The sequence below is a fragment of the Sphingomonas sp. URHD0057 genome (assembly GCF_000620665.1).
Taxonomy (GTDB): Bacteria; Pseudomonadota; Alphaproteobacteria; order Sphingomonadales; family Sphingomonadaceae; genus Sphingomicrobium.
This window is the reverse complement of the sequence record NZ_JIAU01000007.1, coordinates 111,691-167,251: the sequence shown is the minus strand read 5'-3', so window position 1 is coordinate 167,251 and position 55,561 is coordinate 111,691. Positions and strand designations below refer to the sequence as shown.

58 protein-coding genes and 1 tRNA gene (2 of these 59 running past the window's edge) are annotated in these 55,561 nt (G+C 65.3%); 32 read left to right on the top strand and 27 right to left on the bottom strand.

All coding sequences use genetic code 11. The features are described 5' to 3' along the window. The 3 genes from N539_RS0106605 to N539_RS0106595 all read left to right on the top strand — a co-directional run. Positions 1-1,068 carry the 3' portion of an efflux RND transporter periplasmic adaptor subunit gene (locus tag N539_RS0106605; RefSeq protein WP_028969631.1) on the top strand. 27 nt of this gene lie to the left of the window's left edge, so the window shows 1,068 of its 1,095 coding nt (coding positions 28-1,095); its start codon lies beyond the left edge, outside the window; it ends in the stop codon at positions 1,066-1,068. After that, positions 1,065-4,181: an efflux RND transporter permease subunit gene (locus N539_RS0106600; RefSeq protein WP_028969630.1), complete on the top strand. Its 3,117-nt coding sequence runs from the start codon at positions 1,065-1,067 to the stop codon at positions 4,179-4,181. Before N539_RS0106605 ends, N539_RS0106600 begins: the two co-directional genes overlap by 4 nt. A gap of 148 nt (positions 4,182-4,329) precedes the next feature. After that, a complete protein-coding gene (locus N539_RS0106595; protein ID WP_051531567.1) occupies positions 4,330-6,543 on the top strand; it encodes a TonB-dependent receptor in 2,214 nt (737 codons plus the stop codon). Here the strand turns inward: N539_RS0106595 and N539_RS0106590 are convergent. The 6 genes from N539_RS0106590 to N539_RS19115 all read right to left on the bottom strand — a co-directional run bounded on the left by N539_RS0106590 (position 6,540) and on the right by N539_RS19115 (position 9,367). Next, positions 6,540-7,208, bottom strand: a complete 669-nt coding sequence (locus N539_RS0106590; protein ID WP_028969628.1) for an aquaporin — start codon at positions 7,206-7,208, stop codon at positions 6,540-6,542. The two genes, N539_RS0106595 and N539_RS0106590, sit on opposite strands and share 4 nt — an antisense overlap. Further along, positions 7,201-7,716 carry a GNAT family N-acetyltransferase gene (locus tag N539_RS0106585; RefSeq protein WP_028969627.1) on the bottom strand — a complete coding sequence of 172 codons (516 nt, stop codon included), beginning with the start codon at positions 7,714-7,716 and terminating at the stop codon, positions 7,201-7,203. Before N539_RS0106585 ends, N539_RS0106590 begins: the two co-directional genes overlap by 8 nt. 105 nt (positions 7,717-7,821) lie before the next feature. Then, the gene (locus tag N539_RS0106580) at positions 7,822-8,052 is read right to left on the bottom strand and encodes a hypothetical protein (protein WP_037552427.1); all 231 of its coding nucleotides are present in this window, start codon (positions 8,050-8,052) and stop codon (positions 7,822-7,824) included. Continuing rightward, on the bottom strand, positions 8,052-8,456 hold the full coding sequence (locus tag N539_RS15835; protein ID WP_037552425.1) for a PspC domain-containing protein: 405 nt from the start codon (positions 8,454-8,456) through the stop codon (positions 8,052-8,054). The genes N539_RS0106580 and N539_RS15835 overlap by 1 nt, the downstream gene beginning before the upstream one ends. Positions 8,457-8,472: 16 nt before the next feature. Next, positions 8,473-9,243 (bottom strand): PspA/IM30 family protein, encoded by a 771-nt coding sequence (locus N539_RS0106570; RefSeq protein ID WP_081774241.1) that lies wholly within the window; start codon positions 9,241-9,243, stop codon positions 8,473-8,475. Next, positions 9,236-9,367: a hypothetical protein gene (locus tag N539_RS19115; RefSeq protein WP_269319421.1), complete on the bottom strand. Its 132-nt coding sequence runs from the start codon at positions 9,365-9,367 to the stop codon at positions 9,236-9,238. The genes N539_RS0106570 and N539_RS19115 overlap by 8 nt, the downstream gene beginning before the upstream one ends. A 223-nt stretch (positions 9,368-9,590) precedes the next feature. On the opposite strand from N539_RS19115, the gene N539_RS0106560 reads away from it, so the two are divergent. Genes N539_RS0106560 through N539_RS0106550 form a run of 3 tightly spaced genes read left to right on the top strand, consistent with a single transcriptional unit; the run spans position 9,591 to position 11,693 of the window. Further along, positions 9,591-9,809, top strand: a complete 219-nt coding sequence (locus N539_RS0106560; RefSeq protein ID WP_028969624.1) for a hypothetical protein — start codon at positions 9,591-9,593, stop codon at positions 9,807-9,809. 55 nt (positions 9,810-9,864) lie between these two features. Continuing rightward, positions 9,865-10,185, top strand: coding sequence for a hypothetical protein (locus N539_RS0106555; protein WP_156029799.1), 321 nt, complete (start codon positions 9,865-9,867; stop codon positions 10,183-10,185). A gap of 2 nt (positions 10,186-10,187) precedes the next feature. Continuing rightward, on the top strand, positions 10,188-11,693 hold the full coding sequence (locus N539_RS0106550) for a methyl-accepting chemotaxis protein (protein ID WP_156029798.1): 1,506 nt from the start codon (positions 10,188-10,190) through the stop codon (positions 11,691-11,693). On the opposite strand, the gene N539_RS0106545 is transcribed toward N539_RS0106550, so the two are convergent. Next, complete coding sequence (locus N539_RS0106545; protein WP_028969621.1) at positions 11,694-11,984, bottom strand: DUF3297 family protein; 291 nt, start codon at positions 11,982-11,984, stop codon at positions 11,694-11,696. Between the two features lie 128 nt (positions 11,985-12,112). Between N539_RS0106545 and N539_RS15830 the strand changes: the two genes are divergently transcribed. Beyond that, positions 12,113-15,442: an amidohydrolase family protein gene (locus N539_RS15830; protein WP_037552423.1), complete on the top strand. Its 3,330-nt coding sequence runs from the start codon at positions 12,113-12,115 to the stop codon at positions 15,440-15,442. A gap of 51 nt (positions 15,443-15,493) precedes the next feature. On the opposite strand, the gene N539_RS0106535 is transcribed toward N539_RS15830, so the two are convergent. Continuing rightward, entirely contained in the window at positions 15,494-15,778 is a 285-nt protein-coding gene (locus N539_RS0106535) for a hypothetical protein (protein WP_028969620.1), read from the bottom strand. A 151-nt stretch (positions 15,779-15,929) separates the two neighbouring features. Here N539_RS0106535 and N539_RS18420 point away from each other — a divergent pair, with 151 nt between their 5' ends. The 5 genes from N539_RS18420 (at position 15,930) to N539_RS0106505 (ending at position 21,047) form a co-directional block, all read left to right on the top strand. Then, a complete protein-coding gene (locus N539_RS18420) occupies positions 15,930-16,649 on the top strand; it encodes an imm11 family protein (protein WP_197018357.1) in 720 nt (239 codons plus the stop codon). Between the two features lie 278 nt (positions 16,650-16,927). Further along, on the top strand, positions 16,928-17,083 hold the full coding sequence (locus N539_RS15825; RefSeq protein ID WP_156029796.1) for a hypothetical protein: 156 nt from the start codon (positions 16,928-16,930) through the stop codon (positions 17,081-17,083). Positions 17,084-17,460: 377 nt separating this feature from the next. After that, a complete protein-coding gene (locus N539_RS0106515) occupies positions 17,461-18,729 on the top strand; it encodes a 3-methyl-2-oxobutanoate dehydrogenase (2-methylpropanoyl-transferring) subunit alpha (RefSeq protein ID WP_028969617.1) in 1,269 nt (422 codons plus the stop codon). Between the two features lie 8 nt (positions 18,730-18,737). Next, positions 18,738-19,742: an alpha-ketoacid dehydrogenase subunit beta gene (locus tag N539_RS0106510; RefSeq protein ID WP_037552488.1), complete on the top strand. Its 1,005-nt coding sequence runs from the start codon at positions 18,738-18,740 to the stop codon at positions 19,740-19,742. Further along, complete coding sequence (locus tag N539_RS0106505) at positions 19,743-21,047, top strand: dihydrolipoamide acetyltransferase family protein (RefSeq protein ID WP_028969615.1); 1,305 nt, start codon at positions 19,743-19,745, stop codon at positions 21,045-21,047. It begins immediately after the preceding gene. Here N539_RS0106505 and N539_RS0106500 read toward each other — a convergent pair. From N539_RS0106500 to N539_RS0106480, 5 genes are all read right to left on the bottom strand, one after another. After that, the gene (locus tag N539_RS0106500) at positions 21,044-21,238 is read right to left on the bottom strand and encodes a DUF1059 domain-containing protein (protein WP_028969614.1); all 195 of its coding nucleotides are present in this window, start codon (positions 21,236-21,238) and stop codon (positions 21,044-21,046) included. The genes N539_RS0106505 and N539_RS0106500 overlap by 4 nt on opposite strands. A 74-nt stretch (positions 21,239-21,312) precedes the next feature. Beyond that, positions 21,313-22,029 carry a hypothetical protein gene (locus tag N539_RS0106495; RefSeq protein ID WP_028969613.1) on the bottom strand — a complete coding sequence of 239 codons (717 nt, stop codon included), beginning with the start codon at positions 22,027-22,029 and terminating at the stop codon, positions 21,313-21,315. Between the two features lie 65 nt (positions 22,030-22,094). Next, on the bottom strand, positions 22,095-22,337 hold the full coding sequence (locus N539_RS0106490; protein ID WP_028969612.1) for a DUF6582 domain-containing protein: 243 nt from the start codon (positions 22,335-22,337) through the stop codon (positions 22,095-22,097). Positions 22,338-22,499: 162 nt separating this feature from the next. After that, positions 22,500-23,375 carry a pirin family protein gene (locus N539_RS0106485; protein WP_037552417.1) on the bottom strand — a complete coding sequence of 292 codons (876 nt, stop codon included), beginning with the start codon at positions 23,373-23,375 and terminating at the stop codon, positions 22,500-22,502. A 64-nt stretch (positions 23,376-23,439) separates the two neighbouring features. Continuing rightward, a complete protein-coding gene (locus N539_RS0106480) occupies positions 23,440-23,991 on the bottom strand; it encodes an FMN-dependent NADH-azoreductase (protein ID WP_028969610.1) in 552 nt (183 codons plus the stop codon). 135 nt (positions 23,992-24,126) lie between these two features. Between N539_RS0106480 and N539_RS0106475 the strand changes: the two genes are divergently transcribed. The 11 genes from N539_RS0106475 to N539_RS0106420 all read left to right on the top strand — a co-directional run bounded on the left by N539_RS0106475 (position 24,127) and on the right by N539_RS0106420 (position 34,589). Then, positions 24,127-24,501 (top strand): winged helix-turn-helix transcriptional regulator, encoded by a 375-nt coding sequence (locus N539_RS0106475; protein WP_028969609.1) that lies wholly within the window; start codon positions 24,127-24,129, stop codon positions 24,499-24,501. 69 nt (positions 24,502-24,570) lie between these two features. Further along, positions 24,571-24,978: an endonuclease domain-containing protein gene (locus N539_RS15820; protein ID WP_037552414.1), complete on the top strand. Its 408-nt coding sequence runs from the start codon at positions 24,571-24,573 to the stop codon at positions 24,976-24,978. A 66-nt stretch (positions 24,979-25,044) separates the two neighbouring features. Then, a complete protein-coding gene (locus N539_RS0106465; RefSeq protein WP_028969608.1) occupies positions 25,045-26,034 on the top strand; it encodes an isopenicillin N synthase family dioxygenase in 990 nt (329 codons plus the stop codon). Positions 26,035-26,096: 62 nt separating this feature from the next. Continuing rightward, positions 26,097-26,435 carry a hypothetical protein gene (locus tag N539_RS0106460; protein WP_028969607.1) on the top strand — a complete coding sequence of 113 codons (339 nt, stop codon included), beginning with the start codon at positions 26,097-26,099 and terminating at the stop codon, positions 26,433-26,435. Positions 26,436-26,986: 551 nt separating this feature from the next. Further along, a complete protein-coding gene (locus N539_RS0106450) occupies positions 26,987-29,305 on the top strand; it encodes a transketolase (RefSeq protein ID WP_028969605.1) in 2,319 nt (772 codons plus the stop codon). A gap of 52 nt (positions 29,306-29,357) precedes the next feature. Next, positions 29,358-29,768, top strand: coding sequence for a hypothetical protein (locus N539_RS0106445; protein WP_156029795.1), 411 nt, complete (start codon positions 29,358-29,360; stop codon positions 29,766-29,768). A gap of 36 nt (positions 29,769-29,804) precedes the next feature. After that, on the top strand, positions 29,805-30,254 hold the full coding sequence (locus N539_RS0106440) for a MaoC family dehydratase (protein WP_028969603.1): 450 nt from the start codon (positions 29,805-29,807) through the stop codon (positions 30,252-30,254). Next, positions 30,251-31,084, top strand: a complete 834-nt coding sequence (locus N539_RS0106435) for an HpcH/HpaI aldolase/citrate lyase family protein (RefSeq protein WP_028969602.1) — start codon at positions 30,251-30,253, stop codon at positions 31,082-31,084. Before N539_RS0106440 ends, N539_RS0106435 begins: the two co-directional genes overlap by 4 nt. Before the next feature lie 9 nt (positions 31,085-31,093). Next, on the top strand, positions 31,094-32,188 hold the full coding sequence (locus N539_RS0106430; RefSeq protein WP_051531562.1) for an NAD(P)-dependent alcohol dehydrogenase: 1,095 nt from the start codon (positions 31,094-31,096) through the stop codon (positions 32,186-32,188). Next, positions 32,185-34,107 carry an acetate--CoA ligase gene (gene acs / locus N539_RS0106425; protein ID WP_028969600.1) on the top strand — a complete coding sequence of 641 codons (1,923 nt, stop codon included), beginning with the start codon at positions 32,185-32,187 and terminating at the stop codon, positions 34,105-34,107. Before N539_RS0106430 ends, acs begins: the two co-directional genes overlap by 4 nt. Then, positions 34,104-34,589, top strand: a complete 486-nt coding sequence (locus tag N539_RS0106420; RefSeq protein WP_028969599.1) for a DUF3833 family protein — start codon at positions 34,104-34,106, stop codon at positions 34,587-34,589. Before acs ends, N539_RS0106420 begins: the two co-directional genes overlap by 4 nt. On the opposite strand, the gene N539_RS0106415 is transcribed toward N539_RS0106420, so the two are convergent. From N539_RS0106415 to N539_RS0106400, 4 genes are read right to left on the bottom strand one after another with little or no spacing between them, the layout of a single operon-like run. Beyond that, entirely contained in the window at positions 34,586-35,329 is a 744-nt protein-coding gene (locus N539_RS0106415; protein WP_028969598.1) for an anti-sigma factor family protein, read from the bottom strand. The two genes, N539_RS0106420 and N539_RS0106415, sit on opposite strands and share 4 nt — an antisense overlap. Continuing rightward, positions 35,326-35,970: a sigma-70 family RNA polymerase sigma factor gene (locus N539_RS15815; protein WP_051531561.1), complete on the bottom strand. Its 645-nt coding sequence runs from the start codon at positions 35,968-35,970 to the stop codon at positions 35,326-35,328. The genes N539_RS0106415 and N539_RS15815 overlap by 4 nt, the downstream gene beginning before the upstream one ends. A gap of 22 nt (positions 35,971-35,992) precedes the next feature. After that, positions 35,993-36,346: a cupredoxin domain-containing protein gene (locus tag N539_RS0106405; protein ID WP_051531559.1), complete on the bottom strand. Its 354-nt coding sequence runs from the start codon at positions 36,344-36,346 to the stop codon at positions 35,993-35,995. 12 nt (positions 36,347-36,358) lie between these two features. Beyond that, entirely contained in the window at positions 36,359-37,300 is a 942-nt protein-coding gene (locus N539_RS0106400; RefSeq protein WP_231462925.1) for a metallophosphoesterase family protein, read from the bottom strand. 133 nt (positions 37,301-37,433) lie between these two features. On the opposite strand from N539_RS0106400, the gene N539_RS0106395 reads away from it, so the two are divergent. Together N539_RS0106395 and N539_RS0106390 are read left to right on the top strand one after the other, a co-directional pair. Continuing rightward, positions 37,434-39,089: an MFS transporter gene (locus N539_RS0106395; RefSeq protein ID WP_028969595.1), complete on the top strand. Its 1,656-nt coding sequence runs from the start codon at positions 37,434-37,436 to the stop codon at positions 39,087-39,089. Positions 39,090-39,159: 70 nt separating this feature from the next. Further along, positions 39,160-39,672, top strand: coding sequence for a hypothetical protein (locus tag N539_RS0106390; protein ID WP_028969594.1), 513 nt, complete (start codon positions 39,160-39,162; stop codon positions 39,670-39,672). A 3-nt stretch (positions 39,673-39,675) separates the two neighbouring features. Here N539_RS0106390 and N539_RS0106385 read toward each other — a convergent pair whose 3' ends face one another. From N539_RS0106385 to N539_RS0106345, 9 genes are all read right to left on the bottom strand, one after another. Continuing rightward, positions 39,676-40,377 carry a 6-phosphogluconolactonase gene (locus N539_RS0106385; protein ID WP_028969593.1) on the bottom strand — a complete coding sequence of 234 codons (702 nt, stop codon included), beginning with the start codon at positions 40,375-40,377 and terminating at the stop codon, positions 39,676-39,678. A 16-nt stretch (positions 40,378-40,393) separates the two neighbouring features. Further along, positions 40,394-41,137, bottom strand: a complete 744-nt coding sequence (locus N539_RS15810) for an energy transducer TonB (RefSeq protein ID WP_051531557.1) — start codon at positions 41,135-41,137, stop codon at positions 40,394-40,396. A gap of 86 nt (positions 41,138-41,223) precedes the next feature. Beyond that, complete coding sequence (locus tag N539_RS18140) at positions 41,224-41,355, bottom strand: KGG domain-containing protein (RefSeq protein WP_081774240.1); 132 nt, start codon at positions 41,353-41,355, stop codon at positions 41,224-41,226. 154 nt (positions 41,356-41,509) lie between these two features. Continuing rightward, positions 41,510-42,250, bottom strand: a complete 741-nt coding sequence (locus tag N539_RS15805; RefSeq protein ID WP_051531555.1) for a transporter — start codon at positions 42,248-42,250, stop codon at positions 41,510-41,512. After that, complete coding sequence (locus tag N539_RS0106365; RefSeq protein ID WP_028969592.1) at positions 42,247-43,053, bottom strand: COG4705 family protein; 807 nt, start codon at positions 43,051-43,053, stop codon at positions 42,247-42,249. Before N539_RS0106365 ends, N539_RS15805 begins: the two co-directional genes overlap by 4 nt. After that, a complete protein-coding gene (locus N539_RS15800; RefSeq protein ID WP_051531553.1) occupies positions 43,050-44,447 on the bottom strand; it encodes a sensor histidine kinase in 1,398 nt (465 codons plus the stop codon). The genes N539_RS0106365 and N539_RS15800 overlap by 4 nt, the downstream gene beginning before the upstream one ends. Further along, a complete protein-coding gene (locus N539_RS0106355; RefSeq protein ID WP_028969591.1) occupies positions 44,440-45,117 on the bottom strand; it encodes a response regulator transcription factor in 678 nt (225 codons plus the stop codon). The genes N539_RS15800 and N539_RS0106355 overlap by 8 nt, the downstream gene beginning before the upstream one ends. 24 nt (positions 45,118-45,141) lie before the next feature. Continuing rightward, the gene (locus tag N539_RS0106350) at positions 45,142-45,426 is read right to left on the bottom strand and encodes a PepSY domain-containing protein (protein ID WP_028969590.1); all 285 of its coding nucleotides are present in this window, start codon (positions 45,424-45,426) and stop codon (positions 45,142-45,144) included. 100 nt (positions 45,427-45,526) lie between these two features. Continuing rightward, positions 45,527-47,527, bottom strand: coding sequence for a TonB-dependent receptor plug domain-containing protein (locus tag N539_RS0106345; RefSeq protein ID WP_231462923.1), 2,001 nt, complete (start codon positions 47,525-47,527; stop codon positions 45,527-45,529). Between the two features lie 441 nt (positions 47,528-47,968). Here N539_RS0106345 and N539_RS0106340 point away from each other — a divergent pair, with 441 nt between their 5' ends. From N539_RS0106340 to N539_RS0106330, 3 genes are read left to right on the top strand one after another with little or no spacing between them, the layout of a single operon-like run. Continuing rightward, positions 47,969-49,531, top strand: a complete 1,563-nt coding sequence (locus N539_RS0106340) for a hypothetical protein (protein WP_156029793.1) — start codon at positions 47,969-47,971, stop codon at positions 49,529-49,531. Positions 49,532-49,540: 9 nt separating this feature from the next. Continuing rightward, a complete protein-coding gene (locus tag N539_RS0106335) occupies positions 49,541-52,693 on the top strand; it encodes a hypothetical protein (protein ID WP_156029792.1) in 3,153 nt (1,050 codons plus the stop codon). Positions 52,694-52,703: 10 nt separating this feature from the next. Beyond that, on the top strand, positions 52,704-53,756 hold the full coding sequence (locus N539_RS0106330; protein ID WP_028969586.1) for a PrsW family glutamic-type intramembrane protease: 1,053 nt from the start codon (positions 52,704-52,706) through the stop codon (positions 53,754-53,756). A 25-nt stretch (positions 53,757-53,781) separates the two neighbouring features. On the opposite strand, the gene N539_RS0106325 is transcribed toward N539_RS0106330, so the two are convergent. Beyond that, positions 53,782-53,871 (bottom strand) — tRNA-Ser (locus N539_RS0106325). A 128-nt stretch (positions 53,872-53,999) separates the two neighbouring features. Here N539_RS0106325 and hspQ point away from each other — a divergent pair. The 4 genes from hspQ to N539_RS0106305 all read left to right on the top strand — a co-directional run. Then, the gene (gene hspQ, locus N539_RS0106320; RefSeq protein WP_037552476.1) at positions 54,000-54,341 is read left to right on the top strand and encodes a heat shock protein HspQ; all 342 of its coding nucleotides are present in this window, start codon (positions 54,000-54,002) and stop codon (positions 54,339-54,341) included. A 120-nt stretch (positions 54,342-54,461) separates the two neighbouring features. Continuing rightward, entirely contained in the window at positions 54,462-55,073 is a 612-nt protein-coding gene (rplU, locus tag N539_RS18130) for a 50S ribosomal protein L21 (RefSeq protein WP_028969584.1), read from the top strand. Positions 55,074-55,079: 6 nt separating this feature from the next. Next, entirely contained in the window at positions 55,080-55,352 is a 273-nt protein-coding gene (gene rpmA, locus N539_RS0106310) for a 50S ribosomal protein L27 (RefSeq protein ID WP_028969583.1), read from the top strand. Positions 55,353-55,556: 204 nt separating this feature from the next. Then, positions 55,557-55,561: the beginning of a GNAT family N-acetyltransferase gene (locus N539_RS0106305; protein ID WP_443027621.1), read on the top strand. It continues 550 nt past the right edge of the window; 5 of the gene's 555 nt are visible here — the first part of the coding sequence; it begins with the start codon at positions 55,557-55,559; its stop codon lies beyond the right edge, outside the window.

The window sequence follows — 55,561 nt, the reverse complement described above, 5'->3', positions numbered from 1 at the left end:
CTTGCGTTCCTCGCGGCGGGCTGTTCCTCCTCGCCCGAAGACGGCGGCGCGCCCGCCAACGCAGTCTCCAACGTCAGGCTGACCAAAGCCCAGCAACGTCACATCCGGCTCTTCACGGTCGAACCCGCCGGCTACCGTCAGCGCATCGAAGCGCCGGGCACGGTCGATTTCGACAACAATCAGGCGACAGCGGTCATCTCTCCGTTCACCGGGCCGGTCACGCGCATCTTCGTTGCAGTCGGCCAGCCGGTCGCGAAAGGGCAGCCGCTCGCTGCGGTCGCGTCCGCCGACGTCGCCAATGCCGTCGCAGCGTATCGCAAAGCCGCGGTTGCCGCGGCGAACGCGCGGCGAGTGGCAACTGCGGATCGCGACCTCGCCGCGCACAACGGCATCTCGGAGCGAGAGGCAGCCCAGGCCGAAACCGACGCAGCAAGCGCCGAAGCCGACCGGGTCGCGGCGGCCCAGGCGCTGGCGTCGCTGGGCGCAGGTCCCGGATCCGGCCTCAGCGGAGTGATCCGCGCGCCGGTATCGGGGATCGTCGTCGAAAAGCAGATCACGCCGGGCCAGTTGCTGCAGGCCGGTTCATCGCCCGCATTCACCGTCGCCAATCTTTCCCAAGTGTGGGTCTTGGCGCAGATCGCGCCCGGCGACCTCGCCAATGTCGGGGTGCATGACGCAGCGCAGATCGATCCCGGCAACGGCACTGGCCCGTTCCGCGGCACGGTCGAGAACATCTCCGCTTCGGTCGATCCCGACACCCGGGCGGTCGTTGCCCGGGTGGTGGCACCCAATCCGGGTGACCTCCTGAAGAAGCAAATGTACGTCGACGTCTCGATCGAATCGGGGCGCGTCAGCACGGGCCTTCTGGTGCCGGCATCGGCGGTGCTTCGCGACGATCAGAATCTGCCGTTCGTGTATCTGGCCATGCCCGACGGGAGCTTCACCCGCCGCCATGTCAGCTTGGGGTATCGCGACAGCCAGAATTACGATGTGACGAGCGGCCTCCAGGCTGGCGACCGCGTTGTCGCCGACGGCGCGATCTTCCTTCAGTTCATGCAGAGCCAATGACCGAGGGCGATCCGGCTGAGCCACCCGCCGGCTCCTTCATCAACCGCATCGTCGCCGTCAGCCTCGAACAACGCATCCTCGTGCTGCTGCTCACCGTGCTCCTGATCGGCGCGGGCATTCGCGCGTGGACCCGCTTGCCGGTCGACGCCTACCCGGACCTGTCGCCGCCGATGGTCTCGATTAACACGCAATGGCCCGGCCATTCCGCCGAAGAGATCGAACGGCTGATCACGGTCCCGATCGAGCGCGAAATGAACGGGATCCCGAAGGAGAACAACCTTCGCTCGGTGTCGCTCTACGCGCTATCCTCGATCGACATCACGTTCGACCAGAACACCGATCGCAATTTCGCCCGGCAACAAGTCCTCAACCGCGTCGCCGATCTCGATCTGCCGAGCGGGGTGACGCCGGATGTCGAGGCGCTGACCTCGCCGTCCGGGCTCATCTATCGCTACACGCTGCAGAGCCCCGACCGCTCGCCGACCGAACTCAAGACGTTTGAAGACTGGACGGTGGAGCCGCAGTATCGATCGGTCGCCGGGGTTGCCGACGATTCCGGGTTCGGCGGCGGAACGATGCAGTACCAGGTGCTGCTCGATCAATATCGTCTCGCCGGAGCGGGTGTGTCGCCGCAACAGGTCGAAAGTGCGCTCGGCGCCAACAACGGCAATGGCGGCGGCGGATTCTATTCCCAGGGCGGCCAATTCTATTATGTCCGCGGTCTCGGCCGACTCCAAAGCCTCGAAGACATCGGCAACGTCGTCGTCGCCGTGCACAACGGCATACCGACTTTGGTCAAGGACGTCGGCCAGGTCACGCTCGGCATCGCACCGCGGCTCGGCCAGTTCGGGATCGATCGTCAGAATGACGCGGTCGAAGGCGTCATCATGCTTCGCACCGGCGAGCAGACGCAGAGTGTGCTGAAGGGAGTCGAGGCGAAGACTCGCGAGCTCAACACCAGCGTCCTCCCGAAGGACGTGAAGGTGGTGCCTTTCTACGATCGCTCAGATCTCGTCCACGAAACGGTGCTCACCGTCGAGCGCAACCTGCTGCGCGGCATGTTGCTCGTCGTCGTGATCCTGATTTTCTTCCTCTACGATGTGCGGGCGGGGCTGATCGTCGCCGTCACCATTCCGCTATCCTTGCTGTTCGCCTTCGCCTGCCTCGACCTGCAGGGGGCGTCCGCGAACCTGCTGTCGATCGGCGCGATCGACTTCGGCATTCTGGTCGACGCCGCCGTGATCATGGTCGAGAATATCTATCGTCGCCTCGCGGAGCGCGAGGACTCTGCCGCGGGCCTCATGCAAATCATCCGCGAGGCCTCGGACGAGGTCGACCGGCCGCTGTTCTATTCCGTTATCGTGATCGTCGTCAGCTTCCTCCCCATCTATGTGCTCGCCGGACCGTCGGGCGTGCTCTTCAAGCCGATGGCCGATACCATGATCTTCGCGCTGATCGGCTCGCTGATCGTCACTCTGACTGTTCTTCCAGTGCTCTGCTACTTGCTGATGCGCAGCGGAGTGCGCGAACGCCGCAACGCCGGCTTCGAGCGAATCCGTTCAGCCTACACGCGCGGCCTCGACTATTGCCTGGCTCGGCCACGCGGAACGATCGCCGCCTGCACTGCGCTGTTGCTGGCGTCGCTGCTGATCTTCGCCGACGTCGGCGCCGAATTCATGCCGCATTTGGACGAAGGCGCGCTGTGGGTGCGGGCGACCATGCCATCGACGATCTCCTTCGATGAATCGGCGAAGGTCGTGCCGCAGATCCGGGCGATTATCGCGTCGTTCCCGGAGGTGACGGTCGTCGGCTCCGAGCACGGCCGGCCCGATGATGGCACCGATGCCACGGGCTTCTTCAACGCCGAGTTCTTCGTCGGCCTGAAGCCTTATTCCCAATGGAGCGGCTCGATCCATACCAAGCCGCAGCTGATCGCCGCGATCAACGACAAGCTCAAGTCTTTCCCCGGCATCACCTTCAACTATACCCAGCCGGCGGAGGACGCGGTCGACGAGGCCGAGACGGGTCTTAAAAGCGCGCTCGCCGTCAAAATCTTCGGCCCCGACCTCGTCACGCTCGAGCAAAAGGGCAACGCGATCAAGGCGGTGCTCGAGCATGTCCGCGGCATCCGCGACGTGACGCTGGTTCGGGAACTCGGTCAGCCCAGCCTTTCGATCTCAATCGGTCGGGCCAGGATCGCCCGCTACGGAATCAACGTCGACGACGTGAATGGCCTGATCCAGACCGCGATCGGCGGCGACGTCGCCACCCAGGTCGTGCAGCAGGAAAAGGAGTTCGACCTGGTCGTTCGGCTCTCCGGCAAATATCGCGACGATCCCGTCGCGATCGGCAACATTCTCGTGACGACCCCGGCCGGCCAGCACGTTCCGCTGAAGGAGCTTGCCGATATCTCGGTCAGCAACGGTGCGTCGTTCATCTATCGCGAAGACAACAGCCGCTTCATCGGTGTCCAATTCTCGGTCGAGGGCCGCGACCTTGCGGGCGCCGTCGAGGACGCGATGGCGCAAGTCTCGCGCACGGTTCAACTCCCCCAAGGCTACCGCGTCGACTGGGGCGGCGAATATACCGAATATACGGCATCCCGCGCGCAGCTCATGGCCATCGTGCCGTTGACGCTGCTGCTGATCTTCCTGCTGTTGTTCTTGCTCTATCGAAACTTCAAATTCCCGGCGATCGCGCTGATCGGCGTCCTGATGTCCGCGCCAGTCGGCGGAATCCTCGCGCTGTGGATCACCGGCACTGCCTTTTCGGTTTCGTCCGGCATCGGTTTCCTCGCGCTGTTCGGCGTCTCGGTACAAACGGCACTCGTCTATATCTCTTACGTCAACGAACTTCGCCTTGCCGGAACGCCGCTCGGCGAAGCCATCCGCGAAGGCGCGATCCTGCGCCTGCGGCCGATCATGATGACTGCACTGGTCGCCGCTCTCGGGCTTTTGCCGGCCGCGCTCGCCACAGGCGTCGGCACCGACACGCAGCGCCCCTTCGCGGTGGTGATCGTCGGCGGACTGATTGCCTGCCTGCTGATCGTCGTCTTCTTGATGCCGGCACTGTACGCCATGGTCGCTCGGGAGGGCGATCGTCTCGAGGTTTGACCTGCGAGGCGACGGCAACGGCGCCTCCAACCGCTCGTCGAATGCCTCAGCCGGTCTGCCGTGAAATCGCAGAAATAGTATAACATCCTCTTGCGACAATATATCGTTCAATCTAGGTCGCCTTCGATCCGATCGAATAGGGGCATCCATGGACCGCACCGCTTTCCTGGCCACGGCCGCCGTCATCGTTCCGTTCTCACCGGTGATCGCTCAGTCGAACCCTGCAAATGTGCCGGTGGTGTCGGATACTGCCACCACGGCGCAGGCGGAGCCCAGGGCGGACGTTCCGCCGGCATCGCCCAATGCAGCGCCGCCCGCGGCCTCAAATAATATTGTCGTCACTGGTCGCCGGCTCGACATCGCGCGCGATTCGATCACGCCTTCGCTCGGTGCGAGCCAATATACGTTCGACCGCGAAGCGCTGGAGAAGCAGCCGGGCGGCACGAACCTGACCCTGAACAAGTCGCTGCTCCAGGCGCCCGGAGTGGTCCAGGACAGCTACGGCGTCATCCACGTCCGCAACGAGCACGCGAACCTTCAGTACCGGCTGAACGGCGTGATCGTGCCCGAAAGCATCAGCGGGTTTGGCACGACCTTCGATCCAAGGATCGCGAGCTCGATCCAGCTCATCACCGGGACGCTCCCCGCACAATACGGCTATCGCACGGCCGGAGTCGTCAATTTCAAGACGCAGTCGGGCTTGCTCGAAAACGGCGGCGAAGTCGGCATCTACGGCGGCAGCTTCGGCTGGCTCGAGCCCAGCGCGATGATCGAGGGCTCGAGCGGCAATCTCAGCTACTTCGCATCCGCAAGCTATCTTCGCAACGATCTCGGCATCGAGAATCCGCTGCCGACGCGCCGCGCGATCCACGACCGGACGACGCAATTCCGGCCGTTCGCCTACGTTTCCGACATCCTTTCGGACAGCAGCCGCATCGCCGTGTTCGGCGGCAGCTTCATCGGCCATTTCCAGATCCCGAACGTCACCGGCGTGGGCGGTGACTTCACCGTCAACGGCGTCAGTAGCGCCGATGCCGCGAAGCTCGACCAGAACCAGCGCGAGATCACCCATTACGGCGTCGCCGCCTATCAATATGCCGGCAACACGCTCAATTTCCAGATCGCGCCGTTCGTCCGCTATTCGCAGACGCGGTTCACGCCCGATCCGAACTTCGGCGACATCATCTTCACCGGCTTCGCCGACGCGGCGCGGCTGTCCAGCCTCGCAACGGGAATCCAGGCCGACGCCAGCCAGCAGCTCGGCAGCAACCACACGCTGCGCTTCGGTGTCTTTTTCCAGAACGAGCACACCACTTCAAACGTCGTCTCAAGCGTCCTTCCGATCGACGAGTTCGGCGATCAAACCAGCGACGTTCTGATCAACATCGTCGATCGCGGAAAGAAGACCGGCCAGCTCTATGGCGCCTATCTGCAGGACGAGTGGAAGCTCACCCCGACGCTGACGCTCAACTACGGCGCCCGCTACGACATCGTTCACGCGTTCACTCACGAGCGGCAGCTCAGCCCGCGCGCGAACCTGGTATGGCGCGCAACGCCGCTGACGACCCTGCACGTCGGCTATGCACGCACCTTCACCCCGCCGCCGCAGGAGCTGATCGCACCGGCCACCGTCGCGCTCTACAACGGCACCACCAAGGAGTCCGAAATCAAGACCGGCGATCCGGTCAAGTCGGAACGCGAGCATTATTTCGACGCCGGCGTCGAGCAGCGCTTTAACGGCGGGTTCAAGCTTGGGCTCGACGCTTATTACAAGATCAAGCGCAACCTGCTCGACGAAGGGCAGTTCGGCGCCGCGGTCGTCCTGTCCCCGTTCAATTATGCCAAGGGCTACGCCTGGGGTGTCGAGCTAAGCAGCAATTATACGCACGGGCCGATCGACCTCTACGCAAACGTCGCGCGCGGCCAGGAAAAGGCCAAGGACATCAACTCGGCCCAATATTTCTTCGCGCCCGACGAGCTCGCCTACATCCAGAACCACTACATCTACACCGACCATTCGCAGAAATGGACCGCTTCGGGCGGCGGAAGCTACACCATCCGCAACCGGCTCGGGACGCTGGTGCCGACCGCGGATTTCATCTTCGCGTCCGGCCTCCGGACCGACGACCCCGCCGGGATAGTTCCCAATGGCGGCGAGCTGCCGTCCTACTTCGTGCTCAATGCCGGCCTCTCGCAGAACTTCAGCGGCCCCGGCATATTGAAGGGCGTGACGATCCGCGCCGACGTGCTCAACCTGTTCGACAAGGTCTATCAGATCCGGAGCGGCGAGGGCGTCGGCGTCGGCGCCCCGCAATGGGGTGAACGCCGCGGCGCCTTTGCGGGCATCTCGAAGAAGTTCTAGGCGCCATCGAATAGCTGCCGGGCGATCAGCGCAGCGGCTGCCGCGCCGATCAGCTGGGCCGCGATGAACTGCGGCACGTCCTGCGGCGCAATCCCGGCAAAGGTATTCGACAAGCTGCGGGCAATTGTGATCGCCGGATTAGCGAAGCTGGTCGACGAGGTGAACCAATAGGCGGCGGTGATGTAGAGGCCCACGGTCGCCGGAACCCATTCGCGCCGAAAGCGGACGGTGCCTAGAATGGTCAGAATAAGCCCAAATGTCGCTATAAATTCGCCGGTCCATTGGCCGAGACCGCTCCGCGCCTTCACGGACAGCTGCAGCGTCGGCAGACCGAACATCAAATGCGCGGCCCACGCGCCTAGGATTCCAAACGCAAGTTGAACGGCGATGTAAGCCGCCGCGTCGCGCCAGCTAAGCTCGCGCCGCGACGCCGCGACGAGACTCACCGCCGGATTCATGTGCGCGCCCGAGATGGGGCCGAGGACGGCGATCAGAACGAACAGCATCGCGCCCGTTGCCAAGGTGTTGCCTAGCAGGGCGACAGCGTCATTCCCTCGACTGAGGTTCGCGGCCATGATCCCGGAGCCGATCACGGTGGCGAACAGGAAGAATGAACCGATACCCTCCGCCGCGAGGCGCCGGCCGAGAGGCGGTGCATCATCCATTGGGCAAATCCTTCTCGATCAGCGATAGCTGCATGTAGACCGTGTCCAGCCACTGGCCGAACTTGAACCCGACCGAGCGCATCCGCCCCGCTTCGCCAAAGCCGCATGTACGGTGCAGCGCGACCGATGCCGGCTCGCCGCCTCCGATCACGCCGATCATCTGGCGGAAGCCGGCGTCGCGGGCGGCGCCGATCAGTCGCTCCAGGAGCTCGCGCCCGATCCCTTTCCCGAGGTGCTGATGGTGCACATAAATGCTGTTCTCGCATGTGTGGGCATAGGCCGGCCGGTCGCGGAATTGGGTGGCGTAGGCATAGCCGATGACCTCCCCGTCGAGCTCGGTGACCAGGAACGGCCAGCCCTTCGACAGCACGGCGGTGAGTTTGTCCCGCCAGAATAGCATCGTCGGCGGCTCCTCCTCGAAGCTCGCGGTGCCGTGCAGCACATGATGCGCATAGATGGCCGCGATCGCCTCGGCGTCATCGGTCCGTGCGGCGCGAATGGTCGTCACCCGCACCCAATATCACGCACGCCGCAAAAGGAAGAGGCGGCTCGGGAAGGGTATACCGAACCGCCTCTAGGCAGGCGCAACCGGGGAATCTGGGTGCGCGAAAGTTTAGATGTCGATGCCGGCGGCGATCGCCTCGAGCTTGCGGACGCGCTCGCGCAGGTCGGCGATCTCGATCCGCCCACTGGCCGGGGGCAGCGTGCGGTCGCCGGCGGCCTGGGTCAGCTCGAGTCGCTTGAGGTCAAGCCATCCGCTCCACGCCTTCAGGCCGATCAGGCTCGCGGCGCCCAAGCCCAGGATAATGCTCACCGAAAGCGCGGCAATCATGATCGCGTCCATCACTTCTCCTCCTGCCGGAGCGCTTCGATCTCGCGCGCCAGCTCGTCGTTCTGGCTGTTGATGTGATGATCGATCGCCATCAGCCGGCGGTCGGTCGGGTCCAGTTCGGTGCGCATCGCGTGCACCGTCGGCTTGCGCTTCACGACCTGGTCCATGCGGTCGAAGTCGCTCAGGTGCCGTTCGCCGGTCATCGCGCGCCGCTTCTGGACGGCCAGGATGATGCCAACCACGGCATAGGCGATGAGTGCGGTGGTGAAGTCGACCGGCGTCAGCAGCGGCACGGCAATCCACGCGATGCGGATGAAAGTCGGGTCGATCCCGAACTTCGCGCCCAGCGTTGAGCATACACCGGCGATCTTCGCGTCGTGGCGATCGAGCGAGTACGGATAAATCTTGCGCGTCATGCTCTCGGTCCCTTCCTCAATTCGTGCGCGCTTTGAGCGCGGCCTTCATCGCTTCGAGCTCGGCGTCGATCGCGGCCGACGCGTTGAGCTGGTCGATCTCGTCCTCGAGGCTGGTGATGCCCAGCGCCTCGCAGCGGCCTTCGGCGAAATCCGCCCGGCGCTCGAGCAGCTCGAACTTCGAGAATGCATCCTCGGTGCGGTTGCCGTGCATGATCTCGCGCGCTTTGGCCCGGGTGACGGCGCTTTCGAACCGCGCCTGGATCGCGTTCTGGCGGGTCCGGGCCTCGCGCAGCTTGCCCTGGAGCTTGGCGATGTCCGCCTCATAGCCCTTGAGCACCTGCTCGATCTGGCTGATCTCGGCGTGGAGGCCCTCGGCCATCTCGGCCGCGTTCTGCCGCTCGACTAGTGCCTGCTTGGCGAGGTCCTCGCGGTCCTTGCTCAGCGCCAGCTCGGCCTTGGCCGTCCAATTGTCCGTAAGCTCGTCGAGCCGGACGACCGCGCGCCGCATCTCCTTGATGTCGGCGATCGAGCGGGCCGCGGTGGAGCGGACTTCGACCAGGGTCTCTTCCATCTCGAGGATGATCATGCGGATCATCCTCGACGGATCTTCCGACCGGTCGAGAAGCTCGGTCATGTTCGCGGCGAAAATGTCGCGAGCGCGGCTGAATACGGGACCGCTGAACCAGCTGGCGACGGGGCTGAGCCGCGACGCGTTGGTTTCGGGCTCCCGGATCAGCACCGGCGTGCGCACCGGCACCCGAGCTTCAAGGACTTCGAGTTCAGGCATTGAGGGAAACCTCGACAGGGTTGGCATTGGCCTGCGCCGGGGCAATTGCGGCGCCGACGGTGACGGTGCTCATCAGCAGCGCAGCGGCGAGAGCGATGAGGGTGCGAGACGAAGAAGGCGACATTTCAAATTCTCCCTTTTTGATCCGTCGGCTTGGCCTCGGGACCGATGCTGTCTTCTATTCAAGGGTCGTGCCAATCCCGGAAAACCGCCAAAAAACCTTCTAACAGAGGCGGGTTGGTGCATTTTGCCAACCAAGACTTGGTAGGATTCGCCAACGGTCGGTTGGGAACATTCACCGCGTCCGGCGCGTCGAGTCCGCGCACATCGCATGAGGAGTTCCGAGTATGTTGGGTAAGCTTGCAGGCGCGTGGCTGGGCAATAAGATCGCCGGTCCAAACAAGGGCGCCAAAGGCGCGATCCTCGGCTATGGCGCGACTGCCATCGCGCGGCGCGGCGTCCCTGCGCTGGCCGCGGTCGCGCTCGGCGGATGGGCATTCAGGAAATGGCGCGACAAGCGCCGCGCAAACGCCACTTATCCGCCGGACGCGACACCTTCAGCGTAATGCGTGCGAAGCCGCCTTAAGCGCCTGTTTACCAACTTAGATTAGCAATCCGACCATGCGGATTGCTGTCTGGACAATTCGGCGGAAACAGGTGGCGCTTGCTGCCCAGCTGGCGCTCGCGGCGGCCGTGCTGGGCGTGCTTGCGTTCGCTCCGCCGGACCGCGGCGAGATGCTTCTCATCCCACTCGACGGCAGTCCGGTGAGCAGTGCACTGCTCAAGCCGCTGCCACTCGTTGCCGAACGACCCGGGCCGCTGCCCGGGTCATTGCTCGTGTTCGGCTCGAGCGAGGGGTTGTTCCTCCAACTCCTAAGACAGGGCGTGTTGATCCTGTCGGCGCCCCAGCCGCTGTGCGGCGCCTCGCACTCGGGAGGGTGATCGTGAACGAGCTTCTTAAGCTGCGCCTGCGCGGCGTTGTCCTTCTCACCGCTCTCGGCTGGGTGTCGACCGCCGCGCTGCTGGCGTTGACCCTGCTGTTCGACCTTCGCAACGAGACCCAGACCGTCGCCGCTTCGATCGTCATCAACCTGATGCCGACGTGGTTCGCGAGGCAGCGGCGCTACGATTTCCAGGTCGGGGCGATCCTCGGCGTCATGGCGGCAGTCCAGCCCGCGCTGTTGGTCTACCTGCTCAACGGCCATCCGTGGCAGATGGAAGGCCATATGTACTTCTTTGCCGGGCTCGCGGCGCTGACGCTGTTATGCGACTGGCGCCCGATCGCCGTGGCAACCGGGGTGATCGCCGCGCATCATCTGTTGCTGAGCTACCTCGCCCCCGAATGGGTGTTCATCGGTAGCGGCGACCTCGCCCGCGTGTTGGTCCATGCCGTCGCGGTCCTTTTGGTCCTCGGCGTGCTCGGCCCGGTCATGGTCCATATGAGCCGGCTGATCGTCACTCAGGCGGCGGCGCGCGAATCGAGCGAGGAATCGGCCAAATCGGCGCGCGAGGCGCTAGCCGCGGTGAAGGCGGCGGAAGCGGTCGCCGAGACCGAGCGCGACAAGCGCAAGGAAGCCGAGCAAATCGCCAATGCGGACGCCCGGCGCAACGAGCTTCTCTCTCTTGCCGAAACGTTCGAATCGTCGGTGACCAAAATCGTCGAATCGGTCGGTACCGCCGCGGAGCAATTGGCGAACGCAGCAGACGACATGCACCGCTTCGCCAATGAGGCCGGCGAACAGTCGTCGGCCGCGGCGGACGAAGCGACTTCGGCATCGCGGAGCGCGCTCGAGGTCTCGGCTCGGGTCAGCGAATTGTCCAAATCCATCGCCAGCATCGCCGCCACGGCCGACCAGCAGGCGCAGCTCGGCCAGCTCGCCCACCAGACGTCCGAGACCGGGCGCACAGCGATCGCCAACCTCTCCCACCGCACGGCGGACATCGAGGGCTTCGTCACGCTGATCGAGAGCGTTGCCGCGCAAACCAACATGCTCGCGCTCAACGCGACCATCGAAGCCGCCCGGGCCGGCGATGCCGGCCGCGGCTTCGCGGTCGTCGCCGTGGAGGTCAAGGGACTCGCCGGGAAAGCAGCCGAGGCGACGGGCCAGATCAATGCCCTCGTGTCGGGCGTCGGCAGCAGCGCCGACGAAGCGCGCGCCGCGGTCGAGCAGATTTCGCAAGGCATGGGCGAGCTCGCCGACGCGGCGGCGCTGATGCGGCGCGAGATTGCCGACCAGCGTTCGGTGGCGGTGGTGATAGAAAACAATGCCGCCGAAAGCGCCGCCGGCGCCGATGCCATGGCCCGTCGGGTCGGCGACGTTGCACGCTCGACCGGCGAGGCGGTCCAGCTTTCCGAGGAAGTGAAGGCGTCTGCCGCAACCCTCAGCCGGATCGCCACCGGACTTCAGTCGGCGACCGGAAGCTTCCTCTCGAAGCTCCGCGCCGCCTGATCAGCCGGCGTCCGCCGCGCCGGCGTCGTCCGCGGCTTCCGGCGGGCTTTCGAAATAGGGCTCGACCTTGCCCTGAAGCTTGAGCGTCATCGGCTGGCCGAAGCGGTCGCGGCTCTTGCCGGCGACGACGCGGATCCAGCCTTCCGAGATGCTGTACTCGATGACGCTAGTCTTTTCCTGGCCGTTGAACTTGATGCCGACGCCGCGGCTCAGCAGCGCCTCATCGAAATAGGGGCTGCGCGGATCGAGCGAGAGGCGGTCGGGCGGCGTGTCTGGTGAAGTGTCGGCCATGCCGCGCGGCTAGTCAGCCGAACCTTGCGCGTCAACAAACGGGAGTCCCCCTTCGACGAACGCGGGCGCGTCCGATTGCCTTCGCGCGTGAGCCTGTCCAAGGATTTCTCTCGGGAGGGGTTTTCGCCATGCTTCATCGTTCGCTTCTGCTCGCCGCCACCGCTTTGCTTGCGGTCGGCGCATCCGCCCAGCCGGCACCGACCCCGCCGGTTGCGCCACCGATCCCGCAGCCGGGCGCCGCCGAGCCGATGACCCAGGCCAAGCCGGCCAACATTGCGTCCGCTCCGACCGGCGGCAAGGACGAGCAGAAGTGGGACGTCAACGCGCGCCACGGCCCGGGCCACGACGTGCCGATCGATACGACGTCGGGGACGTGGATGAACCTCGATGTGTCCCCCGACGGTCAGGAGATCGCGTTCGACCTGTTGGGCGACATTTACGTCATGCCGATCACCGGCGGCGAAGCGCGCCCGCTGGCGACCGGCAATGCGTGGGAGATGCAGCCGCGCTACTCGCCGAACGGCCGCGAGATCGCCTTCACCTCCGACCGCGGCGGCGGCGACAACATCTGGGTGATGAACCGCGACGGCACCGCTCCGCGCGCCATCACCAAGGAAAGCTTCCGCCTGCTCAACGGCCCCGACTGGACGCCGGACGGCAATTACATCGTCGCCCGCAAGCACTTTAGCTCGGCGCGCTCCCTCGGCTCGGGCGAGATGTGGCTCTACCACCGAACCGGCGTCGGCTCGGGCATCCAGATGACCAAGGCGCGGACCAAGCAGAAGGACACGAACGAGCCGGTCTTCTCGCCCGACGGCCGTTATCTCTACTTCTCCGACGACGCGACGCCGGGCGAGATCTTCCAGTACAGCAAGGACCCCAACGGCCAGATCTACGTCATCCAGCGCCTCGACCGGCAGACGGGGGATATCGACCCCTACGTTACAGGTCCCGGCGGCGCGGTTCGCCCCACACCGTCGCCCGACGGCAAAACGCTCGCCTTCGTCCGCCGCATCCGCGGTAAGTCGAACCTCATGCTGCTCGATATCGCCTCGGGACGAATCGACTCGCTGACCGACGGGCTCGAGCGCGACATGCAGGAAACCTGGGCGATCCATAACGTCTATCCGGGGATCAGCTGGACTCCGGACGGCCGCTCGATCGTTTACTGGGCCGGCGGCCACATCCACCGCATCGACGTCGCCACCAAAGCCGTCACCGACATTCCCTTCCATGTCACCGGATCGCGCTTCGTCGAGGATGCGCTCCACGTCGACAAGCGCATCGGCGAGGACAGCTTCGATGTGAAGATGACCCGCTTCGCCCACGCCAGCCCCGACGGCCGGCGCGTCGTTTACGAAGCGCTCGGCAACCTGTGGATCAAGGACATTGCGGGCAACGCGGCTCCGCGCCGGCTGACCAAGTCGGACGAGCGCGAAGCCTATCCGGTCTGGTCGCGCGACGGCCGCCAGATCGCCTACGTCACCTGGGACGACGACAAGGGCGGCGCGATCAAGGTCGTCACCGCCGGCGGCGGAACCGGCCGGACCGTCACTCCGGAGCCGGGTTATTACCGCGAGCCGTCCTTCTCTCCCGACGGGCGGATGATCGCCTACCGCAAGGGCTCGGACGGCTTCCTCGCGACACCGCTATGGGGAATCGATCCGGGCATCTACGTCCTCTCGCTCGACAAGGGCGCCAAGCCCAAGCGCCTGTCCAAGTCCGGCACCTTCCCGCAATTCGGCAAGGACAGCGAGCGCGTCTTCTTCGTTGATGCCGACAGCGACAATAACCAACTTTTCAAGTCCGTCGACGTGACCGGCGCCGACCCGATCACCCACCTCAAGGGCACCAACGCCGCGGAGTTCGCGCTGTCGCCCAACGAGCAGTTCATCGGATGGACCGAGCGCTACCAGGCGTTCGTCATGCCGTTCGTGCGCAGCGGCCGCACGATCGACATCGCCGCCGACGCCAAGGCGCTGCCGCAAACCAAAGTCAGCGGCGACGCCGGCGACTATCTCCACTGGTCGGGCGACGGCAGCACGCTCTATTGGACGCAAGGGCCGGACCTCTATGCGCGCCGCGTCGACCTCGCCGGGTTCGACGGCGCCAAGACCGGCGCCCCGCCGCCGATCGCGCACCTCGGCTTCGTCTCGGCCGCGCCGCACCCGACCGGAATGCTGGCGCTGACCAACGCCCGCATCGTCACCATGAACGGCGATCAGGTGATCGAGGGCGGCACCATCCTCATCGACGGCAACCGCATTTCCGCGGTCGGGCCGGCGGCAACCGTCGCGGTTCCGGCCGGAGCGCGGGTCATCGATACGGCTGGGAAAACGATCCTGCCCGGCTTCATCGACGCCCATTGGCACGGGCCCCACGCGTCCGACCAGGTCGTGCCCGATCAGGACTGGGTCTATTACAATTCACTCGCTTACGGCGTGACGACGGTCCACGACCCTTCCGCCGACACGCACGAAGTGTTCGCCTCGTCCGAGCTGCAGAAGGCCGGCAAGATCCTCGGCCCTCGCGTCTTCTCGACCGGCACCATCCTCTACGGAGCCGAGACTCCCTTCATGGTCGAGGTCGGCTCGGAGGAGGACGCTTTGACCAACCTCCGCCGCCTCAAGGCGTCCGGCGCGTGGTCGGTGAAAAGCTACAACCAGCCCCGCCGCGAGCAACGCCAGATGGTCATCGAGGCCGCGCGCCAGCTCGGCCTCGAGGTCGTGCCCGAGGGCGGGTCGCTGTTCATGCACAACATGACGGAGATCGCCGACGGCCACACCACGATCGAGCACTCGCTCCCGGTGCCCCACATCTACGACGACGTGCTGCAGTTCTGGCGCGGCTCGAAGACGGCCTGGACCCCGACTCTGGTCGTCGCCTACGGCGGCCCATTCGGCGAATATCATTGGTACCAGCACACCCAAGCCTGGGCCGAGCCGATCGAGGCGAAATGGGCGCCGCAGGGACTGCTCGACGCGCGTGCGCGCCGCCCGACGATCGTCCCCGATGATGAGGACAATCTTCTCAACGTCGCCCGCCAGACCAAGCAGATCAGCGACTTGGGCATCCCCGTTTCAATCGGTGCGCACGGGCAGCGCGAAGGACTTGGCGCCCACTGGGAGATATGGGGCTTCGCGCTCGGCGGGATGAGCAACATGGAAGCGCTGCGCACGGCGACGATCAACCCGGCTCGCGCGCACGGACTCGACCACGACCTCGGCTCGATCGAAGCCGGCAAGCTCGCCGACCTCGTAGTGCTCGACAAGAATCCGCTCGACGACATCCACAACTCCACGAGCGTCCGTTACACGATGATCAACGGCATGCTTCTCGACGGCGACTTGAACGCCGTCGCCGGCGGCACCCACAAGACGAAGCCGTTCTGGTTCCATCAGTCCGCGGGCGGCAATTACTCCGAAGGCACGACGGTCGGCGTCCCGCACGAGGATTGACGCTCAGAGTTCGCTCGCGAGCAAGTGTCTGCTTTGGGTGGAAAGCAGACGTTAGGAACGACTAGTCGAGCAGGTGTCACCTAGCTTCTGCCATGTCGGCGCGCCGGGCGTGACATAACCGCGTTCGACCACCTTGCCGTTCTTGCAGCTTATCTGAACTGCGCCCTCGATCCTCGGGACGCCGACGCGCACATAAGCTAGGTTGAGAAGCGGCTGCTTATGGCCCCACCCATCGATCAACTGCGCTGAATTGACCTTTCGGCTGGGGTCGAGAAGCACGACACTCCCGGTAAAGGCGAGGGTCGCAGCTGCTACGACGGGGAAGGCCCCAGCCATGAGGGCTAGTCGTTTGAAGCGCATTCATGTGTGCTCCCTCAACGAGCAGAGTGACTGACGGATCTAATGTCTGCAATGGGTCGGACTCAGACGGCAAGAGTGAGTGGAAAGCGGACAGTTCCGGTCTAGGAGGCAATCGATGGTTTGGGGAATGAACCACCCTCCGGTGAGCAATGATTTTTATCTGGCTGGTGAGTTCGAGGGCCGGAAAGGTGTCTCAAGCGGGTGGCGCGAACGCCTAAAGCGGCATTTCGATAACGATATGTCCGCCCAAGACCAGGCAATCTTCCAAGACGAACATAATAATGGAGCCCATTGGTACGCATGTCATGCCATCGGGAAGTTTTCGGTGCGCCCGCAGCGTCGTCAAAGAATCGATGACCGATCGACCGCTGCCATACTGAGTCATGAAGTCCCCACGTATTTTCATGCCAAGGGTAATTGCAGCAAGCATCCTTCTCTGGCTTTGTTTGCTGGTCCGGTTTTCTCCGTGGACGAACCGCTGAAAGCATTCATCGAATGGCTAGAGCCCGGCGTGCATCGCTTTTTCCCGATCGAGGTTCGGCCAATCCGAGGCTCGCCGCCCCCGACTCCCCGTTACATTCTCATTGTCCAGCAAGAGCTGGACAGCTTCTCGGAGGAGCACAGCAACAAAGGATCGTTCAGAAAGGATTGCGACAAAATACAGCACTCGGAAAAACCCAAAGACATGTGCGGCCTTGCCTTCCGCAAGGCGGACTTTACCGGCTCGCACCTGTGGTATGAGCGGAGAATAGCTAGTTTCCTGCTGTGCATCTCAGAGAGATTACAGGCGGAAATCGCCGACGCAGGTCTGCGTATCCCCAGGCACTTCCAGATGAAGGAAGTCTAATCGTTCGAGGCCGAACATCGACCCTCCGCGAGGAACATGCCTTGGGATTGCTAATGTCCGCAGTGGGTCGAAAGTGGACATAACCGAGATGTGCGGAAAGCCGGATATCGGCAGACGAGAGTTTGCGCGACGTCGCGGGAGCGAACTGCTACTTGCGCGCTTGCGAGCAGGCCTTGCCGGGGTGGGTCGCGGTTCGCCGTTGTGTTGGGTTTTCAACCGATGGCAATCGAATGGAGTTTCAGGTCGACTGCGGAACGGTTGAGCAAGCAACCGCCCTCATGCGAACGCCTGCATACGCCGAGAACCCGGTCGGGGTGAGCTATGATCCCGATGCGCTGCTCGCGCGGTTCGAAGCTGGCGAGCCGGAGGAAACGCTACTCGCAATGCCCGCGGGTCCCCCTTCGCCGATTCCGGCGGCGCACGGCATGAACTGAGAGCAGCTGGAATCTAGTCTAATGTCCGCAATGCGTCGAAAGCAGACATTAGGAGAGTGCCGCCTGCCTTAGGGTCTGGTGCATTGTTTCAAAATGCGGCCGCGCGAAGAGCAGTGTGAAGCTGCCTGGCCCTGCCTAGCGGGAAAGCATCGTATAGAGGCCCAGGCCGACCCCCACGAGAAATAGCCAGAAGGGCAGTCTTTCTAACAGGGCTCGCAGCCGCGGATGGTCACGCATATCCCGGCATCCTGCCAATGTTTCAATCGCTTGCCAGCTACCGTTCGGTAGGGCCTGGTGTCTTGACGACACAATGTAAAGCCTCCTTTACGCCGAGAGTTGCCGCATCCTCAAGTCGGGTTTAAGCGCTCGCTCCGACCATGAGCGACAAGGACCCCTCGCTGCGCCGCAACGCGCCTCGCCTGGCGCTCCACGTGCCCGAACCGCCGTTCCGGCCAGGCGATACGCCGGACTTTTCCGGCCTTAAGATCCCCGCAGCTGGAAGCACCTCGCGCCCCGACACGACCGCGCCGGCGGCGGAGACTCATCCGCTCGCGACGCAACTCGTCCGCGTCCTCGGCGACGACCACAAAGCGGTCAGTCCGTGGGACCCCAAGCTCGACGCGGACACGCTGCGCAAGATGCTGCGCGACATGGTTACCGTGCGCATTTTCGACGATCGCATGTACCGCTCCCAGCGCCAGGGAAAGACCAGCTTCTACATGAAGTGCACTGGGGAGGAGGCAATCGCGATCCCGGCGCAGGCGGCGCTCGACCGCGACGACATGCATTTCCCGACCTATCGCCAGCAGGGCCTGCTCATCGCGCGCGGCTATCCGCTGGTCGAGATGATGAACCAGATCTACTCGAACAAGGGCGACAAATTGAAAGGCCGCCAGCTCCCGATCATGTATTCGGACAAGGCGCACGGCTTCTTCTCGATCTCGGGCAACCTCGGCACCCAGTTCCCGCAAGCGGTCGGCTGGGCGATGGGCGCCGCGATCAAGGGCGACAGCCGGATCGCCATGGGCTGGGTCGGCGACGGCGCCACCGCGGAAGGCGACTTCCATTCCGCCCTCACCTTCGCCGCCGTCTACAACGTGCCCGTCGTCCTCGCCGTGGTGAACAACCAGTGGGCAATCTCCAGCTTCTCCGGAATCGCCGGCGGCGAGCGAGCGACCTTCGCCCAGCGCGCGGTCGGCTACGGCATTGCTTCGCTCCGCGTCGACGGCAATGACGCGCTGGCGGTTTACGCCGCGACAAAATGGGCGAGCGAGCGGGCGCGCGCGAACAATGGCCCCACCCTGATCGAGTTCTTCACCTATCGCGCCGAAGGTCATTCGACCTCTGACGATCCGAGCGGTTACCGGCCCACCAACGAAGCCAAGCTGTGGCCCCTCGGCGACCCGATCGAGCGCCTCAAGGTCCACCTCATTGCGCTCGGCGAATGGGACGACGAGCGCCACGCTGCGATGACCGCAGAATGCGACACCGCGGTGCGTGCCGCGCAGAAGGAGTCCGAGAAGCTCGGCATCCTCCCCGAACAGGGCAAGGACGGCATCGAGACGATGTTCGACGACGTCTACGCCGACGTGCCGTGGCACCTGGCCGAGCAGCGCGAACAGGCGCTCGGCGAGGCGAACTCCTGATGCCGACCATGAACATGATCCAGGCGCTCAACGACGCCCACAAGGTGACAATGCGCGCCGACGACGACATCGTCGTATTCGGCGAGGACATCGGCTTCTTCGGCGGCGTCTTCCGTGTGACCGAAGGACTTCAGAAGGAATTCGGCCACACCCGGGTGTTCGACGCGCCGATCAGCGAAGGCGGAATCGTCGCCGTTGCGGTCGGCATGGCCGCTTACGGCGTGAAGCCCCTCGTCGAGATCCAGTTCGCCGACTACATCTACCCGGGCTACGACCAGATCGTCAGCGAAGTCGCCAAGATGCGCTACCGCACCGGCGGCGAATGGACCATGCCGATGGTCATTCGCACCCCCTATGGCGGCGGCATTTTCGGCGGCCAGACGCACAGCCAGTCGCCCGAGAGCCTGTTCACGCACATTGCGGGCTTGAAGGTCGTGATCCCCTCGACGCCCTATGACGCCAAAGGCCTGCTGATCAGCGCGATCGAAGACCCCGACCCAGTCATCTTCTTCGAGCCCAAGCGCATCTACAATGGCCCCTTCGACGGCCACCACGATCGCCCGGTCAAGCCCTGGTCCAAACATCCCGCGAGCGAAGTGCCCGAAGGTCATTACATCGTTCCGCTCGGCAAGGCCGCGGTGGTCCGCGAAGGCGAGGCGCTCACCGTCCTCGCCTACGGCACTATGGTCCACGTCGCGCTTGCCGCGGTCGAGGAGCAGGGCCTCGACGCCGAGGTCATTGACCTGCGTACTCTCGTCCCCCTCGACATCGAAACGATCGAGCGCTCGGTCGAGAAGACCGGCCGCTGCCTCATCGCGATGGAAGCGCCGCGCACCTCCGGCTTCGCGTCTGAGTTGGCCGCCCAGGTGCAGGAGCGCTGCTTCTATCATCTCGAAGCGCCGGTCGAGCGCGTGACGGGCTGGGACACGCCCTACCCGCACGCCTACGAATGGGCCTATTTTCCCGGCCCGAAGCGGATGAAGAAGGCCCTCGAGAAAGTGATGGCGGATTAGATGGCTCGCTACGAATTCAAGCTGCCCGACATCGGCGAAGGCATCGCCGAGGCCGAGATCGTCGCCTGGCACGTCAAGGTCGGCGACACCATCGGCGAGGACCAGCAGATCGCCGACATGATGACCGACAAAGCGACGGTGGAAATGGAATCGCCAGTGGCCGGCAAGGTGCTCGAGCTCGCGGGCGAAGTTGGCGACCAGATCCCGATCGGCTCGGTCCTGGCAGTGATCGAAACCGAGAGTGCGGAAGCGTCACCGGGAGAGCCGACTCCGGCTCCGGAAAGCGTCGACGAGCGGCCGCTTGGCGATGGGGCCTCCGTTCCCACCCCTGAACAGGCAAAGGAGCTTCCGGTCACGGCGGTGGAGGACAAGCCGGCGGCATCTCCCGCCCCAGCCCCCGAGCCGCGCGTCGAGCCCGAAGTCGCGAAGAAGGAGAGCGGTGGCGGAGTCCACGTGCTCGCCTCGCCAGCGGTCCGTGCCCGCGCCCGCGACCTCGGCATCGACCTCGGCGAGGTGAAGACCATGTCGGACCGCATTCGCCATTCCGACCTCGACGCGTATTTGCTCTACAATGGCGGCAGCGTTTCCAGCCGTGGCACGGCCGCGCCGCGCAAGGACGAGACGATCAAGGTCGTCGGCCTGCGCCGGAAGATCGCGGAAAACATGCAGGAGGCGAAGCGCCGCATCCCGCACTTCACTTTGGTCGAGGAGTTCGACGTCACCGATCTCGAGGACACGCGGGCGATGATGAACCGCGACCGGGGGTCGAACCCGAAGCTGACCCTCCTGCCCTTCCTCATCACCGCAATGGCGCGCGCCCTGCCAGACTGGCCAATGCTGAACGCAACCTACGATGACGACGCCAACGTCATCACCCGCCACGGCGCGCTTCACCTCGGCATGGCGACGCAGACTCCCAATGGATTGATGGTGCCCGTCATCCGCGACGCGCAGGGCAAGAGCGTGTGGGATCTGGCGCGCGACATCGGCCGCCTCGCCGAGGCGGCGCGGACCGGCAAGGCGGCGCGCGAGGATCTCTCCGGCTCCTCCATCACCCTCTCCAGCCTCGGCCCGATGGGCGGGGTCACCTCGACGCCCGTCATCAACCGCCCCGAGGTCGCAATTATCGCGGTCAACAAGGTCGAGGAGAAGGTCGTCGTGATCGACGGCGAGATCGAGGTCCGCAAGCGGATGAACCTGTCATTGAGCTGCGACCATCGCGTGGTCGACGGCTGGGATGCCGCCAACTTCATGCAGGCGCTCAAGGGCTACATCGAGAACCCGCTACGGCTGCTCTCGGCCTAGGCCGCCGGCGCGCCGGTCTTCATGCCGTCGCGAAGCATGGCGCGGAGCTCCGGGCTGTCCTCATGGCCATGCACCTGCACCGCATGCTGCGCGGCGGCTTCGACCAGCTCATCTTCGCTGTCGGCGGAAATAGAGACCGTGCAGCCCGACTCGCTCGGGTAGTCGCGGCAGTCGATAGTCTTGCGGTCCATGTCGGCCTCCTCCGTGCAATGGGACGCGTGAGAAGTGCGCCCCGGCTGCCCATCCGGTCAAGTTAAAGGCACGGCTACGGCTCTCCGATCACGGGATTGGACTCACGCGCGGCCTGATCGTGCGGAGTGCTCATCGGAATGCACGCGGCGCGCGACGGAACCAGGTCGTTCGCGACCTTCTTGAGCTGCAGTTCCGTCTCGCCCGGTTTCAACTGGGTCGTCCAGACCTGGACCCGCCAGTTCAAATAGCGCGCGTCCTGCAGCGTGCTGTTGAGTTCGAACACCATGTCCGGGGTCAGCCGATGGAGATGTTCTAGCGACCTTAGCCGCGCCCAATCCGCCTGTTCGGTGATCATCACGCCGGTGATGTTGCGCATGATGGAGTACATTAGCCCATAGTCGGCGAGATCCTTGGGCGGCAGGAGCGCCGCTCGTCCCGCTTGGGAGATGGCGTCCCAGCGGACTGTCTGCATGGTCCAGAATTGCGGACGGCCGATCCAATTGGGCGGGACCACCGTCGCTCCTGCGTCGCCGCGATCGAGCAGACTCTGGATCTCCGCCAGCCGGTGCTCGACGCATTGTCGCTGAGCAGTCCGCGAGGCGAGCCTCGCCATGTTGATCTCGAGTTCGGCCTGGATGGATTCTCGTGCGTCGCGCGCGTCGCTGCGGTGATGCACGTCCTCGACGAGTTGTTGAGCCGCGAGCGCGACCAGCACGCCGGCGACGATGATCCCGACCTCTCCGACGAACACGCGCCAGCCGTGCAGCGGCTTCGGCAGATGGAAATGCATGATCGCCCCCGTGAACGGGACGCTAACAGATCATGTCGCCGCCGCAACAGTCGCGCGGAACGCGCCTACTTCTTTCCGATCTCGCGCCAGCTCTTCTCGCTGACCTCCACGCCGTGCTTGTCGGCGGCCTTCTTGATCCGCCGCCACGCTGCGTCGCGCTCGTCGTCGCTGACGCCTTCGACCTGATTGAACCGGGCAATGGCGTTGCGCACATGGCTCGCATTGTTGAGCGGTTCCTTGCGCTCCTTGGGAAAGGCGAACTGATCCTCGTCGAGGCGGTCGCGCTGGGCTTCGTTGAGTTCGGCCACGATTGATCTCCTGCTCAAGGGAGATTCAAGAACGCGCCCCACTGCCATTCGCTTCATGAAATGAGCCCCGACGCTCCGTGGAGAGGATGAGTAGGAGCGCCGGGGCTCGCGGGCGGCGTCAAGGGGCGACGACGCCGCACGCCACAGCTGAAGGACGAAGCGTTACCGAAATACGGGAGTCGCTCCCGACCCGGTCCGGCGGTCGCCCGCCGCGGCGAGCTTCTCGCCCAATTCGGCGATGCGCTGCTCGCCGCGTTCGAGGGCTTCAGCCGACGTGTGTACCGAATAATAGCCAAGGTGCAGGTCGTTCGGGTGCGGCACCGCGGAGCCGAGCACGAACATCGCATCCTCGTCGCCCTCGGCCGCAAGCCGGAGCGGCGCTTCGCTTCGATCGAACACGGCCATGTCGCCCGCCGACAATTGCTCGCCGGCCTCGACTTGGCCGCGGGCGATCGCAAGCCACGCGACGCTGTGGCCCGTCGGCGGCTGGTACGTCCAGCTCTCGCCGGGCTTGAGCGTGACCAGCAGGTAATTGATCCCCTCGGGCGCGCGCACAGGACTTTCGACGCCATCGTACGCACCGACGATCACGTGCGCCGGCCCGGCTCGCTGTATCTGCGGCGCTTCGAGATACTGGCTTTCCGACGGTCCGTTCTCAAGCTCCGGCGGCAGAGCGATCCACAATTGGAAGCCCTGGAACCTCGGCGAGGTCCCCGGCGCGAGCTCCTTCCCGTGCCACATGCCGCCGCCGGCGCGCGACCACTCGACGCCGCCATAGGTAATCGTCCCCTGGCCCGAGTCCGGATCGTCGAAGCGTACGTCGCCCTTGGTGAAGACCGTGATTGTGCCGATCCCGGAATGCGGGTGCACCGGCATGTCCATCTGCCCGCCCTCGACCTCGAACAGGTCGAGGAACACGAATGGCTTCAGCACCTGCCCGAGATCGGACGGACTCATCAGGCGCGTGATCGGGCCGTGCCCGCTGCCGCGTGTGCGGTGGACGATGGCGCGTTGCGTTCGGATCAGAGTGTCGATCATTGAAAAACTCCCGGGCGAGCAGCGGAGGACTGGAAGGCAATTCCTATTCAGGCGCCGCCAATGGCTAGGCCGCGAGACGGATGGTTTCTCCGAGCGCATTCTCGATCGCCGCGACGCGATGCTCGGGGCTGAGGTTGACGCCCTCGGCGACGACGAACTCGGGCTCGATGCCGATCATGTTGAACACGCCGCGCAAATAGGTCTCGACATGCTCGAACGCGGCCGTCGGCGAGCCTTCGCTGTAGATGCCCCCGCGGGCGATGGCGATGATCACGCGCTTGCCCTTGGCCAGTCCCTCGGGCCCATTCTCGGTGTAGCGGAAGGTCGCGCCGGCGATGACGATGCGGTCGATCCACGCCTTGAGCTGACTCGGCACGGTGAAATTGTACATCGGCGCGCCGATCACGATGGTGTCGGCCGCCATGAACTCATCGAGCGTGCGGGTGTCGGCGAACGCCTCGAGCGTCAGGTGCGGCAGCGGGTTCGCGGCGAGGTCGCGATAAACCACTTCCTCGCCCCACAGCGCGCCCTTCAGCTGATTGACGATCGAGCCGCTGACCTCGCGGCTGGCGCTGGTATTGCCGTTGATGCTGCTGTCGATGTGCAAGATGGTCACTATTGCCTCCTAAGTATGGATTTGTTACCGAGGCACCCTAAATAACCATGAGCGAATCGCCCGCAAGAACGCACTTTTTTGTGACGGACGAACAAATTTGTGGCGCGGGAACAGCCGTGTGACCGGAGGACCAGAATGAAAGACCCAACCAACCCCGTGTGCCGGACCATCAGCACGCTACTGTCGCGGATCGGCGACAAATGGACGGTGCTAGTCGTCGGCACGCTCGGCGAAGGCTCGAAGCGTTTCAATGAGCTAAGGCGCGAGATCCCGAGCGTGTCGCAGCGCATGCTGACGCTGACCCTCAGGAACCTCGAGCGCGACGGCCTCGTCAGCCGCACAGTGACCCCGACGATCCCGCCGCGCGTGGACTATGAGCTGACCGAGCTTGGCCATTCGCTGCTGGAGCCGATCACGGCGCTGTCGCAATGGGCGCTCGGCAACATCGAGGCGATTCACGCCGCCCAGGCGCATTTCGACGCGGCGCACGACGAAGCCCAGGCGGCCTGACCCATCCCCCTCCCTAGAAGGGAGGGGCTAGGGGTGGGTGCGCGAAGCGCGCAATGCTACCCTTGTCACATGGGCTGGCGCGTTGAACATGACAAAACCCATCGCGCACGGACTCTTCGCAACAGTGCGACCAAGCATGAGCGCAAGCTGTGGGGCATTATTTCGCGCCTGCGGCCGAAATTCACGCGCCAGCTTCCAGTCGGTCCGTACACCGTCGACTTCGCATCTCGCCAAGCGAAGCTGATCGTCGAGTTGGACGGCAGTCAGCACGCAGACTCAGAAACCGACCGCGCCAGAGACGACTATCTGCGTCGCGAAGGTTGGACCGTCCTTCGCATCTGGAACAACGAGCTAGACCAGAATCCTGACGGGGTTCTTGAGGCGATCACGGACCGAGCCGCCGAATGCCTCGGCGGCACCCACCCCCAACCCCTCCCTTCCAGGGAGGGGAGACCGAGGCGCCACCGCTTCGACTAAATTCCCCTCCCTGGAAGGGAGGGGCCAGGGGTGGGTGCGCGAAGCGCTCAATGCTACCTGGCCGGAATGACCCACATCGATCTCGACCAGGCGCCGGTCGCGCCGCGCGGAAGCCTCGGCGGAGTCCCCGTCGTCGACCTGTCCGCGCCGCACGAGGCGGTCGCCGCCGCGATCGCGCAAGCGTGTCGCGACTGGGGCTTCTTCCAGGTCACCGGCCACGGCGTTTCGGGCGGTGAGGTCGAGCGCGTCATCGCCACCGCCCGCGCCTTTTTCGCCCGCCCGCGCGAGGCCAAGCGCCGGCAATTGCGCTCGCGCGACAACCCCTGGGGCTTTTACGACCGCGAGCTCACCAAGGAGCAGCGCGACCGCAAGGAGGTGTTCGACATCGGCCCGGACGCGGGCGGGTTCGCGGCGGTGCCCGGCGACCCGTTCGAAGGGCTGACGCCATGGCCCGAGATGCCGCAATCGTTTCAACCCGCGATGCGCGATTGGTTCGCGGCGATGGCGGGTGTCGCGCAACGCCTCGTCGCCCTGATCGGCGAAGGCCTGAGCGACGGCGGCGAGATGAGCCGCGCCTTCACCCCCGCGCACACCAGTTATTTGCGTCTCAACTTCTATCCGCTCGGCGACGCTCTCGCGGAGGAAACGGGCAGCGAGGCCAGGCTCGGCATCCACCACCACACCGACGCCGGCGCGCTCACCGTCCTGCTCCAGGATGGCGTCGGCGGGCTTCAGGTCCATCATCTGGGCCAGTGGCACGACGTCGAGCCGCTCCCGGGCGCCTTCACCATCAACATCGGCGACATGGTCCAGGTCTGGTCCAACGACCGTTACCGCGCCCCACCCCACCGCGTCCTCGCAATGGACCGCGCCGAGCGTATCTCGATCCCGTTCTTCTATAACCCGGCTTACTCCGCCGACATCCGCCCGCTGATCGGCACGCCGCATTACGCGCCGCTCAACTGGGGCGAGTTCCGCCGCCGCCGCGCCGACGGCGACTTCGCCGACTACGGCACCGAAGTGCAGATCAGCGACTGGCGGGTCGCGGCGATGTAACGATCAGCTAGAGTCTGCTTTCGACCCATTGCAGACATTGGCGCATCGACTACGGTTGATGAATGATCGTCGTAATCGCTCTGCTCGCAGCTGCCTCGCAATCGATGACCTGCGTCCCCTATGTGCATGGCGAGCGCGAATTGACCCTGGGCGCTAGAGAATACAGCGGGAAGCGGTATTCCTCGGCTTACCGCCATTACGCGTCAGGCTTGAAGGTCATTCATCCTCTTGCGGTGGAGAGCGCGGGCGAGATTCTTGGTCTCAAGGATGACAGTCATTTCGCTGAGGTCGTCGCGGAGGATGACGCGCGGGCGGGCAGGTATCGCACAGCAGCCAAAATTCTGGGCCGCATCCTAACTATGCGCCTCCAAAACATCCACGAAGTGCACCGCTGCCATTAGCTCGCTTATGCCTGCTTTCCACCCATTGCAGACATTAGGCTTCACGTTAGTTTCGGCACATGAGCAAACTAAGCTTGGTTCACGCGGGCCGCGGGGGAAGCGACTTCTCGCCATACCTCTATCGCGTTCTTCGCGACGGCGAATGCGTCGCTGAGATTTCTCACACCTACCGAGGCGATGAGCACTTCCTGCGGAAACCGGGAGGCGAATGGCGGTCGAGCGACCAGCTCATCGAGGGGAGCGGCCCTGTTCCGCCGAGCCTTTCCAAGGGAGGAGTTAGAGCCATCGAGAGGCTCCTCGCAAACTAAGTTGTAATGTCCGCTTTCCACCCAATTGCAGACACTAGGGGTTTGAAAAAACACTGTCCTACATCCATGCATTTGTGCTCCACGCTGCGCGATGGAGCTGATGAACTTCCGCCGTCCCGTTGACTCCACCGCAAATCCATCCGCGCGCTGCCCACAACCATGCTCGTCACTGCGAACATTGGTGAACATTCGCGCCGCCCCATCCCGCTTTTCGCGCCACCTTCGCTCGGCTAATCGGCGTCCATGCTGAAGCCTGTCGCCACCGACATTGAATCCCTCAGGATCCTCGACGAGCGGCTGCGCTGGCTTTCGGCGTGGACGATCCACCACGCCAACCACATTCGCGAGCACGCCGACGGGCTGAAGGTCGGCGGGCACCAGGCGAGCTGCGCCTCGATGAGCGCGATCATGGCCGCGCTCTATTTCCACGCGCTCGGCCCCAACGACCGCGTCGCGGTCAAGCCGCACGGCGGGCCGCTGCTCCACGCGATCCATTACCTGCTCGGCTCACAGAGCCGCGAGCAACTCGAGAACTTCCGCGGCTTCGGCGGCGCGCAAAGCTATCCAAGCCGGACCAAGGACAAGATCCCGGTCGATTTCTCGACGGGCAGCGTCGGCCTCGGCGTCGCGATCACCCTCTTCGCCAGCCTCATTCAGGATTACCTCACCGCCCACGGCCGGCTGAACGAGACGGACCGCGGCCGCTTCGTGGCGCTGATCGGCGATGCCGAGCTCGACGAGGGCAACATCTACGAGGCGATCATCGAGGGCGCCAAGCACGACGTCCGCAACCTGTGGTGGATCGTCGACTACAACCGCCAGAGCCTCGACGCGACCAGCGCCGACCGCATGTTCGAGCGCTTCGACGAGATTTTCAAAAGCTGCGGCTGGCGGGTGGCCGAGCTGCGCTACGGCAAGCGGCTGCAGGCCGTGCTCGCCGAGCATCCGACGCTCAACGGCTGGTTCGAGGCCCTGAGCAACGCCGAGCTGTCGGCGCTCCATTACCAGGGCGGGGCGGCGTGGCGGAAGCGGCTCGATACAGAGTTCGGCAAGGACGCGGCCGAGTTCCTCAGCCAATATGACGATGACGCCCTGGCGTCGCTGTTCACCGACCTCGGCGGCCATTGCATGGAGACTTTGATCGAGGCGTTCGACGTTGCGGACGACGATGTCCCGACTTTGTTCATCGCCTGGACGATCAAGGGCTTCGGCCTGCCTTTCGCCGGCCACAAGGACAATCACGCAGGCCTCATGAACCCGACGCAGATGGCCGCGCTGCGTCAAGCGATGAACGTTCGCGAAGGCGAGGAGTGGGAAAAGCTCGAAGGCATCGGCGACAATGCGCGGCCCGGAGTCCAGGCGCTGATCGAGCGCAGCCGGATTGCCCGCGACAAGCGCTCGCGCAGCTTCGGCAGCGTCGGCGTCCCCGCGATCCCGGCGCCGGCCGGCGACGAGCAAAGTACGCAAGCCGCGTTCGGCCGGATCCTGCTCGACCTGTCGAAAGCCGGCGGCGAGCTCGCCGACCGCATCGTCACCACCTCGCCCGACGTCACCGTCTCGACCAATCTCGGCGCCTGGGTCAACCAGCGCGGACTCTTCCGCAGGACCGAAATCGGCGATGTTTTCGCGAAAGAAAAAATTGCATCAGCACAAAAATGGAATGCCAGCAACAATGGCCAACATATCGAGTTGGGGATCGCGGAATCCAATCTTTTCCTGATGTTGGCCGCCGCCGGCCTCAGTGGCGACCTGTTCGGCCAGCGCCTGTTCCCGATCGGAACGCTCTATGATCCATTCATCGCCCGCGGCCTCGATGCGCTCAACTACGCCTGCTACCAGGACGCCCGCTTCCTGCTCGTCGCCACCCCGAGCGGCATCACCCTCGGCCCCGAAGGCGGCGCGCACCAGTCGATCAACCCGCCGCTGATCGCGCTCGGGCAGCCCGGCCTGCGCCATTACGAACCCGCCTACGCCGATGAGGTCGCGGCGATGATGGAGCACGCCTTCCGACTGATCGACGACCCCGGCGGCGAGAGCACCTACCTCCGCCTCTCCACCCGCAGCATCGTCCAGGTCGAGCGCTCCGACGAGGACTGGCGCGAGGGTGCGCTCGCCGGCGGCTATTGGCTGCGCGAGCCCGGCGCAAACGCCGAAGCCGCGATCGTCGCCATGGGCGCGGTGATGCCCGAAGCGCTCACGGCGTGGGAAGAATTGAGCGAGGACATCCCCGGCCTCGGGCTGCTCGCCGTTACCTCGCCGGACCTGCTTCACCGCGGCTGGATTGAGGCGCAGGCCAGGCGCTGGAGCGGGGCGCGCGAGGCCAGTCACATCGGGCAGCTGCTGTCGCGCCTCTCACCCAACGCCGGACTCGTCACCCTCGCCGACGCCGCGCCCGCGTCCTTGTCCTGGCTCGGCGGAGTCCTCGGTCAGCGCGTCGCGCCGCTCGGCGTCGACAAGTTCGGCCAGACCGGCAGCCTCGCCGATCTCTACGCCGCCTATCGGCTTGACGGCACGGCAATCGCCGAGGCCGCCGCGGAAATTTTGCTCCAAAACGGTTCTTAAAGGCCCTGTTTACGCGCGTAAGTTAAGCCCACACCCGGACCGGGGGACGAAGTTGACCAAGCAGCCCAATTCATTCTGGGATGAAGCCGCGCGCCGAACGCAGCCGGGGCGGCCGCTTGCCGTGGAGGCCGTGGATGCCGTGGAACCGCCCAAGCGCAAGCCGCTGCGCCGCGATCCGCCGCCGCTTTCGCCGGCCATGATCCCGACCGAGGACGCGCTTCACCGGCGGCTCGCCGAAGAGCTCGAATATGCGCGGCGAATGCTCGACATCATGGGCGACGCGCTGGCGTCCGACGGCGCGGTCGTCGTCCGCCACGGGACCTCGCTTCAGTCGGTCGACATCGTCGGCCAGATGATCGGCCACATCGCCAACGTCATCCGGTCGAGCGATCCCGAAGGCGCGGTCGAGCTGATCGGCATGGCTGAGCTCAAGTCTCGCCTCCAGCGCCGCAGCATCGGCTGACTTTGCAAGGCGAGTGCGCTCGCCTAGAGCGCACGGATGCCCGGGCGCTATTTCGATGAATGGCAAATCGGCGACCAGGTCGCGCACGCGATCACGCGCACGGTCACCGAGACCGACAATATCCTGATCTCGACGCTGACCCACAATCCGCAGCCGATGCACCTCGACGCCGAGGCGGCCGAAGCCAGCGAGTTCGGCCGGATCCTCGTCAACAGCTGCTTCACCTTCAGCCTGACCGTCGGGATTTCGGTCGCCGACACCACGCTCGGCACGCTCATCGCCAATCTCGGCTTCGACGAGGTCAAATTTCCCAAGCCTGTCTTCTACGGCGACACCTTGCGGATCGAGAGCGAGGTTGTGGCGCTGCGTGAGAGCGGCTCGCGGCCCAACGCCGGGATCGTCACCTGGGAGCATCGCGCGCTCAACCAGCGCGACGAGGTCGTGTGCACGATGAAGCGCACCGCGCTTCTGCTCAAGACGCCGTGACCGCCGAGCCCCGCAGCTGGCTGTTCGTCCCCGCCGACAGCGAGCGCAAGATCGCCAAGGCGCTCGACAGCGACGCCGACGCGATCATCTTCGACCTCGAGGACAGCGTCGCCCCGGCGATGAAGCCGGTCGCGCGCGATGTCCTCCGCAACCTCCTCAAGCGCTCGGGCGGCCCGCAATGGTGGGTGCGGATCAACCCGCTGGCCTCGGAGTATCACAAGGACGACCTCGACATCCTCGGCATCGCCGACGTGCACGGCATTGTCCTGCCCAAGACCGAAAGCGGCGACGACGTGCGCCAGCTCGCGCACCGCACCGGCAACATCCCCATCCACGCGATCGTCACCGAAACCGCCGCCAGCCTGTTCGGCCTGCTCAGCTACCGCGACGCATCGTCGCCGCTGGCGGCGATGAGCTGGGGCGCGGAGGATCTGTCGGCCGCGCTCGGCGCCTCCTCCAAATATGACACGGATGGCGAACTCGCCTTCCCCTACCAGCTGGCGCGTAGCCTGTGCCTCGCGGGCGCCGTCGCCGCGGCCGTTCAGCCGGTCGACGGCGTATTCGCTGACTTCAAGGACGAGGCGGGCTTGCGGGCCGAGGCGGAAGCCGCGCGGCGCGAAGGCTTTACCGGCAAGCTCGCCATCCATCCCGCGCAGGTGCCGGTCATCAACGCCGCCTTCACACCGTCGAAAGCGGACGTCGAGCACGCCGAAGCGATCGTCGCCGCATTCGAGGCACAGCCCGGCGCGGGCGTCTTGAGCGTCCACGGCAAGATGGTCGACCGCCCGCACCTCACCCAGGCCCAGCGCATTTTGGATCGCTCACGATAGGAGGCACTCATGGCCACGACTGCAGAACCCCGGAACGTCATCGAGGCCACGAACGCGCCGACCACCGCCAAAGGCTGGGGCACCGAGGCTCCGGACCAGCCGCTGCGGCCGATGGAGTTCGAGCGCCGCGCGCTCCGCCCCGACGACGTGGCGATCAAGATCACCTACGCCGGCATCTGCCACAGCGACCTCCATACCTGCCGCAACGACTGGGAAGGAACGCTCTACCCGGTCATCCCCGGCCATGAGATCGTCGGCACCGTCACTGCGGTCGGCGACGAGGTAACGCGGCACCAGGTCGGCGACACCGTCGCCGTCGGCTGCATGGTCGACAGCTGCATGGAATGCGACCAGTGCCTCGCCGGCTGGGAGGTGTTCTGCCGCAAGGGCTGCGTCCAGACCTACAACAGCGCCGACTATCACGACGGCACGATCACGAAGGGCGGCTACACCGACCATATCGTCGTCCGCGACCATTTCGTCCTCAAGGTCCCTGACGGCATGGACGTGAGCCGGGTCGCGCCCTTGCTGTGCGCCGGCATCACCACTTACTCGCCGCTCCGCCAGTACGATGTCGGCCCGACCAGCAAGGTTGCCGTCGTCGGCCTCGGCGGCCTCGGCCACATGGGCGTCAAGCTCGCCGCCGCGATGGGCGCGCATGTCACCATGATTACGACTACTCCGAGCAAGGGCGAGGATGCGCGCGCGCTCGGCGCCCATGATGTGATCAGCTCTACCGATCCGGCACAGATGGAAGCGGCGGCGACCCGTTTCGACTTCATCCTCAACACGATCCCGGTCAGCCACGAGATCGACGGCTATCTTCAGCTGCTTGGGCGCTCCGGAAGAATGGTGATCGTCGGTGCGCTGATGCAGATGCCGGGCTTCGTCGGCTCCAATCTCATCTGGTGGAACAGGGCGGTCGGCGGATCGGCCATCGGCGGTATTCCCGAGACTCAGGAGATGCTCGATTTCTGCGCCGCCAAGGACATCTATCCCGACGTCGAGTTCATCCAGATGAGCGAGGTCAACCATGCCTATGAGCGGCTGCTGAAAAACGACGTCCGCTACCGCTTCGTGGTCGACATGAGTCGGGGCCTGTGAGCGAAATCGTCCATCCCGTTCCAGATGGATTTGGGGCGCGTATCGGCCCCGGCGAGCTTGCTCGCCTCAATGCGCTCGCCGATACCGATCCGGACCGCTTCTGGCTCGAGCAGGCCGAGCGCCTGACCTGGGACAAGCCTCCGACGCAAGCCGGCGACTGGTCCTTCGACGAAGAGAATTTCGGCATCCGCTGGTACGCCGATGGTAAGCTCAACCTGTCGGTCAATTGCCTCGACCGCCACTTGCCCGAACATGCCGACCGGGTCGCGCTGATCTTCGAAGCGGACGAGCCTGGCGAAGGGCGCAACGTCACTTACCGGGAGCTGCACGAGGAGACCTGCCGCTTCGCCAATCTCCTGAAGCAGCGCGGCATCAAGCGCGGCGACCGCGTGATGATCTATTTGCCGATGATCCCCGAAGCCGCGGCCGCCATGCTCGCCTGCGCTCGTATCGGCGCGATCCACTCGGTGGTGTTCGGCGGCTTCTCGCCCGAAAGCCTCGCCGGGCGCATCGCCGACTGCGACGCCTGCGCCGTGATCACCGCCGACGAGGGTGTGCGCGGCGGCAAGCCCATCCCGTTGAAGCGCAACGTCGACGAAGCGCTCGCGACCCGCGACGTTCCGACCGTAATCGTCGTCACCCGCACCGGCGCCGACGTCCCGATGAAGCAGGGCCGCGACGTTCGCTACAGCGACCTCCGCGAAGGCCTGTCGCCGGAATGCGTGGCCGAAGTGATGAATGCGGAAGACCCGCTGTTCATCCTTTATACCTCCGGATCGACCGGGCAGCCCAAGGGCGTCGTCCACACCACGGGCGGCTATGCGGTATGGGCCGCGACCACCTTCGACTGGGTGTTCGATTACCGCGAGGACGACATCTTCTGGTGCACCGCCGACGTCGGCTGGATCACCGGTCACAGCTACGTCGTCTACGGGCCGCTGATGAACCGCGCGACCAGCGTGATGTTCGACGGTGTTCCCAATTACCCCGACTTCGGCCGCTTCTGGGAGACGGTCGACCGCCTCGGCGTGACCATCTTCTACACTGCCCCGACCGCGATCCGCGCGCTCGAGCGCGAGGGCGACGAGTGGGTGACGCGCCATTCGCGCAAGTCGCTGCGCCTGCTCGGCTCCGTCGGCGAGCCGATCAACCCCGACGCCTGGGACTGGTATTGGCGCGTGGTCGGCGACCAGCGCTGCCCGGTGGTCGACACCTGGTGGCAGACCGAGACCGGCGGCATCCTGATTTCTCCCATCCCCGGCGCGACGCCGATGAAACCAGGAAGCGCGACGATGCCACTACCGGGTGTGAAGCCCGTTCTCGTCGATCCACAGCACAACCTGCTTGAAGGCGCCGCGAGCGGCAATTTGTGCATCGCGGCGTCCTGGCCCGGGCAGATGCGCACCCTGTGGGGTGATCACGGCCGCTTCTTCGAAACCTATTTCAAGACTTATCCCGACCTCTACTTCACCGGCGACGGCTGCCGCCGCGACGAGGACGGCTATTACTGGATCACCGGCCGTGTCGACGACGTCATCAACGTCTCCGGCCACCGCATCGGCACCGCCGAAGTCGAAAGCTCGCTGGTCAGCCACCCGCAGGTCGCCGAAGCGGCGGTCGTCGGCTACCCGCACGAGATCAAGGGCAGCGCCATCTATGCCTTCGTCACGCTCAATGCCGGCGTCGAAGACAGCGAGGAGTTGCGCAAGGAACTGGTGCAGGAGGTGCGCCACGACATCGGCGCGTTCTCCGCACCCGACAAGATCCACTTCACGCCCGCTTTGCCCAAGACCCGATCGGGCAAGATCATGCGCCGCATCCTGCGCAAGATCGCCGAGGGCGAGACTGCGGGCTTCGGCGACACCTCGACCCTGGCGGACCCCAGCGTGGTCGACGCCTTGCGCGCCGGCCGCCAGTGAAATTCGCAACGCTTGTCGGCCTGGTCGCCGTCGCGTCTCCCGCCGTTGCGGCGGACAAGCCGCGGCTCGACATGGTCGCCTTCTTCACCGGGCACACGCGCACCGAGAACGTGCTGCGCGTCGTCCTGCACAAGCCCGTTCCGCTGATCGTCGAAAGCGTCGGCGGCAAGGGTGACAAAGGCGACTTTGTGATGATGGATACGGTGCACGAGGGCGACAAGCCGGTGCAGACGCGCAAGTGGATCATGCGCTCCGCGGGGCCCAACCACATGACCGGCACGCTCACCGACGCCATGAGCCCGGTCGACATGGTCCTCAGCGGCGACTCTGCCGTCATCCGCTACAAGATGAAGGGCGGCCTCAACATCGAGCAGCGCCTGCAGGTGCAAGCCGACGGCAGAACGATGTCCAACCACGTCGTCGCGAAGAAGTTCGGTCTCAAGTTCGCCCGCGTTGACGGCACGGTCCGCAAGCTGGACTAGCCGGAGCGCTGAATGAACACCGCCTCGAACTGCTGGAGCTCGGCAGCTGGAATGTCCGAGACGGCGGCAAAGCGGAGCCCGTTGCGCGTCCATTCCCTGACCGCGAAGCCGTCCTCCACGAAAGCGCGATCCCCGCCGGCGCCGCTCGGCCACACGTAGAGGTTCACCGTGTGCAGCCGCCGATGATAGACGATCGCCGCGACCGTTTTCCCGTCGATCGAATCGAGCCGTCCGCCCGCCAGCGGGAACCCGCGGTCGGCCAGTTCAGGGACCGGCGGCGCGAAGTCGATGCGGCCGTTGAACCACGGCTTCACGATGTGTTGATTGGTCGTCTGGACGTCGGTGAGATGGCCCGGCTGAAGTGACCGCACGTGGCTGGACACCAGCTCACGATCGATCGGCGAAGGCGCCGCAAGCGGGGCAAATGTCACGAACGCCAGCGAGGCCGCCACGGCGCCGCCAAGCGCGGGCGCGAGCCACCGCGCCACTCTGTTCTCGTTAGCGGCTTTCAGGGCGACTTGCGGCGATGCCTCGATCCGCTTCGAGAGCGCCGCCGGAGCAGAGTGCCGGACGCCATCGATCTGAAGGAGGTTGCGTACCGCCTGCAGGCGTTCGACTTCTTCGCGACAGCCTTCGCAGCGCGCCACATGCGCTTCGGCCAGCGCGGTGTTCGCGGCATCGAGCTCGCCATCGACGAGCCCGCCGAGGAGCAGCTCCTGGTCAACGCACGCGGCCGTCATTTCACGCTCCTCGATTGTTCCGGCTGGACCTCCCCGGATGGTAGCAATTGCTTGGCCAGCATGGTCCGCCCGCGCGACAGGCGCGACATGACGGTGCCCACCGGCACCCCGCTGACCTGGGCGATTTCGGCATAGGACAGATCTTCGAGGTCGCGCAGTACCACGGCCTCGCGGAAAGGCTCGGGTATGGCCTCGATGGCGCTGCGCACCCGATCCACGTCCGATTGCCGCGACGCGGTCTCTTCGGGCGTCGGACCGGCATCGGCCACGTGGCCCAGCTTCGCGACCGCCTCCTCGCCGAGGTGACTTTCGGGAACGACCAGCGCCATTCGGCCGCTGGCGCTGGCCTGGGCCGTGCGGGCGCAGTTGCGCACGATCGCGAACAGCCAGGCGCGAGCCGAGCCGCCGCGGAACTGGCCGAAGCTGCGGAAGGCGCGGAGCACCGCGTCCTGGACGATATCCTCGCTGAGCTCGGCATCGCGCGTCAGGTAACGGGCGAGATTGTAGGCGCCGTCGAGGTGGGAGAGGACCAGCCGCCGGAAATCGTCGGCTTGGGCGACGCCGAGCGACGAATCGCCCGGCGCCGAACCCGCGCCGGCCGTTCGCCGTCGCGTGAAGAAGGAGGGAGAGAATGTCTTCACGAAGCTGCGGCCAGTCCCATCCTCACGCCTTGACGACGATCGTTCCCGTCATGTGGGGGTGAAGCGAGCAGAAATAGCCGAATTGGCCGGGCTTGGCGAAAGTGAACGAAAAGCGGTCGCCGCTGTCGAGCACGTTCGACTTGAAGCTGCCGTCCTTCGCCACGACCGTATGCGGAATGTCGTCGCCGTTGGTCCAGGTAACCGTGGTCCCCGGCTTCACGGTCAAGAGGGGTGCCTTGAACGTGAAATTGTCGATGCTGACCGCGGCCGCCGGCGCCGGCGCCGCGCGGCTGATGGCCGAAACCGTAGAGATGATCAGTGCGCAGGCGACGAGCACAGCAGCCTGGAACGAGAGGGTCTTCACTCCTCGAGTCATGGTTGGATTCCTTCAGGCCGAAAGGGTGGAGTCGATCAGCGCGATGCGGTCGTGGCCGCGCACGAACATCGCATCGGTAATGCCGAGCATCTGGCGCAGCTGCTCGGACGGCACTTTGAGCGGCCCGGGCGACGGCGCTGTGCCCGGCGCTGGCTGCGGAAAAGCGGTGGACCGGGCAGTGTGAAACGCGACTCGCCCTTCGATCTTCTGGGTGATCTGGTGGATGTGTCCGTTGAGAACGGTCACCGAGCCGAACCGGGCGAGAAGCTTTAGCGCCTCGGCGGCATCATCGGTGCCCCAGCCCCATTCGGCATAGACCGTCCAAAGCGGGATGTGAGCGAACACGATGATCGGCGTGGATGAGGATCGGCTGGCGAGATCGCCCTTGAGCCAGGCGAGCTGTTCCGGGCCGAGATTGCCCATGCCGCCGGGTTTCAGGTCCGCGACATTGACCAGCGCGATGAAGTGGACGCCGCGGTGGTCGAAGCTGTACCAGCCGGCGCCCTTGGTTCCCTTGCCGAAGCGGTCGAGGAAGAGCTTGCCGCCGTCGGCATCGAGCATGTCGTGCTCGCCGGGAACGAAGAACACTGGCAGGCCGGTGCCCTTGAGCATCTGCTCGGCGTCATCGAACTCGCTCTCGCGCGACAATTGCGACACATCGCCGGTGTGGATCAGGAAATCCGGCTGCTGAGGCAGCGCCTTCACCTTGGCAATCGCCTCGGCGAAAGTCGCCCGGGCATCCGGATTGGGCGGCTTGTTGAAGCCAATGTGGCTGTCGCTCAGCTGGACGAAGGTAAAGGGCTTGATTGCGCTACGCTTGACCGGCGCCGCCAGCGCGCTGTCGAGCCCGATCGAGCTCCCGATCCCCCCGTCGAAGGCGAGCAGTGCGCCGGTCCCCGCCCAGGCCATGCATTTCAAAAAGCCGCGCCGGTCGTTGTCCATTTCGTCGAGCATCATTTCGTCCCTGTGTTGAGGCACGGATGCTTTGACCGGCGGTGGACGGATTTTATTCCCGAACCCTCGAAGTATTTTCGGATGCTTGCGCCGCGCGGGTCTCACGCTATCCCTTCACGAGAGGGGAGACGACATGGCGAGCCTAGCCGAGCGGCACCACCACCAGCCCTGGTCCATGGCGCGGGTGATCATCGCCTCGTCCGCCGGCACCGCGTTCGAATGGTACGACTTCTTCATCTTCGGCAGCCTGGCGCCGGTCATCTCCAGGGTTTTCTTCGCCGGGCTCGATCCGACGCCCGCGCTGATCGCGGCGCTTGCCTTGTTCGCGGTCGGCTTCGCGTTCCGCCCGCTCGGCGCCTTGATTTTCGGGGTCGTCGGTGACCGTTTGGGGCGCAAGGGCGCATTCCTGATCACGGTCAGCATGATGGGCGGCGCGACTTTCCTGATCGGTCTGCTTCCGACCCATGCCCAGGCCGGCGCGCTGGCGCCGGTCCTCCTCATCCTGTTGCGCATTCTCCAGGGCATCGCGCTCGGCGGCGAATATGGCGGCGCCGCGATCTACGTCGCCGAGCACGCCGCCAACAGCAAGCGCGGCGCGGCGACCGGGTGGATCCAGTCTTCCGCGTCGTTCGGGCTGCTCGCCGCGCTGCTGGTGATTGTCGCCACGCGCACCTCGATTGGCGAGGATGCATTCGCCGAGTGGGGCTGGCGAATTCCATTCCTGGTATCGGCGGTACTGCTTGTCATTTCGGTGTGGATGCGCGCCAAGCTCGCCGAAAGCCCGCACTTCGCCAAGCTGCGCGAAGAGGGCCGGGTCGCCAAGGCCCCGCTGCGCGAAGCCTTCGCCAACGGACAATGCCTGAAGCAGGTGCTGATCGCCTTCTTCGGCATCATGTGCGCGCAGGGCGCCGTCTGGTACTTCACCTTCTTCTACCTGCAGGTGTTCCTCGAAAAGTCGCTCGGCCTGCCGGCGGCGACCAAGGACCTGCTGCTGATCGTCATGACCGTCGTCAGCGCACCGCTCTACGTCTATTTCGGCTGGCTCAGCGACCGCGTGGGCAGGAAGCCGGTGATGGTCGGCGGAATGGCGCTTGCCCTGATCCTGTATTTCCCGGCGTCGCACTGGATCGCGGCCGCCGCCAACCCGGCGCTGGTCGCCGCGCAACAGCGAACCCCGGTCGTCGTCGAAACCGATCCGGCGACCTGCTCGGCGCAATTCGACCCGGTCGGGACGGCCAAGTTTTCCAGCGCCTGCGACATCGCCAAGTCGATGCTGGTCGCCAAGGGCATATCCCACCGCAGCACCCGCTCGGCGGACGGTCAGACGCGGGTGCTGGTGGGGCCGAACGCGGTCGCCATTCCCGGCGGCGATGGGCTCGATGCAGCGAGTCTCAAGGCCCTCAAGACGAAGGTTGGCGGGGACATTGCCAAGGCTCTTTCCGCCGCCGGCTATCCGAAGACGGCAACCCCGACGCAAGCCGGCATGACCTTGCTCATCCTGATTCTGCTCCTGTTCGTCGTTGCCGCGACCGCGCTCTACGGGCCGCAGGCGTCGGCGCTGGTCGAGATGTTCCCGACCCGCGTCCGCTACACCGCCATGTCCTTTCCCTATCACGTCGGGACCGGCTGGGTCGGCGGCTTTCTGCCGGTCACCAGCTTCGCGCTCGTCGCCATGAGCGGCAACATCTACAGCGGCCTGTGGTACTCGGTGGTGTTCACCGGAATTTCGGTCGTCGTCTCGATCCTGTTCCTCAAGGAAACCGCCGGAAAGCCGCTCGAAGAGGTCTAGCGATCGCTTTCAAATCGCTTGCTTAATGACCGGAACCGGTGTGAGTTGCTGGCGACACGGAGAGGGTACCATGGTCCTTCGGCATATCGTCATTCTCGCCGCCACGGCGGGCTTCAGCGCAACCGAGGCCGCGGCTCCGCAAACCCTGTCGTTCAATTGCGATGCGGTGCCGGGCGAGGTCTCGGCGATGGACGCGAACCATCTGGCGGCGGCAACGACGATCTCGGGAAACCTGCGCGCCGTTGAGGTCCGTCAGGACAACAATCTTCAGCCGGCGGCGACGGTGAAGCTCGCCAGCCGCAAGGACTTCGTTGCCCTGCAGCTGGCACCGACCAAGCCGAACAGCGGCAAGTTCGTGGTGTTCGTCCGTAATGGCGACGCCAAGGAGGAAGAGCGCACATTGCTTGGCGAAGTCACGCTCAATGAGCCCATGCCGTTCCGGGTCGCGCAGAGCGGCAAGGACGTGATCGTCGTCGCTGCCGGCCACACGCTTTCCGTGCGGCAGTCGTTCCGCGGCCCGCCCAGCATGGGGGTCAGCTGCTCGACCGGCCACTTCCAGTTCGACAACGTCTCGGTTCAGTAGCGCTCAAGCGCACCAGTGAATGTCGATCGGCTGCTCGGCTTCGGCGAGCACCCGCCCGATCGGCAGCTTCGAGCTCTGCCCGTCGGCGATCGCTCGCTCGAGCATTTCGCGTTTCGCCTCGCCCGTCAGCGTGATCAGCACCGTCCGCGCCGACAGGATCGCCGCCCGCGTCAGGGTCACCCGCGCCACCGGTGCGCCGGCCGGCAGCGGGTCGGGCATGACCCCGACCGCGCGGCGCGCGCGGGGCGCATCGAGCGCGTCCTGCATGTCGGGCCCGGCAAAGATCGACGCCGTGTGCCCGTCATCGCCGACGCCCAGCCAGACCAGGTCGGGCGGCCACGGCAGGTCCTGCAGCCGGGCGTCGGCCGAGTTCCCGGCGAGCTTATAGTCGGGGATGTCGGCGACGATCGGAATCACCCGTGCCCCGGCCGGCAGGAAGCTCTTGGCGATCGCCCGCACGTTGCTCCGCTCGTCGTCCATCGCGACCAGCTTCTCGTCGGTCGGAATGACGGTCACCCGCTTCCACGGCAACTGCTGCTTCACGAGCTTGGGAAAGATCGCCGACCCCGTCTCGTCGCCCGGCACCGCCACCAGCGACGCGCCACGTGCGTCGACCGCACTTTCGACGATGAACCCGACGTCTCCCGCGACGGCCTCGGCCAGCTCGTCGAGGGAATCATAGTCCCACCATTCCGCTTCGATCATGTGATTCCCTTTTGAATTATCGCGGCGGTCGTTGCGCGTATCCGAACCATCCCGCAACCGCTTGTCCGCTGCGATTGACGGCCGGGCGGAAGCGAAGCCGGTCGTGGGCGATGTTGCACATGGTATTGTCGATCGTCGGGTTGCCGGTGCCGCGCAGGACGTTGCACTCGCTGACATAGCCCTGCGGATTAACCCGCAACCTCAGGAACACCGGCACGCCCGACGGCCATTGCTGGAGCAGGTCGCGCGGCAGGTCGCGGCCGGTCAGCACCGGGCTGATGAGGTGAGGCGGGTCGGCGACGCCGCCGTCGCCGCCTCCGCCCGGTCCGTTGCCGCCGGCTCCGCTGCCGGTGCCGGTCCCGGTGCCGCCGGCGCCGGTGCCTGGCCCGCGGACGTTGGACGCGCCTTGGGTCGGCGCAGTACCTTGGCGCGGCGTTTCGGTAGCCGCGATTGTTTTAACGGGAGGCGTTTCAATTTTCGGTTTGGGCGCGACGACCGGCGTCGCTTCGCTCTTGATGTTCTTGGGCGCCGAACCGCCTTCCTTCTCCTTCGGCTTTTGCTTTTGTTGCTGGGCCGGAGGCGGTGGAGGTGGAGGAGGCGGCGCCTCCGTCACATCAAATAGCTTGAGCGCGCTCTGCGGGTCGGCGAGGGTGAGTCTCCCGGACATGTGCAAGAGCACGAACAGCAGCGCGGCATGAATGCCGATCACGAGAGCGATCGCACCGCTCTTGTCGCGGGTGTTGAGGTCCGAACGATACATTCGCCCGAACTAACGCGGACGGCGCACAGGCGTTGCCGTGGCGGAACGGCGCGAGAGGCGCCAGCGCCGCGAGGCGCGCTCGACTGCTAGCGGCTGGCGGTACTCGGCCGGCCCCCGCCGTGGCTCGCCTTCCCGCCCTTGCTTGCGATTTCCCGCTGCTTCGCCGGATCCATGGCCGCGAAGCCGCGCTTCGCGGTGCCGGTCCTGGTTGTAGGCATGACGTTCTCCCGGCCTCAAGTGGCCGCCAATCGAACGCCAATCAGCGTGCCGGGTTCACAATGCTGATTCAGGTTATGCTGTTTCCCTTTTTGGATGTTCTCCCGGCCGTTTCGGAAGCGCGAGGATGAGGAGCCCTGGGGCAGCCTCCGCTCTTTAATAATTGAGCGCCAGCGCGAGATAGGAATGATAGCTCGTCCGCCCAGCCGAGAAGGACGGACCGCCGGCGGCGAGCAGCGAAAACGGCCCGCCGAGCTTGCGGATCAGGCCGATGTTGGCGCCGGTCGCGCTCGCGCCGCCGACCATGTCGCGAGTCTGATAGGTGACCTCGGTCCCTACAGAGAGCTTGTCATCGAACTGGTGCGTGACCGCCAGCCCCGCCTGCCACACGTCGCGGTTTCCGGCGCCGGGGTTGATCAGATAGCCGCCACCGCCGAACACCGACGTCGCGCCAAAATCCTTCTGCAGCCACAGCGGCAGCAACAGCCGGGTTCGGGTGCCGCCAAGGCCGTGGGTCGACGTCGGCAGGATCACACGCGGGAAGATCGCCGCCTGGACCGCGCTCTTCTCGTCGTTGACGAAGCGGTATTTGACCCCGATTTCGAGGTCGCCAAGCCCGCTCCGCCCGCCGCTATCGGGCGCGTGCGAGAAGGCGAGCGGCAAGGTCGCGGTGAGCTGCACGTCTTTGACCGCGCCGTAATTGAGGTCGAATCCCGCCGCGCCGTCGAGCGTGCTGCCGCGGCCGTCGGCGGTGCCGAACCCGTAAATCTCCCAATGATGGAGGTCGGTCGGCTCGGGATCGTCGGTCTGGTAGGGCGGTCCGGCCCATGCCGCCGTCGCGCCAAGTGCGGCCAGCAGCGCGAACGCCGCGCAGCGAAACTGAACCGCGATCCTCAAGCGGCGGCTTGGGCGGCCCCCGGATGCCGGCCGGGCCGCTGCGGGATGACCATGATCAGCACGATAATCGCCACTGCCAGCACCGCCGAGGCGAGCGGGCGGCTCAGCGCCAGCCCGCCCTTGTCGAGCGGCTTGTCGAGGAAGTCGCCGACAGTTGCTCCGAGCGGCCGAGTGAGGATGAATGCCGCCCAGAACAGCAGGACGTGGCTCACCTTCGTCATGAAATAGAGCATGGCGAGGATCGCCAGCGCCGCGCCGAACACCAGCGCGCCGCCGGAATAGCCCAGCCCCGCGTCCGCGATCCAGTCGCCGAGCGCCGTGCCGAGCGTCTGCGAGAAGGTGATCGTCACCCAATAGAAGGTCTCCGCTTTCGGCGTCGTCACGGTGTTGATGTTGATGCTTCCGAGCGACTTGTACCAGGTCAACAGCGACAGCAGCACGCACGACAGCAATAGCAGCGAACCGCCCGGATAGCCGATTCCGAGCGAGCGGTCGGCGAAGTCGGCCAGCGTCGTGCCGGCGGTGGTCGAGGCGGCGATGGTTGCCCAGTAGAGCCATGGGTTGAACCTGCGGGCCTTGATCTGCGCCCACACCAGCAGCACGAGCAGCACGCCGAAGATCGCGGTGCCGATCAGATAGCCGTTGGGCATCGGGTGCGCCGTGGTCTCGCCGAGCCAGGTCATGGTCACGCTGTCGCCGCCGGTTTCGCCGAGCGTGGTCGCGAGTATCTTGATGAGCCAGAAGCCCAGCGTGACCGCGGGGACTTTGGTCAGCGCTTCGTAACGGGCTTGAGAATCGTTCATGCGTTCGTTCCCTTGTGGCTTCCCCCGCCGTCGTTGACTTCGGCCGCGCTTGCCGAATTGCGCGGCAATTCCAGAGTAGCCGCCAATCCGCCGCGATCTTCGAGCAGCAATCGTCCTCCGTGAAGCTTGGCGACGGCGGTGACGAAATTGAGGCCGAGGCCGTAACCCGCGGTGTTGCGGCTGCGTTCCAGACGCGTGAACCGTTTAACGATCCGCCCGAGGTCAGCTTTCGACACGCCCGGTCCGTCATCGAGAACCCGCAGGCAGACATGGTCGCCGACCGCGACCAAGGTCATCCGGATCAGCGTCCCCGGGGGGGTATGGCGTTGCGCATTCTCGATCAGGTTGATGGCGGCCTGAGCCAGCAGTTCCCGGTCGCCAACGACCGTCAGCTCGGGCTCAACTGACCACAGTAAGTTGCGGCCGCCGTCCTGGATCGCCGGCGCATAGCTGTCAGCGAGATCGCTGACGAGCGCGCTCAGGTCCACGGGCGCGAAGTAGCGGCGGGTCTCGCCCGCCTCGACCTCGGCGATGCGAAGGATCGCCGCGAACAGCGACAGGACATCGTCGACGCGCTTGATGGCATCTTCGATGACCAGGGCCGCGGTCCCCTCACCGCCCGGCAGGGCACCTTCTTCGAGCCGGTTCCTGAGGCGCGCCAGCGGGGTCCTCAGATCGTGGGCGACGTCACTCGAAACCTGGCGCAGATTTTCGAGCAGGCCTTCGATCCGGTCGAGCATGCGATTGAGCGTGCTCGCGAGCTGGTCGAACTCGTCGCGCCGCACGCCGACCGGCATCCGCTCGCGGATGTCGCCGCCGATAATCGCTTTCGCGGTGCCGCTGATCGCGTTCAGCCGGCGCCGCAAATAGCCGCCGAGCACGACCGCACTGGCGAGCCCGAGCAGGCCCGCCGCAATGAACGCCGCGCCAAACACTTCGAGAAGCGTGGCGTCGATCCGCTCGATCCATTCGCGGTCGGTTGCGACCAGCAAGCGCTCCGTCGGCGACAGGTCCACGGCGAGACCCCGACCGGCGTCCGGGCCCTCGCCCGGGTCGATGAACTGGATATCGTGCAGGCCAAGGGGCGGGCGTGGCGTCTGCAGCGAACCGGCGAGCCGCCGCCCGTCGGGTGCGAACACGGCATAGAGCAGTCGCGTCGGCGACCGCGACGCCTCGCGTTCGGCGATGGCTTCGGTCAGCTCGCGCTCGCCGCCACCATGATATTCGTCGATCAGGGTTCGCGCTTCGTCGGTGATCGTCGCATCGAGCTGACGGGTGAAGGCGATGTGCATGGCGAAGAACACCACCACGCCGAGCACGGCCAGCCCGAGAAGAAGCGCGCCAAGGTTCGCGAATGCGATCCGATACGCCGCGCTCGATCGCCAGCTACGCATCGCCGGCCATGCGGTAGCCGACGCCGCGCACCGTCTCGATCAGGTCGGGCTTGCCGCCTTCGTTGAGCTTCGAGCGCAAGCGGCTGATGTGGGTTTCGACGATGTTGGTCTGCGGATCGAAGTGGTAGTTCCACACCCGCTCGAGGAACATGGTCCGGGTCACCACCCGCCCTTCGTGGCGCATCAATTCTTCGAGCAGGCGATATTCGCGTGGCTGGAGGATGACCGGCACGCCGTCGCGAAGCACCTGCCGCTTCAACAGGTCCATGAAAATGCCGTCATGCTCGATGCGCGTGACCACCGCCTGCAGCGGCTTGCGCCGCGCCAGGGCGTTGATCCGGGCCGCCAGCTCGGAGAAGGCGAACGGCTTGATCAGATAATCGTCGGCCCCGGCATTGAGCCCATCCACGCGGTCCTCGATCCGGCCGAGCGCGGTCAGGATCAGGATCGGGACCTCGATCTCGGCCGCCCTGATTCTCCGCACCACCGAAAGGCCGTCGATTTCGGGCATCATGCGATCGACGATCGCGACGTCGAAATCCTCGGTCGAAAGGAGATGCAGCGCGTCGGGACCGGTTGCGGCAGCGGTCACGTTATGGCCGAGCTCGCCGAGACCGCGCTCGATGAACTCGGCCATTTCACGATCGTCTTCGGCAACCAGGATCCTCATTTACGAGGCCCCTTTCCGCTTAGTTTAGTCGTGGTCGACTTTGCCTTCGGACTTGTTCTCGACGACCTTGCCGGTGCGTCCGTCAATGCCGATTTCCTGGACGTGACCGCGCTGCTGGATGTCGAACGACCAGCGCCAGCCGCCGCCTTCATTCTCATATTCGCTCGAGATGATCTTGCCCGGCGCGAGCTTGAGGGCGATCGCTTCGGCGCGAGCCTTCGAGACTTTGGGCGCCGGAGCCGACGCATAGGCGGCGGTTCCGATGCCGAGCGCGGCAACGAGGGCAATCAGTGAAGCTTGTTTACGCATGACTATTTTCCTTACGTCAGGGGAAGCCGCGGTCTAGCCGCCCGGACCTTCGCTCGAGATTTCCGCCTTTATACGATTTCCCAACCTTGCACGGCGCGATTCAGCGCAGCCTCAGCCCGATCCACAAGGTGCGCGGGGTGGCACGCTCGACCGCGCCGTCCCCGCCGACGCCGGCCATGACCAACGCGTCGGTGACATTCTCGCCGCGAGCAACCAGCTGGAGCCGCCGAGTCAGCGGCCACGAAGCAAAGGCATCGAGCGTCGTAGCGCCTTTGAGCCCGCGTGTGTTGAGGTCGTCCTCAAATTGCGCTCCGACGCGATGCAGCGCGATCTCGGCCCCCTTGCCCTCTTGCTCCCAGCTGGCCGCCAGCGTCGCAGCAAAATTCGGCGTCTGTGCCGGCCGTAGTCCCGCCAGGGCCGCGGCAGCGCCCGACGCTTGCATGCGGGCATGGGTCAGGCTCGCCCCGGCGCGCAGCGACCACGGCCCGCGCGTCCAGCCGGCCGACAGTTCCAGCCCGCGGACTTTGACTGCATCGACGTTCTGGCGCTGGCGAAACGTCCCGCCCGCCCCGACCACTCCCACCTGTGGAAAAATCCCGGGCCCATGGCCAAGGGTGACGTTCGCGATCGCGTCGTTGAGCCGATTGGCGAAGGCGGTCAGCCCCAGGTTGATTGGGCCGTTCGCATATTGCGCACCGGCTTCGACTCCTGCGAGCCGCTCGGGATCGAGCGCGGCATTCGCGGCGGTCGCATCCAGCCCCGCGCGGAATGGCCGGAACAACTCATTGAGGGTCGGCATCCGCCAGCCCAGATAGGCCGCGGAGCGCAGGCTCACGCCGCCGCCAAGCGGGGCCGCCACACCGCCCCGCGCGGTCGGCAGCCAGCCGTCGCGCTTCGCATAATGTTCGTCCCGGGTGACGAAGCCGCTCGCGATCGTCTGCTCGGTCAAATGGCCCTCGGCCACCTGCCAATGGTCGAGCCGCGCACCGCCGCTTATCGTTAGGCTCCCGAGGTCCGCCGAACCTTCGGCGAAAACCCCACTGGTCCACGTCTCGCCTCCGGCCTTGCGCCGCCGCGTCGGCGCCTGCGCGACAAAATTGGCGAGCTCGCGTGTCTCTCCGTTGGTGCGCCGTGCATCGGCGCCGAGCCTCAATTCGATACCCTGCGAGAGCGGCGGACGGATCTCCACGCTTCCGCCAAGCCCGTGCGACGGCACCGAATCCTGGAGCAACACCCGCGACGCGGTGGTGCGACCGGCGCTCAGGCTGGCAGTGCTGCTCTTGAGATTGCGCCATTGCCAATAGCCGAGCGCCGACCATTGCCACGCGCCACGTCCGACCAATCGCAGCGACGCATCCGCGCCGTTCGTCCGGTCGCTGCCGAAATCGGTGCCGCGGTTGCGCCAGTCGTGGAAGCGGTCGACGCTCGCCTGAAGCTCCGTCGCCGGCGCGATCGGTCCCGCCCACCGTCCCCGGCCGCTCCACTGGCGATAGGGCGCGGCATGGTCGGCTGGCCCCCGCGTCGCTTCCGTAATCGGGATGAAGCCATCGCCGCGCTCGCCTCGGCCGGACAGGCTCAGCATTCCCCCGGCCAGCTCGAACCCGGCACGGCCGCGCGCCTCCAGGGCGTCGCGGCTCCCGGCGTCGAGTTCGCCGGACGCGCCGCCATCCGAACGGCTGGTCATCTCGATCGTGCCGGCCAGCGCCCCGGGACCGTTGGCGACGCTCCCGCCCCCGCGCACGACCCGAATCCCGCTCAGGCCCAGCGGATCGTAGGCGGGCCAGTTGACCCACCCGCCGAACGGATCGCTCTGCGGCACGCCGTCGAGCACCAGCAGCGACCGGCTCGACGCATTGCCGCCGAGCGCCCTCAGCGTCACTCCTTGGCTGGTCGGATGGCCGCTTCGCGCATCGGAGCGCCGGAACAGCTGCAGCCCGGGAACGTCCTTGAGCAGCTGATCGAGTTCATGGGTGGCCGACCGCTCCATCCGCCGGCGGTCGATGCGCTCGACGCTATAGACGCGTTCCGCCTTCGCCTCGGGCAGAGCGGTGCCGGTGACGACGATCGCCGCGGCGGGCGGATTTGGGGGAAGCGCCTGCATCATTCGGCCTTGCCATAGCCGACTGCGCTTCGCGATTTCAGGCGAATCTCGCCAATCGATGACGGAATTGATCGAGGTTCGGTCGCGAACTCGCGAAGGCAGCTATCCCCAGAAAACCCAATCCCCGTTTAGTTTGGTCTTGCCGCGCAAAGCCTAACTGGCCTAGGTTCGCCGCTTGGAATGCCGAGGGGCGACTCGGCGCATAACGGGGAAGGGGCGCCCCGGTTGGTATGAAGTCGCTATCTCACTGCCGGGCAAATCGGGCGCAACCTGCGCCAGCATCGGCACGTGCCATCCGTGCACCCCATCTCAGCACTCGCCGAAGTAGGATTTTTCGGCCTGTTTTCAGTGATTTTGTACGCGTGGGACCAGTCACGAGCTCGTTGACTTTTCATTAACCCGGGAGCAGCCTCTCGGGCTTCACTTGGCAAGGGGGCAACCATGGCCATTTCGCTTTCAAATCAACAGAAGATGTATTTGACGACCGCCGGCGTGCTTTTGTTCGGCGTCGGCGCGTACGGACTTGGACGGGTCTATCCGCCGCTCGGCCCGAGCGCGGGCACGGTCGCGCCGGCTCAGCGCTATGTGTCCAGCCAGGTCTCGGAAGGCGACGTCACGCTCGGCGACACCTCGGTGCCCGAGCTGATGCAGACCGACGCGTTCGAGCTGATCACCAAGGATCCCAATCTTCGCGCACTCGCCGCGAGCCCGGGCTTCCAGGCGGTGGCCAGCCAGCCGCAAGTCATGGCGGCGGTGATGGCGAACCCGCAGGCGTTCGCCTCGCTCGCTGCCAATCCCGCGGCCTTCAAGAGTGTCGCGCAAGCCGCGCAAAGCCTTCAGCAGGCAGCGCCGGCGGCGCGCGCCCAGAACGCGGGCATGCTCGCGGCCGTCTGGGGCCATTCCAAGGCGGTCCAGTCGCTGGCTTCGCAGCCGCAAGTCCTCGCCGCCGTTCTCGCCAATCCGGCGGCCTACGCAAACCTCGCGGCCAACGCCAACGCCTTCCGTGATGCCGGGTCGAAAGCGGGCGCGGACGCCGCCACCACCAACGCCTTCCGGTTGCTCTCAGCCAACTCGGCGGCGATGGCCTCGCTTCAGGCCGACCCGGGCGTATTCAAGTCGCTCGCCGCCAATGCCGGCTCATTCAAGGGCCTTGCGGCCGGCCAGCCGCAGGTGGTCGCCGCGACGTTGCAAAGCGCCGCGAGTGCGGCGGAGCGCGCGGCCAACGCCGGGATTTCGCAGCAGGCATATATGGCGCTTCTCGGCAATTCGAACGCCTTCAGCTTGCTCGCCGGCCAGCCTGCGGCGCTCGAGGCGGTGTCCAAGCACTCGGCGGCATTTGCCAGCCTTGCCGGTTATCCGCAGGCGCTGGCGGCGGTCATGGGCAATGCCAACCAGTTCGCCCGGTTCGCGAACAATTCGGCGGCTTTCTCGCAGTTCGCTGCGACGGCCGGCAAGGACTCGCGCTTCGCGAACAGCGCGGCGTCGTTCCAGAAGCTCGCCAATGACGCGTCGGCGATGCAGGCGATCAGGACAGATCCGGGCATGTTCAAGGCGGTCAGCGCCAATGCCGCGGTGTTCGCCAACCTCGCCAACAATGCCCAGGCGTTCAGTCCGCAGATGATGAACACCATCGGCCGCAATGCCGCGGCGTTCAGCAATCTTGCCAACGCCGCCCAGGTCAACGCGGCGGCCAAGGCGCTCAACGCCTATAACGCGAACTCGCTGGCCGCTTCGGCGGCGGCGGCCGGGAAGCTGAACCAGGCGTCCATGCAGGCGGTCCTGGCCAACCCGCAGGCGTCCGCCGCAATGCTCGCCAACCCGAGCGCGTTTGCTGCGGTCAGCAATCAGGCGGCGGCCCTGGCGACGCTCTCGTCCAACCAGAAAGCGCTGCTCGCGGTTGCGGCCCAGCCCAACCTCGCCGCGGTCATGGCGAACCCGTCGTTCAACGCTGCGCTCAATCAGGCGGGAGTTTCGCAAGCCGCCGCCGACTCGCGATCGAAGTAAGCTGACGGCTTGGGGGGCCGTCAGTTGGGGGTAAAATGGCCGATTGGGCGCCGGCTCGCGCGTAGCGGGCTGGCGCTCATCACTCTTGCAGCGGCGACACCGGCCTTCGCGCAGACCCCGGCGAACCCGCCTCCGCCGCCGCCGCCGGCCGACACCACGACTGTCGTCGAAAAGCCCGAGGACGTCCCGCAGCAGCCCGAGGTCCAGCCGCCCTCGGAGCCCGTCACCCCGGCGCCGACCAAGCCCAACGCGCCCGAGCAGACCGAGCCCTCGCACGTCCCGCCGGACGCGTCGGGTTTCCACTTGTCGACGCTCGAGACGAAGAACCTCTCGCTCCTCTACATCGACCCGATCCAGACCTATCTGACGCCGTATCTCGCCCGCGCGTTCGAGAACGCCCTCGCCTTCCACATGAAGGAATTCCACTGGAAGCCGTGGGATCGGACGACGGTCCTGCTCAAGGACTTCTCCGACTATGGCAACGCCGCCGCGCTCGGCAGCCCAAGCAACATGGTGCTGCTCGACGTGGCGCCCTTGTCGCTGTCGATGGAGACCTTTTCGCCGGGCGAGCGCTTCTTCACCCTCACCAACCATGAGCTTGCGCACGTCGCAGCGATCGACGTGTGGAACAGTAAGGAGGCCTTCTGGCGCCACTTTCTCGGCGGCAAGCCGACGCCGCTGCAGAAGCACCCGGAATCGATCCTCTACAATTTCCTCACCAGCCCGCGGAACCTCACCCCACGCTGGTACATGGAAGGCAGCGCGGTCTTCTTCGAAACCTGGATGGCCGGCGGCCTCGGGCGCGCCCAAGGCGGCTATGACGAAATGGTGTTCCGCGCCAAGGTCCGTGATCACAAGCGCTTGTTCTCGCCGCTCGGGCTCGAGAGCGAAGGCACCCAGATCGACTTCCAGGTCGGCGCCAATAGCTACCTCTACGGCACCCGCTTCTTTTCCTACCTCGCGCTCACCTACGGTCCGGAACGGACGGTCGAATGGCTGCGCCGCTCGGAGGACTCGAAGGCCTTCTACTCCGCTCAATTCAAGCACGTGTTCGGGCGCCCGCTCGACGATGTGTGGGACGACTGGATCGCCTCCGAACGCAAGTTCCAGGAAGCCAATCTCGCCGAGCTCGCCAAATATCCGCTGAGCGAGCCGAGGCACCTCAGCCCGCGCGGCCTCGGCTCGATGTCGCGCGGCTTCGTCGACGACAAGACCAACAGCCTGATCGCCGCCTTCCGCTATCCCGGCCGCATCGGCTTCATCGGCCGCATGGACCTCGCCACCGGCAAGCTCACCCACCTCACCGATCTCGACGGGATGATGCTCTACAAGGTGACGAGCATCGCTTACGACCCGTCGACGCGGACCGCCTTCTACACCAACCAGAATTACGCCTATCGCGACCTTTACGCGATCGACGTCGACACGGGTAAGAAGCGCAAGCTGCTCAAGGACGCGCGCATCGGCGACCTCGCCTTCGACCGCGCCGACCAGAGCCTGTGGGGCATCCGCCACCAGAACGGGTTCGTCACTTTGGTGCGGATCCCGGCGCCCTACACCAGCTTCAACCAAATCAAGACCTTCCGTTATGGCGAGGTCATCTTCGATCTCGACGTGTCGCCGGATGGCGAACTCATTTCCGCCTCCTACGGCGGGATCGACGGCAAGCAGTCGGTCAAGGTGTGGAAGCGCGACGACCTCATGGCCGGCAACGCAGAGGCTCCGGTCGCGGCGTTGTCGCTGCCACCGTCAGTGCCGGAGAATTTCACCTTCACGCCCGACGGCAAGGCGCTGCTCGGCAATAGCTATTACACTGGCGCGGCAAACGTCATCCGACTCGATATTGCCACCGGAAAGTACGACCTGCTGACCAACGCCTCGACCGGTTTCTTCCGGCCGCAGCTCCGGCCCGACGGGAGCCTGCTCGTCTACGATTACACCGGCGACGGCTTCAATCCATCGATCGTCCAGCCGCAGGTTCGCGAGGACCTCGCCGCCGTGCGCTTCTTCGGCACCGAAGTCGTCAACAAGTGGCCAGAGCTCAAGCAATGGGGCATCGGCTCGCCCGCCAAGGTCCCGCTCGACCAGCTCATCACCCAGCGCGGCAGCTATGAGCCGCTCAAGCGCATGCGCTTCGATGCCCATTACCCGATCGTCTCGGGCTACGACCGCAAGGCAGCGTTCGGCTATTATTTCCACATCGCCGACCCGCTGCAGTTCCGGCAGCTGAGCGTCAGCCTCGCCGCCTCGCCTTATGGGGTGAAGGGGTCGGAGCGCTTCCATGCCAATGTCGAATATCAAACGCCCTATTGGAAGCTGAACTATTGGCACAATCTCGCCGACGTTTATGACCTCGCCGGCCCGGTCCTGCGCAGCCGCAAGGGCGACGCGTTCATCGCCGATTACACCAAGCCGCTGATCTACGATCCGCCGCGACAGCTCGACCTGTTCGGCTCGGCCGCGACCTATTTCGGGCTTGAGCAACTGCCCGGCGCGCAGAACATTGCGAGCCCCAAGAACCTGCGCTCCGGCGAAATCGGGCTGAAATACACCAATGTCACCAAGTCGCTCGGCGGCGTCGACCATGAAAAGGGCATCGCCGGCCGCATCGCGGTCGGCACCGACCAGGCGCAGGGCCACTGGTTCCCTCGCGCCTATGGCGGGGTCGACGTCGGCACCGCTTTGCCGTGGAGCAACAGCTCGGCCTGGCTGTACGCGTCCGCCGGCATGGTCGGCGGCCAGCGCGACAACCCGCTTGCCGCTTATTATTTTGGCTCGTTCCGCAACAATTATGTCGATGACCGAAGCGAGAAGCGCTACCGCGAGATGGAGAGCTTTCCCGGCTTCGCGATCGACGAGATCGCCGCCCGCCGCTTCGCTCGCGTGACCGGCGAGATCAACCTGCCGCCGGTCCGCTTCGCCGAGCTCGGCGCGCCCGCCTTTTACCTGAGCTACGTTCGCCCCGCCGCCTTCGCGGGCGTCATGGCGACCAACAACGCCGACCGCAGCAACCACACGTATGCCGACGTCGGTGCCCAGCTCGATCTCAATTTCACCGTCGCGCTCAGACTGCCGATGATCTTCTCGGTCGGCGCCGCGGCGGGGTTCGACAACGGCCACTACCGCAAGACCGAGTGGCTTGCGTCCCTGAAAATCATGTAAGCTGGAGCCGATGCAGTTCCTGACCGAAAGCGCCCATTGGGGCCTGGCGCTGGTTCCGGTGCTCGTGCTGCTCGCCATTTTCACCTGGCTCGACGCGTTCAAGCTCATGAGCTTGAAGGAGATCCTTCTGCTCCTCGTGCTCGGGGGGATCGCCGCGGTCGCCGTCTACCCGATCTCCGGCCGGCTCATCGACACGCTTCCGATCGGCTTTTCCAATTACAGCCGCTTCGTCGCGCCGTGGATCGAGGAAGCATTCAAGGCCGCGGTCATCATCCTGCTCTTCGGCTTCAACCGGATCGGCTATAAACTCGACGCGGTCATCTCCGGGTTCGCCATCGGCGCCGGCTTCTCGGTCGTCGAGAACATCATCTATCTGTCGATCTATCCCGATTATGGCGCCGGTACCTGGCTGGTGCGCGGGCTCGGCACCGCGGTCATGCATGGGACGACGCTGGCGATCCTCGCCGCGATCGCCCACGAGCTCGCCGAGCGCGAGACGCGCGGCGCCGCCGCCAGCTTCAACTTCCGCCCGTGGTGGTTCGTCCCCGGCTTCCTCGTCGCGGTCGCGATCCACATGCTGTTCAATCAGTTTCCCGACCGCCCGATGCTGGCGATGCTCGGCGCGATCGTGTTCGCCCCGGTCGCGCTCATGTTGATCTTCGGCTTCGGCACCTCGGAAGCGCAGTCGTGGCTGGTTGCCGAGCGCGCCGAGCACAAGGCCCAGCTCGATGTGTTGCGGTCGGGCGCCTGGCCGGATTCGCCGAGCGGCACCAAGATCGCCGCCTGGTCGGGCCGTCTCGACTCCGAAACCGTGAAACGCATCCGGCGCTATTGGGAGCTTCAGGCCTTCCTCATTGGCGAAGCCGAGGAGACGTTGCTGGAGGAAGCCAATGGCGATGCGGAATATGACGCGGCCGCGCTCCGTTCCGCGCTGGAGGAGCGCGAAGGCCTGCGCCGCGCCCTTGGCCCGAGCATCTACGCCCAGCTCAACCAGCTGCTCCCGTTCAGCCGCAACGATTATTGGGAATTGTCGGAGCTCAAGCAGCGCCTCGATCGCGGCTGAGGCTTTTCAGCGAACGATTGTCGAATGGCGGAGAGGGTGGGATTCGAACCCACGGTACAGTTGCCCGTACGCCGCATTTCGAGTGCGGTGCTTTCGACCACTCAGCCACCTCTCCGCTTGGGGTTTTGCGCTGGCCGGGCGAATGCCGGCTCCGGTCGGACGCGGCGCGCTCTAGCAGCGCCGCCCGCCATTGCCTAGATAGTGTGCATGACCCCTTTTGAGCCGCTCACGCGTTCCGGCGCCATGCCGCCGAAAATCGAAATCCCCCTGGCCCGCTTCGCCATCGGCGACGTCGTGCGCCATCGCCTGTTCGATTTCCGCGGCGTGATCTTCGACGTCGACCCCGAATTTTCGAACAGCGAGGAATGGTACGAAGCGATTCCGGAGGATCTTCGTCCGCCCAAGGATCAGCCCTTCTATCACCTGCTCGCCGAGAATTCCGAAAGCGCCTACATCGCCTATGTCAGCCAGCAGAACCTGGCGCACGACGACAGCGACGAGCCGATCGATCATCCGGCGATCCCGACCATGTTCGACCGGCTCGAGGACGGCCGTTACCTACTGCGGCCCGAGCACCGGCAATAACCCCCGCTGGTTGACACTCCGCGCCCCCTGCCATAGGCGGCTCGCTTTCCCGAGCGCGGCGGCTTTTTGTTGAGCGTGACGCGGCGCGGGAACCGGAATTCTAGAGCAAGAGAAGAGCCAATGTTCGCAGTCGTGCGCACGGGCGGCAAGCAATATCGCGTCGCCCCGGGAGACAAGATCGTCGTCGAGAAGCTCGACGGCAATGCCGGTGACAAGATCACGCTCGGCGAGGTGCTGCTGGCCGGTGACGGCGGCAATTTGAAGTCGACCGACGGTCTGACCGTCGCCGCCGAGATCGTCGCCCAGGCCAAGGGCGACAAGGTCACGGTGTTCAAGAAGCGCCGCCGCCACAACTATCGCCGCAAGAAGGGCCATCGCCAGCAGCACACGATCTTGAGGATCGTCGCGATCGGCGATCACAAGGAAGAGAAGAAGGCGGCTCCGAAGGCTGAAGCCGCTCCCAAGGCGGAAGCTGCGCCCAAGGCCGGCGCCGACAAGTCGGCTGCTGCGCGTGCGAAGGAAACTGTCGAGGCGACGACCGACGAGCAGAAGGCGCTGGAAGTGGCCGGCAAGCCAACCCCGAACCCCGCTCCGAAGGACGATAAAACGGCCGGCGCACCCAAGCCTGCGGCGAAAAAGGCTGCTCCGGCCAAGGCCAAGGCGGAAACCCCGTCGACAAAAAATGCTGCACCTGCTAAGGCCGCGGCCAAGAAGAGTCCGAAAGCGAAGTAGTTCGACATGGCACATAAGAAAGCAGGCGGGTCCTCCCGCAACGGCCGCGACAGTGAGAGCAAGCGGCTCGGCGTGAAGAAGTTCGGCAGCGAGAGCGTTCGCGCCGGCAACATCATCGTGCGCCAGCGCGGCACCAAGTGGCACCCGGGGACCAACGTCGGCCTGGGCAAGGATCATACGCTTTTTGCACTCACCGACGGCTCGGTCGCGTTCCGAGATGGCAAGCTGGGCCGCAAGTACGTCCATGTCATGCCGACGATTACGGAAGCGGCGAAATAGGAACGGTCAGAACGGGACCGTTCCCACAAGGGGGCGGCCCGGACGAGATCTGAAACGATCGAGACCACCAAGGGAGAAGAGGGAAGCCCCCGCAAGGGGGCTTTTCTTTTGCCCCGAATAGAAGGCGGTTCGCCCCAAGCCTTCTTCATCTTCTCCCGAAACTGTCACCAAGCGGCGTCAGCGCGCCGTGCGGGAGGAGATGAGATGAT

What these genes read in the sequence shown, in the direction of transcription:
- N539_RS0106600 (WP_028969630.1), top strand. Translation starts at nt 1,065, where the DNA reads ATGACCGAGGGCGATCCGGCTGAGCCACCCGCCGGCTCCTTCATCAAC.
- N539_RS0106595 (WP_051531567.1), top strand. Translation starts at nt 4,330, where the DNA reads ATGGACCGCACCGCTTTCCTGGCCACGGCCGCCGTCATCGTTCCGTTC.
- N539_RS0106590 (WP_028969628.1), bottom strand. Translation starts at nt 7,208, where the DNA reads ATGGATGATGCACCGCCTCTCGGCCGGCGCCTCGCGGCGGAGGGTATC.
- N539_RS0106580 (WP_037552427.1), bottom strand. Translation starts at nt 8,052, where the DNA reads ATGGACGCGATCATGATTGCCGCGCTTTCGGTGAGCATTATCCTGGGC.
- N539_RS15835 (WP_037552425.1), bottom strand. Translation starts at nt 8,456, where the DNA reads ATGACGCGCAAGATTTATCCGTACTCGCTCGATCGCCACGACGCGAAG.
- N539_RS0106570 (WP_081774241.1), bottom strand. Translation starts at nt 9,243, where the DNA reads ATGCCTGAACTCGAAGTCCTTGAAGCTCGGGTGCCGGTGCGCACGCCG.
- N539_RS19115 (WP_269319421.1), bottom strand. Translation starts at nt 9,367, where the DNA reads ATGTCGCCTTCTTCGTCTCGCACCCTCATCGCTCTCGCCGCTGCGCTG.
- N539_RS0106560 (WP_028969624.1), top strand. Translation starts at nt 9,591, where the DNA reads ATGTTGGGTAAGCTTGCAGGCGCGTGGCTGGGCAATAAGATCGCCGGT.
- N539_RS0106555 (WP_156029799.1), top strand. Translation starts at nt 9,865, where the DNA reads ATGCGGATTGCTGTCTGGACAATTCGGCGGAAACAGGTGGCGCTTGCT.
- N539_RS0106545 (WP_028969621.1), bottom strand. Translation starts at nt 11,984, where the DNA reads ATGGCCGACACTTCACCAGACACGCCGCCCGACCGCCTCTCGCTCGAT.
- N539_RS15830 (WP_037552423.1), top strand. Translation starts at nt 12,113, where the DNA reads ATGCTTCATCGTTCGCTTCTGCTCGCCGCCACCGCTTTGCTTGCGGTC.
- N539_RS0106535 (WP_028969620.1), bottom strand. Translation starts at nt 15,778, where the DNA reads ATGGCTGGGGCCTTCCCCGTCGTAGCAGCTGCGACCCTCGCCTTTACC.
- N539_RS18420 (WP_197018357.1), top strand. Translation starts at nt 15,930, where the DNA reads ATGAACCACCCTCCGGTGAGCAATGATTTTTATCTGGCTGGTGAGTTC.
- N539_RS15825 (WP_156029796.1), top strand. Translation starts at nt 16,928, where the DNA reads ATGCGAACGCCTGCATACGCCGAGAACCCGGTCGGGGTGAGCTATGAT.
- N539_RS0106515 (WP_028969617.1), top strand. Translation starts at nt 17,461, where the DNA reads ATGAGCGACAAGGACCCCTCGCTGCGCCGCAACGCGCCTCGCCTGGCG.
- N539_RS0106510 (WP_037552488.1), top strand. Translation starts at nt 18,738, where the DNA reads ATGAACATGATCCAGGCGCTCAACGACGCCCACAAGGTGACAATGCGC.
- N539_RS0106505 (WP_028969615.1), top strand. Translation starts at nt 19,743, where the DNA reads ATGGCTCGCTACGAATTCAAGCTGCCCGACATCGGCGAAGGCATCGCC.
- N539_RS0106500 (WP_028969614.1), bottom strand. Translation starts at nt 21,238, where the DNA reads ATGGACCGCAAGACTATCGACTGCCGCGACTACCCGAGCGAGTCGGGC.
- N539_RS0106495 (WP_028969613.1), bottom strand. Translation starts at nt 22,029, where the DNA reads ATGCATTTCCATCTGCCGAAGCCGCTGCACGGCTGGCGCGTGTTCGTC.
- N539_RS0106485 (WP_037552417.1), bottom strand. Translation starts at nt 23,375, where the DNA reads ATGATCGACACTCTGATCCGAACGCAACGCGCCATCGTCCACCGCACA.
- N539_RS0106475 (WP_028969609.1), top strand. Translation starts at nt 24,127, where the DNA reads ATGAAAGACCCAACCAACCCCGTGTGCCGGACCATCAGCACGCTACTG.
- N539_RS15820 (WP_037552414.1), top strand. Translation starts at nt 24,571, where the DNA reads ATGGGCTGGCGCGTTGAACATGACAAAACCCATCGCGCACGGACTCTT.
- N539_RS0106465 (WP_028969608.1), top strand. Translation starts at nt 25,045, where the DNA reads ATGACCCACATCGATCTCGACCAGGCGCCGGTCGCGCCGCGCGGAAGC.
- N539_RS0106460 (WP_028969607.1), top strand. Translation starts at nt 26,097, where the DNA reads ATGATCGTCGTAATCGCTCTGCTCGCAGCTGCCTCGCAATCGATGACC.
- N539_RS0106450 (WP_028969605.1), top strand. Translation starts at nt 26,987, where the DNA reads ATGCTGAAGCCTGTCGCCACCGACATTGAATCCCTCAGGATCCTCGAC.
- N539_RS0106440 (WP_028969603.1), top strand. Translation starts at nt 29,805, where the DNA reads ATGCCCGGGCGCTATTTCGATGAATGGCAAATCGGCGACCAGGTCGCG.
- N539_RS0106430 (WP_051531562.1), top strand. Translation starts at nt 31,094, where the DNA reads ATGGCCACGACTGCAGAACCCCGGAACGTCATCGAGGCCACGAACGCG.
- N539_RS0106415 (WP_028969598.1), bottom strand. Translation starts at nt 35,329, where the DNA reads ATGACGGCCGCGTGCGTTGACCAGGAGCTGCTCCTCGGCGGGCTCGTC.
- N539_RS0106405 (WP_051531559.1), bottom strand. Translation starts at nt 36,346, where the DNA reads ATGACTCGAGGAGTGAAGACCCTCTCGTTCCAGGCTGCTGTGCTCGTC.
- N539_RS0106400 (WP_231462925.1), bottom strand. Translation starts at nt 37,300, where the DNA reads ATGCTCGACGAAATGGACAACGACCGGCGCGGCTTTTTGAAATGCATG.
- N539_RS0106395 (WP_028969595.1), top strand. Translation starts at nt 37,434, where the DNA reads ATGGCGAGCCTAGCCGAGCGGCACCACCACCAGCCCTGGTCCATGGCG.
- N539_RS0106390 (WP_028969594.1), top strand. Translation starts at nt 39,160, where the DNA reads ATGGTCCTTCGGCATATCGTCATTCTCGCCGCCACGGCGGGCTTCAGC.
- N539_RS0106385 (WP_028969593.1), bottom strand. Translation starts at nt 40,377, where the DNA reads ATGATCGAAGCGGAATGGTGGGACTATGATTCCCTCGACGAGCTGGCC.
- N539_RS15810 (WP_051531557.1), bottom strand. Translation starts at nt 41,137, where the DNA reads ATGTATCGTTCGGACCTCAACACCCGCGACAAGAGCGGTGCGATCGCT.
- N539_RS18140 (WP_081774240.1), bottom strand. Translation starts at nt 41,355, where the DNA reads ATGCCTACAACCAGGACCGGCACCGCGAAGCGCGGCTTCGCGGCCATG.
- N539_RS0106365 (WP_028969592.1), bottom strand. Translation starts at nt 43,053, where the DNA reads ATGAACGATTCTCAAGCCCGTTACGAAGCGCTGACCAAAGTCCCCGCG.
- N539_RS15800 (WP_051531553.1), bottom strand. Translation starts at nt 44,447, where the DNA reads ATGCGTAGCTGGCGATCGAGCGCGGCGTATCGGATCGCATTCGCGAAC.
- N539_RS0106355 (WP_028969591.1), bottom strand. Translation starts at nt 45,117, where the DNA reads ATGAGGATCCTGGTTGCCGAAGACGATCGTGAAATGGCCGAGTTCATC.
- N539_RS0106350 (WP_028969590.1), bottom strand. Translation starts at nt 45,426, where the DNA reads ATGCGTAAACAAGCTTCACTGATTGCCCTCGTTGCCGCGCTCGGCATC.
- N539_RS0106345 (WP_231462923.1), bottom strand. Translation starts at nt 47,527, where the DNA reads ATGCAGGCGCTTCCCCCAAATCCGCCCGCCGCGGCGATCGTCGTCACC.
- N539_RS0106340 (WP_156029793.1), top strand. Translation starts at nt 47,969, where the DNA reads ATGGCCATTTCGCTTTCAAATCAACAGAAGATGTATTTGACGACCGCC.
- N539_RS0106330 (WP_028969586.1), top strand. Translation starts at nt 52,704, where the DNA reads ATGCAGTTCCTGACCGAAAGCGCCCATTGGGGCCTGGCGCTGGTTCCG.
- hspQ (WP_037552476.1), top strand. Translation starts at nt 54,000, where the DNA reads ATGCCGCCGAAAATCGAAATCCCCCTGGCCCGCTTCGCCATCGGCGAC.
- rplU (WP_028969584.1), top strand. Translation starts at nt 54,462, where the DNA reads ATGTTCGCAGTCGTGCGCACGGGCGGCAAGCAATATCGCGTCGCCCCG.
- rpmA (WP_028969583.1), top strand. Translation starts at nt 55,080, where the DNA reads ATGGCACATAAGAAAGCAGGCGGGTCCTCCCGCAACGGCCGCGACAGT.